Genomic DNA, 56198 nt, shown 5'->3' on the forward strand with positions numbered 1-56198 from the left:
GAAGTCAGGTCTTCAGCGGATTCGACGAGGATGGCGCGGTCGGCACCCAGAGCCAGTGCTGTACGCAGCTGTTCCTGAGCGGTGGACGGGCCGATGGAGACGACGACGATTTCAGTCGCCACACCTTTCTCTTTCAGGCGTACGGCTTCTTCCACTGCGATTTCGCAGAACGGGTTCATCGACATCTTGACGTTGGCGAGGTCTACGCCGGAATTGTCCGCCTTGACGCGGACCTTGACGTTGTAATCCACAACGCGTTTGACAGCTACAAGAACCTTCATGGATTCCTCGTTACTCTCCGGTGAAAAGAAAGTCGCCTAGGCGAACCTGGCGGTTGATGCTCATCGGGCACAAGGGCACCTCTAAAAACGCCGGCTGGGGGCGATGACCGTTCGTCAGTGGTGACCAACGGGTCATTGAATCGCACGGTGTGTAAACTGCGCGCCGGACTTGCGCTGCGCATCACCTTGTACTGCCTGTGCCCTGTCTTTAGAGGTGCTCTTGAAACCGCCAGTCTGCCTACGGCGAGCGCAAAACCGCCCGTATCTTGACCGGAACGCCTATTCCGGTCAATACGGCAAAATGGCCGTTCATAAGCCGCGCTTCTTTGATTTCTCTGGGCTGGAGCCGATTCAAACAAACGTTTGTATTGGACGCTCGGAGTGGTGTAGATATAATGCGCCGCCTAGAGAGAAAGGTGGTTTACCCATTATTACCCTTGACGTTAACGTAAAGGCAATAACGGATGCGACACCGAACCTCCAAATTAGAAAAAAAACTGTTGAGCCTTGAGTAGGAGATAGCCTGTGGAACGCGAATACATGGAATTCGACGTGGTCATCGTCGGTGCCGGCCCCGCTGGCCTGTCCGCCGCCTGCCGTCTGAAGCAGAAGGCCGCCGAAGCCGGTAAGGAAATCAGCGTCTGCGTGGTCGAAAAAGGCTCCGAAGTCGGCGCACACATCCTTTCCGGTGCCGTGTTCGAACCACGTGCTCTGAACGAACTGTTCCCGGATTGGAAAGAACTCGGCGCCCCGCTGAACACTCCGGTCACCCGCGATGACATTTTCGTGCTGAAAAACGCCGACAGTGCGCAGAAAATTCCTGACTTCTTTGTGCCCAAGACCATGCACAACGAAGGCAACTATATTATTTCCCTCGGCAACCTGTGCCGCTGGCTGGCCCAGCAGGCCGAGAACCTCGGCGTGGAAATCTACCCGGGCTTCGCCGCTCAGGAAGCGCTGATCGACGAAAACGGCATCGTGCGCGGGATCATCACCGGTGATCTGGGCGTCGACCGCGAAGGCAACCCGAAAGAAGGCCTGTACACCCCGGGCATGGAACTGCGTGGCAAGTACACGCTGTTCGCCGAGGGCTGCCGTGGCCACATCGGCAAGCAACTGATCAAGCGCTACAACCTCGACAGCGATGCCGATGCCCAGCACTACGGCATCGGCCTGAAGGAAATCTGGGAAATCGACCCGGCCAAACACCAGCCAGGCCTGGTGGTGCATACCGCCGGTTGGCCGCTGGACATCATGGGCACCGAAAACACCGGTGGCTCGTTCCTCTATCACCTGGAAAACAACCAGGTAGTGGTCGGTCTGATCGTTGACCTGTCTTACAGCAACACTTACCTGTCGCCGTTCGACGAGTTCCAGCGCCTCAAGCATCACCCGGTGCTGGCTCAGTACCTGGAAGGCGGCAAGCGCGTCAGCTACGGCGCCCGTGCGATCTGCAAAGGTGGCCTGAACTCGCTGCCGAAAATGGTCTTCAAGGGCGGCGCGCTGATCGGTTGCGACCTCGGCACCCTGAACTTCGCCAAGATCAAAGGCAGCCACACTGCGATGAAGTCCGGCATGCTCGCCGCGGAATCGGTGGCCGACGCGCTGTTCGCCGAAAAGGATGGCACCGAAGAGCTGACCTCCTACGTCGACGCGTTCAAGAAGAGCTGGCTCTACGACGAACTGTTCGCCAGCCGTAACTTCGGCCCGGCGATCCACAAGTTCGGCGCGATCGTCGGCGGTGGTTTCAACTGGCTGGACCAGAACATCTTCGGCGGCAAACTGCCGTTCACCCTGCACGACACCAAGCCGGACTACGCTTGCCTGAAACTGGCGGCCGACTGCAAGAAGATCGACTATCCGAAGCCGGACGGCAAACTCAGCTTCGACAAACTGAGCTCGGTGTTCATCTCCGGTACCAACCATGAAGAAGAACAGCCGTGCCACCTGAAGCTCACCGACCCGAGCATCCCGATCAGCAAGAACCTGCCACTGTACGACGAACCGGCGCAGCGCTACTGCCCGGCCGGCGTCTACGAAGTGATCACCAAGGAAGACGGCGAAAAACGCTTCCAGATCAACGCCCAGAACTGCGTGCACTGCAAGACCTGTGACATCAAGGACCCTTCGCAGAACATCACCTGGGTCACGCCGGAAGGCGCTGGCGGCCCGACTTACCCGAACATGTAAGCCGTATCGCTGAACAACGAGGCTCCCGACACGGGGGCCTTTTTGTTGCCCAAAATTCCTCTGACACCACAAAACAACTGTGGGAGCGAGCCTGCTCGCGAAAGCGGTGTGTCGTTAACAATGATGTCGACTGCTACACCGCCTTCGCGAGCAGGCTCGCTCCCACAGGGGATTATCGTCTTATCAGGCAACGCGCTCATCACCAGGGCTACGCTCGAAGTAGCGCTTGTACTCACGACTGAACTGCGACGTACTCTGATACCCCACCCGATGCGCCACCTGCGCCACGCCCAGCCCTTCGGCGACCAGCAAGGTCTGCGCCTTGAGCAAGCGTAAACGCTTCAGATACTGCACCGGCGACAACAGCGTGCTGCGCTTGAAGTGCTCGTGGAAGGACGAAACGCTCATGTTCGCGCAACTGGCCAGAGTCTCGACATTCAGCGGCTCGGTGTAATGCGCATGCAGATGACTGATCGACGCCGCCACCCGGGCGAACTGTCCCTGCTGTTCGACCAGCGCGCGCAACACATCGGCCTGTGGCCCGCGCAGCGCGGTGAACAGCAATTCACGCACCCGCGCCGGCCCGAGAATCTGCCGCTCCAGCGGATCGTGCAGGCAGCGCAACAAGCGTTCGACGCAGCCACGCATGTCATCGTCGAGCACCACCGAGGTCATCGACTCCGGCGTTTGCGCCGGAATGTGCCGCCCCGGCGCCAGCCCCATGGCCAGCACCAGCTCGCCGAGCAGCACTCGATCGATCGCTACCGATACCCCCAGCAACGGCGCATCCGGCAAGGCAAAGGTTTCGCACTCGAACGGCACCGGCAGCGCCTGAATCAGGTAGTGCCCGGCGCCGTACTCCATGGTGCGCGGGCCGAGGAACGCCAGTTTGCTGCCCTGAGCGATGATCATCAGGCTCGGTTCATAAATGTGCGGGCCACGCGCCACGTCGCAACTGGCGCGCAACACCTGCACGCCGGGCAACCCGGTCTGGCTGTAACCATCGCAGAGCGCCAGCGGCTCGATCAGCGAAACCAGTGTGGCATTGGCATCAAGGTGACGGGTCAACTGCATCGGAGGGGTCTTCAAAAAAGTCACGGAAAAAGGCATGCAAGCATCATCGCAGATCCTTTTGCCAATGCGCTTGCCCAGACCTGCATGCCGGAGGATTAGGCATGAGACCCGGAGGAATCGTCATGGCCGCAGCGGCAGACGGCGCCCAAAATGCGCCACCTCACCTGTCACTGCTTCTGCGAGGTTCCTCATGTACACCGCTATCGGTTATGCCGCCCAATCGGCCACCACTCCCCTCGCCCCGATGAAATTCGAACGCCGCAGCCCACGCGCTGACGACGTGGCGATCGAGATCCTCTACTGCGGCGTCTGCCACTCCGACATCCACCAGGCGCGCAACGAATGGGGCATCGCCGTTTATCCGTTGATGCCCGGCCACGAGATCGTCGGTAAAGTCACCGCCGTTGGTGCGAACGTCACCCAACATAAAGTCGGCGATCTGGTCGGTGTCGGCTGCATGGTCGACTCCTGCCGCACCTGCGCCGCCTGCCAGCAGAACCTCGAGCAATACTGCCTCGAAGGCCCGACCATGACTTACGCCACCCCAGACCGGGTCGATGGCAGCAACACCATGGGCGGCTACTCCGACAGCATCGTGGTCAGCGAGCACTTCGTCGTGCGCATCCCGGAGAAACTCGACCTGGCCAGCGCCGCGCCGATCCTCTGTGCCGGCATCACCACCTATTCGCCGCTCAAGCACTACGGGGTCAAGGCCGGCGACAAGGTCGGGATTCTCGGCATGGGCGGCCTCGGCCACATGGGCATCAAGTTCGCCAAGGCGATGGGCGCGGAAGTCACGCTGTTCACCCGTTCGGCGAGCAAGGCTGAGGAAGGTCGTCGTCAGGGCGCCGATCACGTGATCGTCTCCACCGATGCCGAGCAGATGGCTGCCGCTGCAGGCCGGTTCGACTTCCTGCTGGACACCATTCCGGTGCAGCACGACCTCAACCCGTACCTGCAAACCCTGCGCTTTGATGGCGTGCACATTCTGGTCGGCCTGATCGAACCGATCGACCCGCCGGTGCATGCTGCCAACCTGGTGCTGGGCCGCCGCGTGCTGGCCGGTTCGTTGATCGGCGGCATTGCCGAAACCCAGGAAGTGCTGGATTTCTGCGCCGAGCACAACATCACCTGCGACATCGAAATGCTCGACATCCGCCAGATCAACGAGGCTTACGCGCGGATGATTGCCGGTGACGTGAAGTATCGCTTCGTGATCGACATGGCGACGTTGAAGCTTTAAACCTTCAGACCGAGTTCTGCCGAGAGCCGGGCTGTGACCCCTTTGATCAGGGGAATCAGCTCGGCCATTTTTTCCAGCGGCATGTACGGCACGGTGCTGGCGATACTGATCGCCGCCACAATGCGCTTGCTCGCATCACGAATCGGCGCCGCCACGCAGCGGATCGACGGTTCGTTGTCCTCCAGATCGAACGCGTAGCCACCGGCCACGTACTCGGTCATACGCTGCTCAAGCTGTTCCCACGACTGCTGCGGATGCTGCGGCCAGAACTGACTTTTCCCACCCGCCGGCAGGCTGATGTCGTACAGGCGCTGCCAATCCTGCGGTGAATCATCGAGCATCAACGCCTTGCCGATCCCGGTGCGTGCCAACGGCATCCGGTGGCCGACCCGCGAACGCATTTCCGGGCCGTTGCGCCCCGGATTTTTCAGCAGATACAAGACCTCGTCGCCCTCACGAATGCCCAGGTGCACGGTGTCGCCGGTCAGCGCCGACAACTCGTCCAGATACGGCCCGGCCAGACTCACCAGCGGCAACTCTTCGCGCGCCTGAAACCCCAGCTCGATCAGTTTTGGCCCCAGCAGATAGCCGATTTGTGGCACCACGCGCAGGTAGCGCTCGTCCACCAGGCAACTGGCCAGGCGATGGGTGGTGCTGCGCGTGGTGCCGATCAGCCGGGCGATCTCTTTCAGATCGCGGGCGCCACTGGCCACCGCCTGCACCACACCCAGGCCGCGAAGCAGCGTCTGGGTGCCGGTGGGTGCGGCGTCCTTGATTTTTTCCGGGGCGTCTTCCTGCATATCCAGCCTTTACCGTTGAGCGAGGGAACGGGCGGCATTATGGTCGCCCGACGCAGACGACTACAACTCGATACGTTCGACCTTGCCCACCAGCAGCACGTAGGACAATGCACCGATCAGCGCCAGCACCGCGATGTAGGTGATCGCCGGGGCGAACGAATCACCGCTGGCGAGGAAACCGATGACAATCGGCGTGGCAATCGCCGACAGGTTGCCGATGAAGTTGAACACCCCGCCGGTCAGCCCCAGCAACCGCGCCGGAGCGAGGGTCGAGACCAGCGACCAGGTGATTGAGGCCAGACCGTTGCCGAAAAACGCCAACGCCAGGAAGGCAATCACCAGCGGCGTCGATTCAACGAAATTGGCGCCGATGATCGAGGTGGAAATCAGCAACCCGCCAATGATCGGCAACTTGCGCGCAAAGCCCACGCTGCAGCCACGGCGGATCAGCAGGTCGGAAAAGAATCCCGAGCACAGCACGCCGACAAAGGCCGCGAGAAACGGCAGCGACGCCAACAGGCCGGACTTGATGAAGTCCATGCCACGGTATTTCACCAGGTAAGTCGGGAACCACGTGAGGAAGAACCACAGCGTCGAGTTCAGGCAGAACTGGCCGAGGTAGATGCCCCACAACTTGCGTTTGCTCAGGACAATGCCGAGGTCGGTCCAACTGAACGAGGCTTTGGCCGTCTGCGCTTGAATATCCACCAGTCCGCCACCCTCGCGGATCAGGTCGATCTCCGCGTCGTTGGCGCCCTTGAAATCCCGCGGTTCGCGATACACCGCGTACCAGATTGCCGCCCAGATGATGCCCGCCGCACCGGTCGCGACAAACACCATGTGCCAACCAAATTCATGTTGCAGCCAGGCCAGCACCGGGGTCAGAAAGGCCAGGCCGACAAACTGCCCGGAGGTGTAGAAACCAATCGCCGTGGCCCGCTCGCGCTCGGGAAACCAGGTGGTCACCACGCGGCTGTTGATCGGATAGGCCGGCGCTTCCAGCGCGCCGACCGCCATGCGCAGCACGAACAGCGCAATGAAACTCGCGGCGAAGCCGAGCAGCACCGTGGCCAGCGACCACAGCAGTAGCGCGACGCTATAGAGGATGCGCGGCGGCACCCGATCCACCAGCCAGCCGCCGGGGATCTGCATCGCGGCGTAGGTCCAGCCGAATGCGGAGAAAATCAGCCCGACGTGAACCGGGTCGATGCCCAGTTCACTGGTCAGCGCGGGCGCGGCAATCGACAGGTTGCTGCGGTCGAGGTAGTTGATGACCACGGTGATGAACAGCAACACCATGATGAAAAACCGCTTGCGGCTAGGCGTGACTAAAGACGCCTGCCCGGTGAGGGTTTGCGTTGGCATGGGGGGTGCCTCTTCTTATGATTATTTGAGGTCATTGACGCCATCTCCCATCCATGGAGATCAAATGTGGGAGGGGGCTTGCTCCCGAATGCGGAGTGTCAGTCGACATCTCTTTAGCTGACATGCCGCATTCGGGAGCAAGCCCCCTCCCACAAGGATTTGTGGTGGGTCAGAAGAGACTCACCACTCGGCAAAACTGCCATCGGCATGGCGCCAGATCGGGTTGCGCCAGCGGTGGCCGACCGCCGCGCGTTCGATCACGTATTCCTCGTTGATCTCGATGCCCAGCCCTGGCCCGTTCGGAATCTTCACGAAGCCCTGATCGTAGTCGAACACTCGCGGATCCTTCACGTAGTCGAGCAGATCGTTGCTCTCGTTGTAATGGATACCCAGACTCTGCTCCTGGATAAACGCGTTGTAACAAGCCGCGTCCAGTTGCAGGCACGCCGCCAGCGCAATCGGCCCCAGCGGGCAATGCAGCGCCAGCGCCACGTCGTAGGCTTCGGCCATGTTGGCGATCTTGCGGGTCTCGGTGATACCGCCGGCATGCGAGGCATCCGGCTGGATGATGTCGACGTAGCCTTCGCTCAGCACCCGCTTGAAATCCCAGCGCGAGAACAGCCGCTCGCCAAGGGCGATCGGCGTGCTGGTCAACGGTGCCAGCTCTTTCAGCGCTTCGTAGTTTTCACTGAGCACCGGCTCTTCGATGAACATCAGTTTGTACGGGTCGAGCTCCTTCATCAGCACCTTGGCCATCGGCTTGTGCACCCGACCGTGGAAGTCGACGCCGATACCGACGTTCGGCCCGACGGCATCGCGCACGGCGGCAACGTTGGCCAGGGCCAGATCGACTTTCTCGAAGGAGTCGAGGAACTGCAGCTCTTCAGTGCCATTCATTTTCACCGCAGTAAAACCCCGGCTCACCGCCTCTTTCGCGGCGCGTGCGGTGTCGGCCGGACGATCGCCACCGATCCACGAATACACACGAATCTTGTCGCGCACCTGACCGCCGAGCAGATCGCTGACCGACACGCCGAGGGCCTTGCCCTTGATGTCCCACAGCGCCTGATCGATACCGGCCAGTGCACTCATGTGGATCGCGCCACCACGGTAGAAGCCGCCGCGGTACAGCACGGTCCAGATGTCCTCGATGTTGCGTGGGTCTTTGCCGATCAGGTAGTCGGACAATTCTTCAACGGCAGCGGCGACAGTGTGGGCGCGGCCTTCGACCACAGGCTCGCCCCAACCGGTCACACCCTCATCGGTTTCGACCTTGAGGAAGCACCAGCGCGGCGGGACGATGAAGGTGGTGAGTTTGGTGATTTTCATCTGTTTGTCTCTCTTGTTAGATGCAGCGCACGCAGCGCCGGATAAATCTCAGCGAAGGGCCTTCCAGGCAGCCACGTAGGCCTTGGCATTGGCCGCCACTTGCTCAACCGTCATGCCCGGTTTGAACAGGCCGGAACCGAGGCCGAAACCTTTCACGCCAGCGTCGATGAATGCTTGCATGTTGTCCGGGGTGATCCCGCCGACCGGCGCCAGCACCGTCCCGGAAGGCAACACCGCGAGCCATGCCTTGACCACCGCCGGGCTCATCTGCTCGGCCGGGAACAGCTTGAGAATGTCCGCGCCCTCCTCCAGCGCCGCGAACGCTTCGGTCGGCGTCGCTACTCCCGGCGACAGGTACAGCCCCGCCGCTTTCGCTGCGCGCAGCACCTTGGCGTCGCTGTGTGGCATCACGATCACCTGGCCGCCGGCGTCTTTCACCAGCTCGACCTGCTCCGGGGTCAACACCGTGCCGGCACCGATCAGGCAATCGGCGGGCAAGGTCTGACGCAGGATGCGGATACTTTCGTACGGCGACGGGGAATTGAGCGGTACTTCGATTACGCGAAATCCGGCGGCATACAGGACTTCTCCGACAGCAGCGGCTTCCTGCGGATGCAGGCCACGCAGGATTGCGATCAGACCGTTTTGTGCCAATGCTTGCTTGAGCATGTCAGGCCTCCAGTCAGGGTTAACGGGATAAGGAATCGAGCAGCCCGGCGGCCAGCGCCAGTTGCCACAGGCCACGCTCGGTGGCCTGCTCGGCCAGCGTGACGCGCGCGAAACCGCAGGCATCGAGGGCACGCCCGTAACGGGCGCAGAGTTGCGCGTTGCCGATGAGGATGATCGACGGCAGATGCGCACTATTGCGTCGGCGCCGCTGGGCTGCGGCAAGCGCCACCAGTTCATGGCCAATCATCAGGCCAGAGAGGTAATCCGCTTGCGCCGTCGGCGCCAGTTCGCCGGTCAGGCCCAGGGTGCGGGCACTGAATAATGTGGAGAGCACGCCCAGTTCGCCGTCCGCCGACAGCGCCACTTGCACGCCACGGTCAAATGCCACGCCGTCGAACGCCGCACCCTGTTGCTGGGTACGCCCGAGAATGCTGTGTTCACTAAGCACGGCGAACACTTCGCCGGTCATGAAGGTGTCGAAATGAGTGATGCGGCCCTCGACCACCTCCACCCACTTGGAGTGGCTACCCGGCAGACCGATCAACAGATCGCCGCCCGCCTCGGCCGGCAGGTTCTGCAGTACGCCGAGGACCTGGGTTTCTTCGCCGCGCATCACATTGGGCAGACGCGAACGCTGGATCACCCCCGGCACGATATGTACCCGCGTGCCGCGCAGACTGACCAGTGTTTGTAAGGAATTTCCGAGATTGGCGACGTTCGCCGGCGTCTCGCAGTAAGCCGCTTCGCGCCAGCCCTGGGCGCTGCCGACCATACCGCAGGCGATCACTGGCAGATCCGGCTGCGCATCGAGCCAGTCGCCGCACGCCTCTTCGAAGGCCAGTTCAAAACCGTCGGCGCATTCACCACCGTTGATGACTCGCGGTGTCTTCGGTAACTGCATGATCCCGGACGACAGCGCACGCTGCTCCAGCACCACCCCGCCCGCCGCGAGTTTGTAAGCACGTAATGAGGTCGTCCCCCAGTCGAGCGCGATCAATTGCGCCTGCATCGCTTCACCTGTTTTGTTTTTGGCAGTGAGTGCGACGGACTATAAACCTTGGCGCAGGAAAATCTCAATATATAAATATCATTCCCACATTATGGGATTTACAATTGTAACAAGCGTTTCTCTGCCAAATCTTTAAAATGCCGGCCGCGTCCATGCGACGACCGCTCTCGATATGTTCAGGGAAGAAAAATGAAAACTGCTTTAACGGCGTTACTGCTTTGTGGCGCACTCTGCTTCGCGGCGATTGCCAGCGCCTTGCCCGCTATCAAGGAGGGTGATATCTGGGCTTACAACACCCGGCCGGGTGAAGAAGCCTCGACCTTGACCATCCTCAAAATCGAAAGCTATCCGCACTACGGCACCGTCGTGCATATCCGCGTTGATGGCATTCGGATGATCAACCCGGTCACCGGAGGCGAGTTCACCGCAATGCCCCACCTGCCTTTCCAGGCCGAGGCTTTGCAGCGCAGCCTGACTCGGCGCCTGGGAGAAACGGCGCAGATTCCGGATTTCAGCCAGGGCTATACCTACTGGAAAGCGGCCTTCGATGAAGAGAAGGCCGGGGCTTTCAAGATTTCCGTGCGAAAGACACTTGATGGGTTGCTAAGCGGTCATTGGGAATCCGCAGAGAAATGAGCATCAGAACAAGGCTTCCTGTGATCAGGCAAGAAGCCCGATCTCAGTACTTGTCAATTTCCTTTAGCAGCTCAGCAACAGGAATATTCATCACTTCTGAATAGTAGATTTTGTAGGAGTAGGAGTTGATTCTGACTTTGCATGCGATTGTTTTTCGCCCCGCTAATACAGTGCTTAAGTCCTTGCTGCTCATCAGCGTTTCACTCGTTGAGTCTTTCACACGATAAAACATGAGATCCGCTTTGAAAGTGGATCCGTCTGCAGGCTTCAGAGGCTCAATCCATCCTTCACCATATTCATTCAGATTGCGCGACTGCGAAAAATCTCTACTCTCCCCCAAAGCACAAAGCAGCGACTGACTTATCTTGGACTTGAAGAGTTTGTCTACATCGACGTCGGACGAAAAACTGACTTGGTAAATGTTTCGATCCAAGTAGCGCTCCACCCCCAAATACTCGATTTTTGCAGTAGGTTTTCCGTGGCTGATCGCACATGAAGCACACATCGAAAACATCAAAATCAGAATTAACTTACGCACATTTCCTTCCTTTAAAATGCAACACCACCGATTCCATCATGCTCTACACGCCCATCGCCGCGTTGAATCGCGTAAGGATGATTAGCCATAGGCTCCCCCGTTATCTCGTTAATCACTTGCATCCGATCATCGAAATGCACTGGCATCGGCAACAGTCCACTAAACGCCGCCCCTCCACCACTTTGTCCAATAATCACCGTGCCCGAACCACCGACCACGACATTGCCGTGCCCATCGGTGCTGTCGAGCGTGGCGGCGTTCAGGCCATTGATGAATACAGTCCCGGAAACAGCGCCGGTGATCGCGCTGCCACAGGCTGATTTATCGGTCATGCGCGCAGCGGCGAGGCCAGCGAAGAAGACGTCGGGCGAGCCGGAAACGATCGGGTTGGTGCCATGACCTGGCAATGGGCAGGCGGTCGGGTCGGTGACGCGGGCGGCGGGTTTACCACTCAGTTCAAAGCTCCTTGCTTCAGAGGTTGGCGGGGGCGACGAAACCGCAACAGATGTGCAGCGTCAGCCAGCCCTGGTGCGCGTCGATAAACGCATTCGGCTCGAAGTGGCGTAACGCGATCACACGGTAGTCACCCAGGCCGGCGCTGCGTGTCATGAGTTCGGCGTCGAGCCGCGACACAAACGCACGAATGGCTTTGCCGCCCGTGCGATTGACGATGCACAGGATGTCTACCGGTTGACGCTGAGGGTTGTCAGAGCAGCCTGAGTTTTTCACCAGGCCATACAGGCGCATTGACGCCTGCAATCCGCTCATCGCCGGTCACTCAGAGACACAGCGAAGGCCCCACGGGCGTGGAGAAGTTTTGCCAGAAGCATTGCAGGTGTCGTCCGTGAGCGCGCAAAAATGGCGCGTAGAATGCCGGACTAGAGCGGTGGCGGCAATCACTTCAGCATCGGATTGCCATCATCTCCTCAGCCTTCGGCAAACTCACGCAACACCTTGCCATCCATGCGATAGCGCACCCACTCTTCTTGCGGCTGCGCACCGAGGGATTTGTAGAATTCGATGGCTGGAGTGTTCCAGTCCAGCACGCTCCATTCGAAGCGCCCGCAGTCGTTGTCGCAGGCGATTTTCGCCAGATGCCGCAACAGGGTTTTGCCGGCCCCACCGCCGCGTTGTTCGGGGGTGATGTAGAGGTCTTCGAGGTACAGGCAATTGCTGCCGAGCCACGTCGAATAGCTGAAGAAGAACACTGCAAAACCGATAGGCATACCGTCACGCAGGCAGATCAGGCCGTGGGCGGTAGCGCCTTCGCTGAACAGGCTGCGCTCGATGTCGGTGACGCTGGCGATCACTTCGTGGCGAGCTTTTTCGAAATCTGCCAGTTCGGTGATGAAGGCGAGGATTTGCGGTGCATCGCTGGGGGTCGCCGGGCGGATTTCGATCGTCATGAACGGGCCTTGTCGGAAAAGGGAAAGCGCCATACTAAGGCCGGATGCGGCGCTCGTCACATGCCAAACCTGCAGAGAACCTTGTGGTGAGGGGATTTATCCCCGATGGGTTGCGCAGCAGCCCTGAAAAATGGGAGTGCTTCGCACTCCATCGGGGATAAATCCCCTCACCACAGCAGTATCATTCGCTTCAAAAATTTGGGTAAGACTTCAAGGATGCTCATGAACGCCACTGCTTTCGCGCCGCTCATCTCACTCGCCGCCGAGTTGCTGCCCCACGCGCTGGAGCCGTCCGACGACGGCGCCCACGACCTCGCCCACCTGCAACGGGTCTGGCACAACGCGCGCACCTTGCAGGCCGAGGAAGGTGGCGACCTGGAAGTGTTGCTCGCTGCCGTGCTGCTGCACGATTGTGTGTCCGTGGAAAAAAACTCGCCGTTGCGCTCGCAGGCCTCGCGTCTCGCCGCAGAAAAAGCCGCCAACGTGTTGGCCGATCTGGATTGGCCCGAAAGCAAAATCAGTGGCGTCACCCACGCCATCGAATCCCACAGTTTTTCCGCCAACATCACCCCGCTGACCCTCGAAGCGAAACTCGTTCAGGACGCCGACCGGCTCGACTCGCTGGGCATGCTCGGCGTTGCCCGCACTTTCTACGTCGCCGGGCGCATGGGCAGTGCGTTGTATGACCCGCTGGACCCTGAAGCCAAGGAGCGCGACTACGACGACACACGCTTCTGCCTCGACCACTTCCAGACCAAGCTGCTGCACCTCGCCGATGGTTTCCAGACTGGCGCCGGTCAGCGTCTGGCGCAGATCCGCCATCAACGCCTGAAGGGTTTCATGGAGCAGTTCAAGGAAGAAATCGGCCTCGACTGATAATCCTGTGTCTCGACCGTTCGTCGCTCATCAGGCACCAATCCCATTCAAGGGCAGACCAAACACAGGTAAGGAATTCAATCACTGGAGAAGCCCTATGATCCCGTCAAGGTTGACTGCCCTCGTATTCAGCGCCCTGCTCTGCCCAGCGGTGTTCGCCGCGTCCACCACCGCAGCGGGCACAGGCCCCACCGATCCGGTTCCATCACCGCGCGCCCCTGCCATTAACAGTGCCCCAGGCATGAACACCGATGGCTCCGGCGTACCCTTGATCAACCAGCCACCTGCCACTGGCACCGACCCACGCACCCAAGGCAGTGACCCCGGTCGCCAGGGTGGCATGAACACCCCTGACTCCCCCGCCACACCCGATAACGCCGGCCCCGGCATCGGCTCGAAAACCACCACCGGTGGCTCGGGCTCCGAGGGCGGCAGCCAGTAGTTCGCCGACGCGAGCGTCCTATTCACATCCATGAAGAGGTAACCATGAACGTCGATAAAAACCTGGAAAAAGAAGTCCTCACCCGCCTGCTGCACGCCCATCCGAGCGGACTGGGCAAAGAGGTGCTGGATAATTATCGCGGCGAGAAAGTGGTGGCCAGCGCCCTCGCCTCCCTGCAGGATCGCGGTTTGATTCACCATGGTCATGTGACCTGCAACGAGGCCGGCGAACACTCGTTGAATCTGCCGATCAAGCTCAGTGCGGCTGGCGTCGAAGCGGCGCGCAAGTTGGATCTGCAGTAGACCTCAGGCCGCTCGCTGCCGGTGCGGCGAGCGGCCGAATCTGCACAAAAGAGGAGAAATCCCATGCCTCGTGGAAGCAAAGACAAATACACCGCCGAACAGAAGCGCAAGGCCGAACACATCGAAGACAGCTATGAGAAAAAAGGCTTGTCGAAGGATGCAGCCGAAGCGCGGGCCTGGGCGACGGTCAACAAACAGTCGGGCGGCGGCGAAAAGGCTGGCGGTTCCGGACGCAAGAAACCGGCGAGTGCCAAGTCCGAAGACCGCAAGGAGTCGTCACGACGCGCAGTGGCCAGTCGCGAGGGACATGCGCGTGACAGCAAGGCGTCGCGCGAGACGCAGACTGTCGACAGTCTGCGCAAAGAGGCGCGGGCGAAGAACATTGCCGGGCGCTCTTCGATGCGCAAGGATGAGTTGATTGCGGCGTTGCGCAAAGCGGGCTGATCCATATTTTGTGCTGAGCCGTATGGCCCCTTCGCGAGCAAGCCCGCTCCCACATTGGAGTTGTGAAAGACGCAAATCCCCCCTGTGGGAGCGAGCCTGCTCGCGAAAGCGTCAGCTCAGTCGCTGCCGGATCCGCGGATAAACCCATCCACTTCAGCCGCGCCCGGCGCAGTCGCCGGCCCCCATCGTGTCACTGCCAAAGCCGCCGCCGCATTCGCCCGCCGCGCCGCCTCATGGGCGGGCAAACCCTGCGCCAACCCGGCGACGAACACCCCGGCATGGGCATCACCCGCCCCGTTGCTGTCCACGGCTTTTACCGCAAACCCCGGTACATGCCGTCGCTCGCCACGCTGCTGAATCCAGCAACCCTGTGGCCCATCGCGCACCACCATCAGCACCTCCTTGGGCAGATGATCCGCCAGCCGGTCCAGCGCTTGAGCAATATCAGCCGCCCCGGTAAAACGCAACGCCTCGACGCTATTGCTGGTCCACACGTCGATGCGCGGCAGCAGCGCCTGCATCAACGCCGAGTCCGGCGACTCCACCAACGGCCCCGGATCGAACACCACGTTGATCACCTCCGGCAGCGCCAGCGTCCAGTCCAGCAAAGCTTGCGCCTTGCCTGCGTGCAGCAGGCTGTAACCGCTTACATAAACGTAGTCGCCCGCCTCGGCCGCCACGCTGTTCAGGTCGTCTTGCGTCACCTCACCTTCAGCGCCGATGTAGGAAATGAAACTGCGCTCGGCCGATGAGTCGGTCAGCGCCACACACAATCCAGTGTCGCGCTGTGCGGGTTGTTCGATACCGATTTGAATGCCTTCATCCTTCATCGCCTGACGCGCCAGATCGCCGAAACGCCCGGTGCCGTGGCGACCGAGATAGACCACCGGCAAACCGTTGCGCACGGCTGCGGCCATCACGTTGAAGCCGCCGCCAGCCTCGAAAGCGGCAGACTGCGCCAGCACATCGCCGCCGATTTGCGGCAGCTGATCCACGGCCATGACCAGGTCGATGATGACCTGGCCGGTGTGCAACATCTTAGGCATGAGCATTCTCGACTTGCGCGGCACGGCGATCTTTCGCCCCGCCAAGGACGAAGTAAATGCCACCGGCCACCACGAAGGTCACGATCCAGCCGAGGCCGTTGTGGCCCAGCCACGAGTCGGACAAAAAGCCCTTGAACCAGACGTTCTCGGCGGTGGTGCCGATGGTGGTGAAGCTGAAGCCGAGCACGATGGCAATCGCCCACGCGCCGAACGCGCGCCAATCGATGCCGCCGCGATACCAATAGGCGCTGCTCGGGCTGACGTCGAGCAGGTCTTTGGGGCTGTAGTAGTGACGGTGAATCAGATCGACCACGAAGATCCCGACCCACGCGGTGATCGGCACCGCCAGCAGGGAAATGAAGGTGATGAACGGGCCGTAGAAGCTGTCGGCGATCAGCATGAAGTAGATCGAGCCGGCGAAGATCGCCACGATGTCGACCACCACCGCGTACACGCGTTTGACCTTCAGACCGAGGGTCAGCGTGGTCAGACCGGCGGAGTACACCGACAGGTTGTTCGACAGCAGCAAGCCACCGAACGCGGTGATCAGGTACGGCACGGCCATCCAGGTCGGCAGCATGTCGCGGATGGCCACGATCGGGTCAGTCGCCGATGCCAGATCGTTGTTGCCCACCGACAGCAGGCCGCCGAGGGTGATCAGCAGCACCAGCGGAATCCCCGCACCGAACGCCGCCGAGGCGACCAGCCGTACAGCCTTGACGCTGCGGTGCTGATAGCGCGACATGTCCGCACCGGCGTTAGCCCAGCCGATCCCGGTGCCGGCGGCCATGGTGCCGATGCCGATGATCATCGCGCTCAGCGGCGCTGGCGTGGCGTTGAACACCGAGCTCCAGTCGATGGTCGCGCAGAGGAAGCCGCCGACCAGAATGTTCAGCGCGCCGAACACGTAGGTCGCCCACTTCTGGATCACCAGCAAGGTGGCGTGACCGAGGCCGGAAACCGACAGAGTCAGCAGGACGAAAATGGCGATGAAGATCAGCGTCAGCACTGGCGCACTTTTCGCTTCAACCGGCGAGCCGAACAGGATCGAACACAGCGACAGCAGCACGAACGCCGCGGTGGTGGTGTTGACCGTTTCCCAGCCCAGACGCGACATCAGCGAGACCAGCGTCGGGCCGATATTGCCACGCACACCGAAGATCGCTCGCGACAGGGTCAGACTCGGCGCGCGGCCACGGCGGCCGGCAATCGAGATGATCCCGACCACGGCGAATGAACCGGCGGCGCCGACGATGGCAACGATGATCGCTTGCCAGATCGCCAGCCCGCGAAACGCCACCAGCGTGGCGCCCAATGGCAGGCCGAGAATGGAAATGTTGGCGGCGAACCAGACCCAGAACAGTTGCAGCGGATGACCGTTGCACTCGGCTTCCGGCACCGGCTCAATGCCGCGGGTTTCCAGTTGCCCGGCGCTTTGCCCGGCGTTTGTTGAACTCATGAACAGTGCTCCTGTTTGCCTTTATTGTGGTTGTGGCAATGACGCAAAACGACAAGACATCCCGGCCATCCTCGGCCTGTCTGTGCGATCCATTGCGGGTGAATATTCAAGATATGCAGTGCGGCCTTCGCGAGCAGGCTCGCTCCCACAGGGGATAGGTGAACGCCATAAATCCAATGTGGGAGCGAGCCTGCTCGCGAAGGCGTCCGCCCGATCAACGCAAGGTCAACAGCCCCTGCACCAACGGCTTAAGCTCCAGATGATTGACAGCCTTCACCGTCTCGATCATCTCGGCAGGCCAGCTCTCAAGGCCCAGGCAGGCCCCGAGCATGGCGCCAAGAATCGCCGCGATGGTGTCAGTGTCGCCGCCAAGACTGGCGGCCATGCACAACGCTTCGAACGCGCTCATCTCGCCGACCGCCACTTGCTGCGCCAGGGCAAACGAGACCACCACCGATTCCTGCGAGGCCACCGAAGTGCCGATCACGTCGTACAACAGATCCGCCAGCAGCGCCTTGTCACTGTCGACGCTGATGGTTCGCGCCCAACTGATGCGCGATGCGATGCGCCCGCCGGCCACCCAGTGCCCATGTGCCTCGGCCTGTTGCGCAATCTGCTGGCCAAGGTTCAATGCCTCGCCCAGATCCATGCCGTTGATCCCGGCCGAGACCACTGCCGCGACCGCCGCCGCGCTGGAAATCCCCAGCGTGGTGTTGTGGGTGACCTGACAGGCCTGCACCACGGCTGCGATGAAACGCTCGGGATCAGCGACGTCTGCCGCAATGCCCACCGGAGTGATGCGCATCGCCGCGCCGTTGGTGGTGCCGTAACGCCCGGCCTCCTCCGGCGAATGCCCGGCGAGGATCATTTCAATGGCGCGTTTGGTCGATGGGCCGAGCAGGTCCTGTGAACCCTTGGCCTGCATCTCGGCTTCCCATTCGATCAGCCGTTGGGCGAGGACTGCCGGCTCGATCTGACCCTTGCCTTCGACCAGCAACTGACCGACCAGAATCGCCTGTTCGGTGTCATCGGTGATCGAGCCTTTGGGCATGTTGGCGGCGATCGGTTGCAGAGGACCGGCGTCCTGCAGATCGGTGATGTGGCCGAAGCGGGTCTTGATCGTTTCGCGGTTCAACGATTGCGTCGGCATGCCCAGCGCATCACCGAGGGCCAGGCCATAAAACGCACCGAGGGCACGGTTGAGCGCGGTCATTTCGATTCTCCAAATTGCAGGTGCAGACGGAAATGCACCGGGTCGAGCAGGCTTTCGACCTGCTCCATGAAACGGTTCTGCCGGTCGTAGGTGGTACGCAGGGCCTTGAGGAACACGGTGCCGACCGGGCGCCCGAGCAGTTCGGCGTCTTCGGCATTGAGTGGTTCGGCGCCGATCCACTGATCGCCGCGCTCGCCGATGTAGCCGTAGGCAGCGAGGGTGATGGTCAGCGAGTTGTCGATCAGACCGACCCGCGGCAGGCTTTCCAGGCCGCCGGTGGCCGGCATCAAAGAGCGTTCAAGGGACACCAGCGTGCCGTCGTTGGAACGACGACGGCGATCGAGGGTGATGAATTGGTCGGTGCCGAAGCGCGAAAGCAAATCAGGCCGCGTCACCGCTTCCAGGCGCAGCACTTCGGTGTTGATCAGCGCCCCGCTGTCGGCCAACGCCTGCGCCCAGCCGCTGCGCTGATCGAGCGCGACACCATCGAAGGTGACAATGGAGCCGACCCCGCTTTGCGTGGCGATGTAATTGCGCCGCTTCAGTTCGGCCAGCGCTTCGCGCAACGTGCCACGGCTGACGTTGAATTCCTGAGCCAACTGATGCTCGCCGGGCAACAGAAAGCCGTCCTCCATGAGGCCGCTTTCGATGCGCCGGACGAGTTCGTCGACCACCCGTTGCTTCTTGTCAAATCGTACCTGTCTAATCATGTACAAAGTGATAACCGAAACGGGTGCGGGCGGGCAAGGAATTTTTAGGGGATATGACGGAAGGTCTGGCTCGGCGCGGTCCCCTGTGGGAGCGGGCTTGCTCGCGAAAGCGCTGTGTCAGACGCCGAAAATATTGACTGACACACCGCATTCGCGAGCAAGCCCGCTCCCACAGGGGGATTGAAGATTACCGTTGTTTGAGGCGGTCGATGACGACGGCCAGCAACAGAATCGAACCACGAATCACATACTGATAAAACGTATCAATGTTCTTCAGGTTCATCGCGTTCTCGATGATCGCCAGAATCAGCACCCCGGCAATCACGTGGCGGATCATGCCGATCCCGCCGCTCAGCGACACGCCGCCGAGCACACACGCCGAAATCACCGTCAGCTCGAAACCCTGGCCGATCATCGGCTGCCCGGAGGTCATGCGCGAAGCGAGAATCACCCCGGCCAGCGCGCCGATCACGCCGTGCACGGCGAAAATGATGATCTTGGTCCGGTCAACGTTGACGCCGGCGAGCAACGCCGCTTCCTGGTTGCCACCGATGGCCATGGTGTTGCGCCCGTAGGTGGTGTAGTTCAGCAGCCAGCCGAAGAACAGGAAGCAGACGATGGTGATCAGGATCGGCACCGGCACGCCGAACAACTGGCCGTTGCCGAAGACGAAGAACGATTCCTGCGACACGCCCACCGCTTTGCCGTTGGCAAAAATGTACGCCAGGCCGCGAACGATCTGCATGGTCGCCAGCGTGGTGATCAACGCGTTGACCCGCAACTTGGCGATCACGATGCCGTTGATCAGCCCGACAATCAGGCCCATCACCAGCGCTGCGCTGACGCCGAGGAACACGCTGTTGGTGTCGCGCATCACCACCGCCGCAACGACCCCCGCGCAGGCGATCACCGAACCCACCGACAGGTCGAAGTGCCCCGACGCCAGGCAGTAGAGCATGGTGCACGCGGCAATCCCGGTGGTGGAAATCGCCAGACCCAGCCCGCGCATGTTCAGCGGCGAGAGGAAGTTATCGATCAGCAGCGTGCAGGCGACGAAGATACCGATCGCCGCCAGCAGCATGACCCAGTCGTCGAGGAAGCGCCGCAGGTCCAGCGGTTTGCGGGGAGTCGGCAGCGCCTTGTTTTGGATGGTCATCATAGTCACCTCTCAGTTCGCCACGCCGTCAGCGCGATGGCGCGGCAAAGCCAGTTGCAGCAGGTTGGATTCATTGGCCTGGGCGCGGCTGACTTCGCCGCGCAGCGCGCCTTCGCAGAGCACCAGAATGCGATCGGAAATGCCCATCACCTCCATGAGGTCGCTGGACACCACGATCACCGAAATGCCGTCGGCGGCCAGGTTATGGATGATCTGGTAAATCTCGGCCTTGGCGCCGATGTCGATGCCGCGAGTCGGCTCATCGAGCAGCAGAACCTTCATCGGCATCGACAGCCAGCGACCGAGAATCGCCTTCTGCTGATTGCCGCCGGACAGGAATTTGATCTGCTGACCGGCGTGCGGGGTTTTGACTTTCAGCGCCTTGATCTGCTTGTCAGCGTTGCCCTTCTCCCACAGCCCGCGCAGCAGGCAGCCGAGGCTGGCATTGGCACCGCGCGCGCTGATGTTGATGTTCTCGGCAACGCTGGCCAGCGGGATGATCCCCTCTTTTTTCCGGTCCTCGGGGCACAGCAGGATCCCGGCGGCAATCGCGTCACGCGGCGAGCGCAACTTCAATTCATGCCCGCGCAATTCGAGGCGTCCGGCGGTGTTGCGTTCAAGCCCGCTGAGCAAGCGGAACAGCTCGGTGCGCCCGGCCCCGACCAGGCCGAACAGCCCGAGAATCTCGCCCTTGTGCGCCTCGAAACTCACCGGCTCACGCAGCCCCGGGCCGAGCAAACCGTCGACCTTCAGCGCCACCGCGCCGCGTGGACGACTGCGGTAATCGTAGATGTCCTGAATGTCGCGGCCGACCATGCAGGTCACCAGTTGATCGTGGGTCAACTGGCTCATGTCATCGAAGGTGCGCACGTAACGGCCGTCCTTGAACACCGTCACCGCATCGCAAATGCGGAACACTTCTTCCATGCGATGCGAGACGTAGAGCACCACTTTGCCCTCATCGCGCAGGCGACTGATGATCGCCATCAAACGGTCGATTTCGCGCGCCGAGAGGCTGCTGGTCGGCTCATCGAAGGCGATCACATGCGCGCCACGGGACAGCGCCTTGGCGATTTCCACCAGCTGCCGCTGACCGAGCGACAGGCGCCCGACCTTGGTCTGCGGATCGATTTCATCGGCCAGGCCCTTGAGGCAGGCCAGGGCATTCTGGCGCAGCAGACCGCGATTGATCAGGCCGAAACTGGCCGGCAGATGGCCGAGAAACAGGTTCTCGGCGACGGTCATTTCCGGCACCAGATGCAGCTCCTGGTGAATCACCGCGACACCGCTGCCGATGCTGTCGGCGGTCGACTTGAACGCCATGGTCTGCTCGCCGATCTGCAGCTCACCACTGCTCGGGATGTAGGCGCCGCCGAGGATTTTCAGCAGGGTGGATTTGCCGGCACCGTTCTCGCCCATCAAGGCGTGCACCTGCCCCGGATGGGCGACGAAGCTGATGGCGTCCAGCGCCTTGACCCCGGGGAAGGTCTTGCCGATCCCGTTGAAGCGCAGGCTGCCGCCGGCGCTGCTTGCATGTGTCTGTACTTGCGCGTGCATCTGAGTCACCTCTTCACACCGATCGAGCAGCCATCAATTCCACAGGCCGATTTTTTCCAGCTCTTGCTTGAAGTTCTCACGGGTGATCAGGGTGACGTCGTCCATCGCTGTGTACTTCGGCGGCTCTTTGCCGGTGGTGACCCACTCGTACATCATCTCGGCAGTCTTGTAGCCTTCGATGTGCGGGCTAGGCAGCATCGAACCGAAGAAACCGCTGTTGGGCTTTTTCAGCTCGCCGATGGCGTCGGTGCCGTTGATGCCGATGCCAATCACATTGGCCGCAGCGAACCCGGCGGCTTCGGTGGCGCGGACGCCGCCGAGTACGGTGTTGTCGTTCATGCCGCCGATGATCAGGTTCTTCGCCGCACTGGGCAGCTTGACCAGCGCCGAGTTGGTGGCGTCCATGCTGCCCGGCACGTCGAGGGTTTTCAGCGCAGCGGTCAGGATGTGGTCTTTCGGCAGGCCGGCGTCTTCGAGCGCCTTCATCGAACCGTCGGTGCGCTTCTTGCCGGTGTCGAGTTCATTGTAGGTGTTGACCACCGCGTAGGTGTCTTTCCAGTCCCAGTTGCGTTTCTTCGCCTCGGCGACCATCGCGTTGCCCTGCTTCTGGCCGACTTCGAACGCGGCCATGCCGAGGTACGGCACGTCCTCCATGAACTTGCCGCTGGCGTCGACGAAACGATCGTCCACGGCAATCACTTTGAGGTCGTTGAGTTTGGCTTTGGCCATGATCGCCGGGCCGAGCGAGACGTCCGGCGGGCAGATCACGAAGCCTTTGGCACCGTTGGCCGCGAGGCTGTCGATGGCCGAGAGGGTTTTCTCGCCGTCTGGCACGGCGATCTTGATCAGTTCGAAGCCTTTATCCTTGGCGGCTTTTTCAGCAAAAGCCCACTCGGTCTGGAACCACGGCTCTTCAGCCTGTTTGACCAGGAAACCGATTTTCACGGCATCGGCAGCGAGCAGCGTACTGCTCAGACTGAACGCGGTGACCGCCAGGGCGGCACTGCACAGGGTACGAATCCCGAAACGACGTTTCATAGCTGACTCCTTGTTATTTTTTTTGAGCGTTATTTGAAAAGCGTTAAAGCCTGGTTTTGCAATGTAGGACAAAAATAGTCATATCGTATGATGATTGGATTTCACGCGGAGTTCACCGCCTGAAACACGATCCACTCAGTCGTGGTACATCACCGAGCGCCCACCATCGATGGTGATGCACGAGGCGTTGATGAACGGCGCTTCATCACTGGCCAGAAACACCGCGGTCATCGCCACTTCGAGCGGCTGGCCGATGCGTTTCGGCGGGTGCAGATCGAATGCTCGCTGACGCTCGGCGTGCGGATCGGCAAAACCGTTCCAGTAATCGACGTTGAGTTGCGTCTCGATGTACCCCGGGGCGATGGCGTTGACCCGAACGCCCTTCGCCGCATATTCGATGCCCAGCGCTCGGGTCAGCCCAAGCAGGCCGTGCTTGGCCACCGGATACGGGAAACAGCCGGGAATGATGTGGCTGGAATGGGTCGAGGCGATGTTGATGATGCTGCCGACACCCTGCTCGATCATCTGCGGCAGCACGGCTTTGCAGCCGTACCAGGCACCGTCCAGATCGATGGCGAAGCAACGACGCCAGTCTTCTTCGGTCATTTGCAGCGGGTCGCGGAACACGTTGACCCCGGCGCAGTTGACCAGCACGTCGATGCGACCATGCAGCTCGATCGCCCGTCTGGCCATGGCGTGCAGGTCTTGCTGACGCGAGACGTCGGCCTTGATTGCCTGCACATCGTAGCCCTGCTCGCGCCAGTGGGCAGCGACCTTCTCGACTTTCTCCGCCTGAATATCGCTGATCACCAGTCTGGCCTGCTGCGAGGCGAACGTGGCAACAATGGCTTCGCCGATGCCTTGAGCGGCACCGGTCAGCAGCACCACCTTGTTTTTCAGACGCTCACCCTTCGGCGGCGCGGGCACCGGCGGCAAGGAAAGAGGTTCAGCCATGGATCAGGACTCCTGTTCGTCAGCACAAAAAAACCGGGCATCTGCCGATGTCCGGTCTGGAAAACTGTGAAAACGAAACAGGCAGGCGCGGCGAGCGACGCCGGTCCGTTGCGAGACGCTGACTCCGCTGAGGAGTGCGATAGAGGTTCGCTGCATCACTTCACCTGTTTTGTTCTTTTTAAGTGTGAGTGCGTGTTACTGCTGGAGCCGACTATAAACCCGACTGCCAAATAATCTCAATATATAATTTTGCATCCCATATTTTGGGATTTAGCCAGCGAAGCGTGTGCAAAGTTTGCCCGGCACATCGACCCTCATCGACAGGACTGCGCCATCCAGTGGATGGTTGCGCGGACTCTGGGCGCTGGTGATGTACAGGGTTTTCAGGTCTTCGCCGCCGAATACGCAACTGGTTGGACGGCTGACAGGCAGATCGATTTTACGGTCGACCTTGCCGTCCGGCGTAAGGCGCAGCAGGCAACTGCCGTCCCAACGGGCGTTCCAGACATAACCCTCGGCGTCGACTGCCGATCCGTCCGGGCCACCATTCTGGTCAGGGCCATACCAGATCTCGGCGTTATCCAGATTGCCGTCGGTGTGAATAAAATAGCGATTGAGCGCCCCGTCGAGGCTGTCGCCGAACAGCAGCGTGGTGCCGTCATCACTCCACAGCAGTGTGTTGGGAATGCCGAGACCGAGCAGCAATGGAGTGACACGCTGGTCGGGATCAATGCGAAACAAGCCGCCGGAACGACGCTCGATCGGCAGGTCTTCGCCGTTGTCACCGATGTTGTTCTGCATGGTGCCGAGCCACAGTCGGCCCTGGGCGTCGCAGCGCGCTTCGTTGGGCCGATTGCCCGGTTGCGGGTCGGCGATGCAGAACAGCGTCAGGTTCGGCTCAAGGCCGGGGGAATCGAGATCCAGGCGATAGACGCCGCTGCTCAGGGTCACCAGCGCGTCGCCGCTGGCACAGGGGATGAACGCGGAAACGTGCTCGGGCATCTGCCAGATCTGCACGTTGTTGCCGATCAGCCGCAGCACCTGCTTGCCAGCGATATCGACCCAGTACAGCGCCTGGGTCGGGGCGTCCCAGAATGGCCCTTCACCGAGCCTGGCGCGGTGTTGAGTTACGGCGGTCAACGGCATATCGAATCCTTCATGTTGTTGTTTTAACTGTAGGAGTGAGCCTGCTCGCGATAGCGGTGGGTCAGTGACGACGATTGTGACTGACCCACCGCCATCGCGAGCAGGCTCACTCCTACAGGGGGATTTGTGTTTTCAACTGGCTTTTTTGTCGGCCATCACCTGCGGGTAAAAGCGTTTGATCGCCAGGTCGGCGTTGTCGATCAAGGTCATGCAGGCCCAGACCCCGCGTGCTGAATCACGGGCAGCAATGGCGTCGGCCATGTCTTTGTGGATCGGCAAGGTGCGACGCAGTTCATCGGGGTCGGCAGCGGAGACTTCAAACGACACGGCGAGCAAGGCGCCGAGGGCCGGGACCATTTGCTCGATGAACTGGTTGTGGCTGGCCGCCAGAATGCATTCGTGGAAGGCCTGGTCGGCACGGTTGTAATCAACGCCGCTGTCGACCGCCCGTTCCAGCGCGTTGTAGGCCAGTTGCACCGCGTGAATCTGCTCCAGGCTGGCGCGCTCGCAGGCCCAGCGCACGGCCATCGGTTCGATGGTGCGGCGCAAGTCGAGCAGGTCATCAACAAAGTTTTCCGGCAGGCCGTTGCGTGAGAGCCAGCCGACGACTTGCGGATCGAACAGGTTCCAGCGCCGTACCGGTAACACGCGAGTGCCAACCTTAGGCCCGACTTCGAGCATGCCTTTGGCGACCAGGGTCTTGATCGCTTCGCGAATCACCGTGCGGCTGACACCTAACTGCTCGCCCAGATCCGCCTCGACCTTGATCGCCTGCCCCGGCTTGACCTGGCCAGCGGCAATCCAGCTGCCCAGCCAATCGACCGTTGATGCATGAAAGCTGCTGGACATGGACACCTCAAAGCTCTTGGCGATGGGTGTCCACGCTAATGATCATATGATTGAGTGTCAAATCAGATTTTCAGGTTGCCCATCAATTAATGCGGGAGGGGGCTTGCTCCCGAAGGCAGTGCAGCAGTCAATACATAGGGTGACTGTCACACCGCCTTCGGGAGCAAGCCCCCTCCCACATTTGATTCATTGTCAGGGTTCGAGGCCGATCCGGAAGAACTCGCCGCCGCTCCACACACCCAACCAGCGCTGCCCATCGATCTCACGACTGACCGCCAGTTCCACCAGTTGGTAAAACACATTGCGGTGAATCAACGCTTCGAGGTTGGTGCGCACGTGCACATAAGGCGCGGGTTCCTGAGTCACCGGGTCGATCTCGACGCGGATCGGATGTTCCGGCCCGGCCTCAGCAGTCTCTTCAACGTTGGTAGTGAAACGCAGGACCTGCGCTTCGCCCTCGCCTTCGGCTTCCACGGCAATCGCCACGAACGGCGCATCGTCGACTTTGATCCCGACCTTTTCGACCGGGGTAATCAGGAAGTAATCATCGCCGTCGCGGCGGATGATGGTGGAGAACAGCTTGACCATCGGCTTGCGCCCGATCGGCGTGCCCAGGTAATACCAGGTGCCGTCGCGGGCGATGCGCATATCGATGTCGCCGCAGAAGTCCGGGTTCCACAAGTGCACCGGCGGCAGGCCTTTGGTTTTGGGGATCTGCCCCAACAGGTCATTGGCTTTTTGCGGTCCACTCATGGCGTACTCCTTGGTTTATTGGTCGCCGACTCCCAGCAGGCTGCGCGCGTATTGCGCCAGCGGCGGGCCGATCAGGTCTTCCGGCTTGTTATCGTGGAACGTCAGTAAACCGCCACGACTCTTGATCCGTGCAGTATCAATCAAATACTGGGTGCTGGTCTCGATCAACATGATCTGAATCACCCCGCCATCGATGCCGAGGCGATCCACGGCCTCCTGATCGAGCCATTCGTCAGAGTTACCGATACGGTCGTCAGCCTTGGCGAAACGGGTGTACAGCAGGTAGTGCGCGCCGGCATCGCGGGCTTCGCCCATCGCCTGATCGAGGCCTTCAGGGGCACGCGCGCGGCGGACCATCGGGAAGTATTCGACAAAACCCTTGAACGCTTCTTCTGCCACCACGTTCGGGCGCGGATAGGAGCCACCCGGCGGTGCAAATGCGCCCTGAGCGATGTAGATGAACGAATCCGGCTGAATGCGGAAGTTGTTCACCCGACGGCTGTCGCTGTGATCCAGCAGCCCCGCGTCGCTCATCTGATAGCGAGTGCCTTCGGCCATATCGCTGACAGTCATACAGCCGCCGAGCGCCAAAACGGCCAGCAGCAAAACCAGGCTACGCATCCTCATCCTCCAGAAGCCGGTGACGGAAAACCGGCGAATGGCCGTTGGATGCAGCTTTTGCGCCAGCTCAGGATCTTTGTCGAATGATGAATCGCTTTCGCGAGCAGGCTCGCTCCCACAGGATTGCGCAAATCAATGTGGGAGCGAGCCTGCTCGCGAAAAATAGAGATCAACCGCCGATGATCTTCATGATTGTCGCGCCACCGGAGAACGCCACTTCCTGCTTGTCGCCCAACGCCTTGACCAACAGACGCTGCAACGCCGGCAACGCCTGATGGCGAGGCTTGTCGAGCAGATCACCGACATAGTGGCGGTTGCTCGACGACAGGCAGCCATGCAGCCAGCCGGTCGACGACAGACGCAAACGCGAACAGGTTCTGCAGAACGGCACGCTTTCGTTGGCGATCACGCCGAAATGGCCGCGGCCCGGTATCGCATAGCGCACGGCCGTGGCATCCACCGGCGCATCTGCCTGGGCGTACTCGTAGCGCTCGCCGATCAGGCTCAGCAGTTGCTGCAGGCTGACGAACTGTTGCAGGAAGGCGTTGGAGTCGGTGGCGAGGTGGCCCATGCGCATCAACTCGATGAAACGCAACTCATAGCCCCGTTCCAGGCAGTAATCGAGCAGCGGCATCACCTGATCCAGGTTCTGCCCACGCAACGGCACCATGTTGACCTTGATCTTCAGTCCCGCCGCTTTCGCCTGGTCCATGCCATCGAGCACGGTCGCCAGATCGCCGCCACGGGCAATGCTGCGGAACGCACCGGCATCCAGGGTATCGAGAGAAACGTTGATCCGGCGCAGGCCGGCATCCACCAGCAGCGGCAGCTTCTTCGCCAGGAGTTGACCGTTGGTGGTCAGGCTGATGTCTTCCAGGCCCATCTTGCCGACGGCGCTCATGAAAGATTCGAGTTTGGGGCTGACCAGCGGCTCGCCACCGGTGATGCGCAAGCGCTCGATGCCGGCGGCTTCGATCAGATAAGCCACGCCGCGGGCCATGGCCTCGGCCGACAGTTCATCCTGCGCAGCCACCAGCCGCTTGCCGTTGGGCACGCAGTAGGTACAGGCGTAATTGCAGGCTGAAGTCAGGCTGATGCGCAAATTGCGAAAACGCCTGCCTTGACGGTCAACGATCATGATCACTCCGGCGATAGAATTTCGAGCCGCTAAAACTTGACTCACAAATCAAGTTTTAGCAAGCCCTATGCCTGAGTATATTCCTGCGGTACTGCGTCATGTAGCGAAATCATGGCGCAATAAGGCCGCTGAATGATTCAGCTGCTCGGTGTTTCCGGGTCGCGCTTGCGCTTGTTGCCCATGCGCACGCCGATGTCCATCAGGAACTGGAAGAAACCTTCCTGATCTTCCAGCACATTGCTCCAGAACGGCGAGTGATACAGCGCCACCGCGCCGTGCACCAGCGCCCAGGACGCGCAGTAGTGGAAGTATGGCGGCACGTCTTCGAGCTTGCCTTCGCTGATCCGGCCTTTGATGAGCAGGGTCAGGCGTTCGAAGTTCGAGGCACGGATCTTGTGCAGCTCCTCGACCATTTCCGGCACCTGATTGCCTTTTACCACCTTCTCTTCGAGACGGTCGAACAGGCGGTAGCGCTGCGGGTCGCGCATGCGGAATTCGAAGTAGGCACGGGACAGCGCTTCCTTGTCCTTGTCGACATCGGCCGAATGCAGCAGCTCGTTCAAATCACGCTCGTAATCGAGCATCAGGCGCAGATAGATCTCGGCCTTGGATTTGAAATGCTTATAGATCGTGCCTTTGCCGATACCCACGGCATCAGCAATCATCTCGACGGTGACACTGTCTTCACCTTGTTCGAGGAACAGCTTGAGCGCGGTATCGAGAATTTCTTGCTCGCGGCGACGAAACTCACGGACCTTACGAGGTTCTTTGTGCATAAGAAAAGGTCTGTAGGGGTCAAAATTCGAAGCCGCGTATTATGCCTAACTTGCACAAAAATGCACGGATCATCCGACCATATCTGCGTTTCTTGTTCATTTTGCGAACGCCAGGGGTGCAATGAGAACTCAACTGAAGCGCACGTATTCCAAATTTGTTTAAAAACCTCGACCGGCTAACTGGACTGAACGCCAGACTGATCAATACTTGAACTGTCGGGCGGCATCTCCCCCAAGTGCCGTGCCGGTAAAGGTACCAAGGGACCGCGTGCCTTTGTTTTACTCCTAATGGTCTTAACCCGGATTCACCCCCCAGAACCCGGGTTTTTTTTGCCTGCGATTTGGCGGTGACCTACATGGCAGATTTGACAGAGGCCAGCGGAAACAGGCGCTTGAAGTTCTCGGTGGTCTGCTCGGCAAACCGCTCGTAGCTCTCCCCACGCAGCATCGCCAGAAACTCCGCCACCTCACGCACATACTGCGGCAGGTTCGGCTTGCCGCGATAAGGGATCGGCGCCAGATACGGCGAGTCGGTCTCCACCAGCAAGCGATCGGCCGGCACTTTGCTCGCCACATCACGCAGGGCGTCGGCATTGCGGAAGGTGACGATGCCCGACAGGGAAATGTAGTAGCCCATGTCCAGCGCGGCTTTGGCCATGTCCCAGTCTTCGGTGAAGCAATGCAGCACACCGGCCTGGGGCAATGCCGCTTCACGCAGCAGCTTGAGGGTATCGGCACGGGCGCCGCGGGTGTGGATGATCACCGGCTTACCAGTCTGCTGTGCGGCTTGCAGGTGCAGGCGGAAGGATGCCTGCTGCAGCTCGGCGGCTTCCGGTTCGTAGTGATAATCCAGACCGGTTTCGCCGATCGCCACCACTTTCGGGTGATTGAGTTCGTGCAGCAGCCAGTCAAGTGCAGGCGCCGCGCCCGGTTGCACATCCAATGGGTGCACACCAACCGAGCAATCGACGTCGTCGTAGCGCTCGGCGAGGGCTTTGACGTCGGCGGCGTTATCGGCACTCACGCCGATACACAGGAAGTGTCCTACCCCTCGCTGGCGAGCCGCATCGAGTGCAGCATCCAGCGAACCGTCATGGGCGGCGAGGTCGAGGCGATCAAGGTGACAATGGGAATCTACGAGCATAAAAAAGACGGCTACTTACATCGTATGAGTGGGACGGTCGGATTTCAGTGCTCCGGCCAGATGGGTTTCAATTCGACTGCGGGCGGTGTTGTCGCCTTCATTGAACTGCACGCCGACACCGGCGGCACGATTGCCTTGCGCACCTTTGGGGGTGATCCAGGCGACCTTGCCGGCCACCGGAATCTTCTCCGCCTCGTCCATCAGGTTCAGCAGCATGAACACCTCGTCGCCCAACTTGTAGCTCTTGTTGGTCGGGATGAACAGGCCACCGTTCTTGATGAACGGCATGTAGGCGGCGTAAAGCACCGATTTGTCCTTGATCGTCAGGGACAGGATGCCGTTGCGCGGCCCGGGGCTGATGGCTTCATTCATGTTGACCTCCACTGCTGATGTTCAGAGTCTAGGTACACATTCTTATCTTTGACCAGGCAATCCCGCCCATTGCACCAACAACGCTTCCAGCAGCAGTGCCGGATTGAGGTTGGCTTTGCTCAGGACTTTCTGCCGCTGGGCGAGAATCCAGTCCTGAATATCGAGGACTTTGCCTTGGGCGCTTTTCTGCGCCAGGTACTGCACGACTTTGCGCATGTCGCTCAGACCGAGGCCGGCTTCATCCTGGGTCAGTTGGTAGCGCAGGATCAGGCTCGACCAGTCACAGAACCAGTCGAACAGGCGCAGCATCGGAATGCTTTTCCACTCTTCGGCCAGTTGCGTCGGCGATTGCTGCTGTTTGAGCAGCTTCTTCACCCCTTCGACCACCTGCGCCCGCTGTTCACGCACGCCCTGGGACTGCAGGCTGACTGCCGCCAACGGCGAACCAGCCGCTAGCGTCAGCAATTCGACGCGTTCCTCTTCGGAACACTCCGGCAGCGCTTGCGCCAGCCACTGCAGGCTCATGGCCTCGCCCGGCAGCGGACATGCCTGCTGTACACAGCGGCTCTTGATCGTCGGCAGCAAACGGCTCGGCTGGTGGCTGACCAGCAACAGCACGGTATCGCCGGACGGCTCTTCGAGGCTCTTGAGCAAAGCGTTGGCGGCGTTGATGTTCATCGACTCCACCGGCTCGATCAGCACCACCTTGCGCCCGCCCAGTTGCGCGGTCTGCACCACGAAACTGACCAGATCACGGACCTGGTCGACCTTGATCGCCTTGTCGGCTTCTTCCGGCTCAAGGATGTAATTGTCCGGATGGCTGCCGGCCTTGAGCAACAGGCAGGATTTGCACTCACCGCACGCCTCGGGGGTCGGACGCTGACACAGCAGGCTGGCCATCAGGCGCTCGGCCAACGCGCGCTTGCCGATCCCGGCCGGACCGTGCAGCAAGTACGCGTGGGCGTGCTGGCTACGTCCGGCCAGTTGCTGCCAGAGGCTGTCCTGCCATGGATAGGCCTCAGCCACGAATCAGCTCCAGCAAGTTCGGAATCAAGGTGTCCAGTGATTGCTGAACCTTGACCAATGGCTGACCGGCATCGATGCGCACATAGCGCGCCGGATCAGCCTCGGCGCGTTGCAGAAACGCATTGCGTACCGCTTCGAAAAACGCCCGTCCTTCCAGTTCAAATCGATCCAGACGGCCACGGGCACTGGCGCGGGCCAGGCCGATTTCCACCGGCAGATCGAAAATCAGCGTCAGATCCGGACGCAGGTCGCCCTGAACGAACGTCTCCAGCGCAGCAATGCGTTCCAGCGACAAACCACGACCTCCGCCCTGATAGGCGTAAGTCGAGTCGGTGAAACGATCGCACAACACCACCGCGCCGCGCGCCAGCGCCGGACGGATCACTTCGGCCAGATGCTGGGCGCGCGCGGCGAACACCAGCAACAGCTCGGTATCGGGGTTCATGACTTCATCGGCCGGGGCCAGCAGCACATCGCGAATGCGCTCGGCGAGTGGCGTACCGCCGGGCTCGCGGGTCAGTACCACTTCGATACCTTCGGCGCGCAGACGCTCGGCGAGGTATTCGCGGTTGGTGCTCTTGCCGGCGCCTTCCGGGCCTTCCAGGGTAATAAACAAGCCAGTCACAGGCAGTCCTTAATCAAAGTCATTGCGCGTTTTGCGGTGCGGTCGTCGCGGGTTCGGCAGCAGGAGCCGGCGTCGGTGCGGGTTCCTGAGCGGGAACCTGCGGCAGCGCTTCAGGCGCGGTATCCGGGGACGCCGCAGGAGTCGCCTCCTCGGTCGCCGAAGCCGGAACAGCCGGCGCATTCACCGGGGCCGGGCTGGAGCGGTAATCGGCGCGACGCTTGAGCTGGAACTCGCGCACTGCACTGTTGTGCGCATCAAGGTCATCAGAGAACACATGGCTACCATCGCCACGGGCGACGAAATACAGGCTGTTGCCTTCCACCGGATTGAGCGCGGCGTGAATCGCCTCGCGGCCGACCATGGCAATCGGCGTCGGCGGCAATCCGGGAATCACATAGGTGTTGTAGGGCGTCGGCTCCTTGAGATGAGCACGGGTCAACTTGCCGGTGTAGCGATCGCCCAGGCCGTAGATCACGGTCGGGTCGGTTTGCAACTGCATGCCCAGCGCCATGCGGCGCACGAACACGCCGGCAATCTGCCCACGCTCCTGCGGCACACCGGTTTCCTTCTCTACCAGCGAGGCCATGATCAGCGCCTGATATGGCTCGCTGTACGGCGCATCAGCGGAGCGGTTCTCCCACTCCTTGGCCAACACCTCGTCGAGGCGGTCGAAGGCTTTCTTCAGCAATTCGACGTCGGAAACACCGCGCACAAAGCGGTAGGTATCCGGGAAGAATCGCCCTTCCGGGAACAGCCCGCGATGGCCGATTTTCTCCATCACTTCGCTGTCGCTCAAGCCCTTGAGGGTCTGCTCGATCTTTTCGTCTTTTGCCAGCGCGGCACGGACCTGGTGGAAATTCCAGCCCTCGACCAGTGTCAGGCTGTACTGCACCACTTCGCCGCGCTTCCACAGGTCGATCAGACCGTTGACAGTCATGCCCGGCTGCATGCGGTATTCGCCGGTATGGATCGGTGTGCCGGCCAGATTGAAGCGCCAGTAGATGCGCAACCAGAAGGCGTCCTTGATGACCCCATCGGTTTCAAGTTCAAGAAAGGTACGGGTCGGCGTCGAGCCTTTCGGCACATCCAGCAGTTCTTCCTGCGTGATGTTCAGGGGCTGTTCCAGCGCCGAATGAATTTTCCAGGCGCTGGCGCCCATCAGCAGCCCTGCCAGAACCAGTCCGGTTTCCAGCAGCAGCAAGAGTTTACGTCTCACGAATCAGGCATCCAGTAGCGCACGGGCAATGGTTTGCAGTTTACGGGTGAGCGGGCCAACCGGCCAGCTCAGTGCAGCGTAGGCGCGTACCGGCCAGACGCCATACACGCTGTTGCACATAAAGACTTCATCAGCCCATTGCAGCTGTTCGAGGCTGATGTCGGTGATTTGGATAGGGATGGCCAATGACTCGGCCTGAAACAATATTTCAGCACGCATCACACCGGCCACGCCACAGCGCTTCAGATCCGGGGTGATCAGTACGCCGTCGCGCACCAGAAACAGGTTGCTGAATACGCCTTCGATGACGCGCCCGGCCTGATCAAGCATCAAGCCTTCGGCATGTTCGCCATCGTGCCATTCGGCGCGGGCGAGCACTTGCTCCAGACGATTCAGATGCTTGAGACCGGCCAGCAACGGCTGGTTGGATAACCGCGTGACGCAGGGAAACAGGCGCACGCCCTGCTCGCCATGCACAGCAGGATAAGCCGCAGGCGGACTGCCTTGCAGAATGCGTCGGCCCTGCGCCGCAGGATCGGGCGCGTAGCCACGCAAGCCGTCACCACGGGTGAGAATGAGCTTGAGCACGCCCTCGCCCATTGCCGCGGCATAAGCCAGTAGCTCGCTGCGAACCCGCTCGATATCCCCGGCGATGGCCAGACGCGAGCAGCCCTCGGCCAAACGCGTCAGGTGACGATCCAGCAATACCGGCTGGCCGCCGTGCACGGCAATGGTCTCGAACAGACCATCACCGTAAGCCAGGCCGCGATCTTTCAGCGACAGAGCGTCAGCCGGTTGACCGTCGACCCAGCTGTCCATCAACCGGCGAACCGGCGGAATGCCAACGTGCCGTTGGTGCCGCCAAACCCGAAGGAGTTGGACAGTACGACGTCGATGTCCATGTTGCGCGCAGTGTGCGGCACGAAATCGAGATCGCAGCCTTCATCCGGCTCATCGAGGTTGATGGTCGGCGGTGCCACCTGACTGTTGATCGCCAGTACGCTGAAGATCGCCTCGACCGCGCCCGCCGCACCCAACAGGTGACCGGTCATGGACTTGGTGGAGCTGACCGCCAGGTTGTAGGCGTGCTCACCGAACACGGTCTTGATCGCGTTGGCTTCGGCAAGGTCGCCGGCCGGGGTCGAAGTACCGTGGGCGTTGATGTACTGCACCTGGTCGATGTTGATCTTCGCATCGCGCAGCGCATTGGTGATGCAGCGGGCTGCACCGGCGCCATCAGCGGGTGGCGACGTCATGTGGAACGCATCGCCACTGGTGCCGAAGCCGATCAGCTCGGCGTAGATCGTGGCGCCACGGGCCTTGGCGTGCTCGAGTTCTTCGAGTACCAGCGCACCGGCACCGTCAGACAGCACGAAGCCATCACGACCCTTGTCCCATGGACGACTGGCGCGAGTCGGCTCGTCGTTGCGGGTCGACAGCGCACGGGACGCGCCGAAGCCGCCCATGCCCAGACCGCACGCGGCCATCTCGGCACCACCGGCGATCATTACGTCGGCTTCGTCGTACATGATGTTGCGCGCGGCCATGCCAATGCAGTGCGTACCGGTGGTACAAGCAGTGGAAATGGCGTAGTTCGGCCCCTGTGCACCCAGGTGGATGGACAGAAAACCGGAAATCATATTGATGATCGAGCCTGGCACGAAGAATGGCGAAATTCGACGCGGGCCCGTCTCATGCAGGGTACGGCTGGTTTCTTCGATGTTGGTCAGACCGCCGATGCCCGAGCCCATGGCCACGCCAATGCGCTCACGGTTGGCGTCGGTGACTTCCAGACCGGCGTTGCGAACAGCCTGAAAACCCGCGGCCAGACCGTACTGAATGAACAGGTCGAGCTTGCGTGCTTCCTTGACCGACAGGTATTCCTCGACATTGAAGCCCTTTACCGAGCCGCCAAAACGGGTGGAATAGGCAGAAAGGTCGGTGTGTTCGATCAGACCAATGCCACTGCGGCCAGCCAGAATGCCCTGCCAACTGCTCGGCACATCCGTGCCCAGTGGCGACAACATACCCATACCGGTGACTACGACGCGTCTACGCGACACAGCACTCTCCTTTTTCAAATGACGACTTTGCATCAGGCCTAAAGAAAAAACCGCACGCCATGATGGCAGTGCGGTTTTTCCATGACAGCAGACAACGATTACAAACTATTACGCCTGGTGGCTAGTAACGTAGTCGATTGCAGCTTGTACAGTAGTGATCTTCTCAGCTTCTTCGTCAGGGATTTCGGTCTCGAATTCCTCTTCCAGAGCCATCACCAGCTCAACGGTGTCAAGGGAGTCGGCACCCAGGTCTTCAACGAAGGAAGCAGTGTTGACCACTTCTTCTTCTTTAACGCCCAGTTGCTCGGCAACGATTTTCTTGACGCGCTCTTCGATGGTGCTCATACCTTGTTTTCACTCCTAATGGACAAATTCAGGCAGCTGGCCAGTGGGTAAGTGTATAGAAAGGCTTTTCAGCTTTTCAACTGAAAGCTTCACTCCTCAAACCCTGCGGCCCTCTGCCTATAAATAGATTGCAGCTTTATAACGGATTTTAGACAGCTCGTATGACATTTTTTTGAAGCAATCCGTCACATTTTACTTACATGTACATCCCACCGTTCACCGGGATTGTAGCCCCAGTGACGTATGCCGCACCGTCGGATGCAAGAAAAGCGACCACCGAGGCGATCTCTTGAGCTTGTCCCAGACGGCCCAGCGGAATCTGCGTCTGCAAGGCTTCACGCTGTGCTTCCGGCAGTTCGCGGGTCATATCGGTGTCGATGAACCCAGGGGTTACCGAGTTGACCGTAATCGAACGCGAACCGACTTCACGCGCCATCGCACGGCTGAAACCTTCCAGACCGGCCTTGGCGGCTGCATAGTTTACTTGGCCTGCGTTGCCCATGGCACCCACCACCGAGCCAATACTGATAATTCGGCCCCAGCGCGCCTTGGTCATGCCACGCAAAACGCCCTTGGAGAGGCGATACAGACTGTTCAGGTTGGTATCGATCACGTCGTACCATTCATCGTCTTTCATGCGCATCATCAGGTTATCGCGGGTGATGCCGGCATTATTGACCAGAATCGCCGGCGCGCCGAACTGCTCCTGAATGCTCGCGATCACGGCGGCAACGGATTCGTCGCTGGTGACGTTCAGCTCCAGGCCGGTACCTTGAATGCCGTGCTCCTTGAGCGTGGCAGCAATCGCCTCGGCACCCTTGGCGGAGGTCGCAGTGCCAACAACGATGGCGCCCTGACGACCCAGTTCCAGTGCGATAGCCTGGCCGATACCGCGGCTTGCACCGGTGACCAGTGCAACTTTACCTTGCAGACTCATGCAAGTTTCTCCTGATTCAGGCCAGCGCTGCACGGGCGGCAGCGAAAGCGTCTGGGGTATTGAGATTGGAAGTCGAAACGCCTTCGGCGCAACGTTTGTTCAGACCGGCCAGCACTTTGCCCGGGCCGCACTCGACCAGACTGGTAGCGCTTTTGGCAGCCAGCGTCTGAACCGATTCAACCCAGCGAACGGGCTTGTACAGTTGTTCGAGCAGATCACGCTTGAGGGTCTCCAGATCGGCCGGCACTTGCGCGCTGACGTTCTGTACGACCGGGATCTGCGGCGCCTGCCAGTCGATGGCGGCGATGGATTCGGCAAAGCGCTCGGCAGCCGGACGCATCAGTTCGCAGTGCGATGGCACGCTCACTGGCAACGGCATGGCACGCTTGGCGCCACGGGCCTTGCAGCCCTCGATGGCACGTTCAACCGCAGCCTTGGCGCCGGCAATCACTACCTGACCCGGCGAGTTGAAGTTCACCGCGCTGACCACTTCGCCCTGCGCCGCTTCGGCACAGGCTGCCAGCACGTCGGCATCTTCCAGACCGAGGATGGCAGCCATGCCGCCCTGCCCGGCCGGAACGGCTTCCTGCATCAACTGTCCACGGCGCTCAACGAGCCTCACCGCGTCAGCCAGGCTCAGGCTGCCGGCAGCAACCAGCGCGCTGTATTCACCCAGGCTGTGACCGGCAACAAATGCCGGACGCGCGCCACCTTCAGCCAGCCACAGACGCCACAGAGCGATCGAAGCGGTCAGAATGGCCGGTTGGGTTTTGTCGGTTTGATTGAGCAGCTCTTCCGGGCCCTGCTGGGTCAGTGCCCACAGGTCATAGCCCAGAGCAGCGGAGGCTTCTTTGAAGGTTTCGAGGATCAACGGATATTCCGCGCCCAGCTCGGCCAGCATGCCGAGGGACTGCGAACCCTGTCCTGGAAAGACGAATGCGAGGGAAGCAGACATGTAACAAGCCCCTAATGATCTTGTCGTCGAAAATGACGCCCCGTTGGGGACGCAAGAAACTGACAGTTGGATGGCCCTTTGAACCGGGCGGTCACATTTAAGCATTGTCCGACGAAAACGCCTAAGACAACAGATCCTCCAGACGACCGTGGAGGCGTTCGGGCAGGTTCTCCTGAATCTCGATCAGCGCGCGTTGAATCGCACTCTGAAAACCCTGAACCCCGGCCGAACCGTGACTTTTCACCACGATACCCTGCAAGCCGAGGAAGCTTGCGCCGTTATGTCGCGCCGGTGCGAGATCCGCCTGCAGGCGCTTCATCAATGGCAGGGCCAAAGCACCTACCACGCGGGAAGCAAAGTTTTTCCTGAACAAGGCCTCAATGCGCGCGGCGATCATCGTCGCCAGGCCCTCGCTGGACTTGAGCAGGATATTGCCGACAAAACCGTCACAGACCACCACATCCGCCTCGCCGCGATACAGGCCATCGCCCTCGACAAAACCGATATAGTTAATGCCGCGCGCCGCCTGCAACAAGGTCGCCGCCAGCTTGACCTGCTGATTGCCCTTGATGTCCTCGGTGCCGATATTCAGCAACGCGACACGCGGCCGGGCGATGCCCAGCGTCTGCGCCGCCACCGAGCCCATCACCGCGAACTGCAATAGATGCTCGGCGCTGCAATCGACGTTGGCGCCCAGGTCGAGCAACTGGCAATAACCCTTCTGCGTCGGAATCGCCGCCACCATCGCCGGCCGATCAATCCCCGGCAACGTTTTGAGCACGAAACGCGACAACGCCATCAAGGCCCCGGTATTGCCGGCACTGACACAGGCCTGAGCCTTGCCGTCACGCACCAGTTCAAGGGCGACACGCATCGACGAGTCCGGCTTGCCACGCAAGGCCTGGGTCGGCTTTTCGTCCATGGTGATGACTTCAGACGCCGGGACAATTGTCAGGCGCGCGCGATCGGCAGCCGATTGGCCGTTGATCAGTTCTTCAAGTAGGGAGGGTTGACCGACGAGGGTCAGGTGCAGCGAGGGCGTAGCAGAAAGGCAAGCAAGGCTGGCCTGAACAATGCTGCGGGGACCGAAGTCCCCGCCCATTGCGTCAATCGCGATGACTTGAGCGGACAAGTGATTACTCGTCAGCGCCCTTGTCGATCACTTTACGGCCACGGTATACGCCTTCTGGCGATACGTGGTGACGCAGGTGAACTTCACCAGTTGTTTTTTCTACAGACAGGGTGCTAGCCTCGAGAGCGTCGTGCGAACGGCGCATGTCACGGGCAGAGCGGGATTTTTTGTTCTGCTGAACAGCCATAATTGATTAACTCCTAAACGTTTGGGTCACGCTTTAACTGCGCCAATACACTGAACGGGTTGGACCGCGTTACCTCGTCCTCGCTCGGTTCGGGTTCATCTGCTCCCGCCGGCTGCTGGCATTCTTCCGGATGATGAGCAGGCACAATGGGCAAGGCGAGCAGAAGCTCCTCCTCGATCAGTGACTGCAGATCCAATGGATCTTCGCCCAGTTCCAGCACGTCATAACCTTTCGGTAACGACTGGGTATTCGCACCCTCCTTCACTACAGCGTAACTGCATTCGCTGTGGATCGGCAGGGTGACCAGCTCAAGACAACGCTGGCAAACCATTTTGACTTCGGTGTCGATAAAGCTGTGGATCACCACAGATTTACGTTCATCTCGTTCAAAAACGAATTTGGCCTGCACCGTACCGACATCGTCGGAAAGCGGGTCGCAGAGTCTCTTCAAATCGGCCAGCAGCAGTTCACCTTGAAGGGTGGTGCCACGGTCAGCCAATTTGCGCGGGTCAACGTGAGGTGGAATCGGGTCATTCAACATAGGCGCAGCATTATAGGGATGCACCCACCCATGTCAAAGGAAATTGTGCCCTGTCCGTCACTTGCGTGCCTCCGCTAGAATTCGCGCCTGCCTCAGGAGACGCCAATGCTGCCTTTATTACTTGCTTCCAGCTCGACCTATCGCCGGGAATTGCTCGCCCGCCTGCACCTACCGTTCGTCTGCAGCTCGCCGGATATCGACGAAAGCCACCGACCGGGCGAATCCGCCATCGAACTGGTCAAGCGCCTCGCCGAACAGAAAGCCCGCGCACTCGCCGCGAGCCATCCCGCTCATCTGATTATTGGCTCGGATCAGGTCGCAGTGCTCGGCGATCAGATCATCGGCAAGCCACACACCTTCGACAAGGCTCGCGAGCAACTACTCGCCGCCAGCGGCGCCAGCGTGACCTTCCTCACCGGCCTGGCGCTGCTCAACAGCCAGACCGGCCACTGCCAGGTCGACTGCGTGCCGTTTACCGTGCACATGCGTCAGCTCGACGAGGCGCGAATTGAACGCTACCTGCGCCTGGAGCAGCCCTACGACTGCGCCGGAAGCTTCAAGGCTGAAGGGTTGGGCGTGAGTCTGTTCCAGTCCACCGAAGGGCCTGATGCAACCAGCCTGATCGGTCTGCCGCTGATTCGCCTGATCGACATGCTGCTGGTCGAGGGCGTGCAAATCCCTTAACGCACAAAAAACCGGCCATTGAGGCCGGTTTCTTTTCAACACTGCACCAGGCTTAACGCAACGAAGGCCCGTGGAAACCCATCCACATCGCCAACTGCTCAGCCACGCTGGCACCGAGCTTCTTCGAGAAGCGGTCGAACGGCGATTCCTGCACAGTGAAATCCACCAGCTCTTTCTCGCCGATCACATCCCGCGCCACCGAACTGGCATTGCCCAGACCATCGATCAAGCCCAACGGCAGCGCCTGCTCGCCGGACCAGACCAGCCCGGAGAACAACTCCGGATGCTCCTTGTCCTTCAGGCGATCGCCACGACCCTGTTTGACACTGTTGATGAACTGCTTGTGCGTTGTATCCAGTACGGCCTGCCAGAACGCAGTCTCGTCAGGCTTCTGTGGCTGGAACGGATCCAGAAACGACTTGTGCTCGCCCGAGGTATAAGTGCGACGCTCGACGCCGAGCTTGTCCATGGTGCCGACGAAACCGTAACCGGCGGCCGTTACACCGATGGAGCCGACCAGACTGGCCTTGTCGGCATAGATCTGATCCGCAGCACTGGCGATGTAATAGGCACCGGACGCACCGAGATCGGAAATCACCGCGTACACCTTGGTATCCGGGTGCAGACCGCGCAGACGCTTGATCTCGTCATACACATAACCCGACTGCACCGGACTGCCGCCAGGACTGTTGATCCGCAGGATCACACCCTTGACCTTCTTGTCCTCGAAGGCTGCACGCAGGCTGCCGACGATGTTGTCAGCGCTCGCAGGCTCCTTGTCGGCAATCATGCCGGTGACGTCGATCAGCGCGGTGTAGTTCGGGCCACGGGTGGCGCTCTTTTCCATGTCCATCAGCGGCGTGAACAGGATCAGCGCGACAAACAGATAAACAAACGTCAGCAGCTTGAAGAAAATCCCCCAACGCCGTGAGCGACGCTGCTCCTGCACACTGGCCAGCAAAGTCTTTTCCAGCAGCTTCCAGCTTTTCTCGTCACCGTCGTCGGCACTTGCCTTGGCCGATGCTTTCCATTCGTCGGTCATGCGCTACCCCAGCAAAAACATATTAAGCCTGCTGCCTCAGCCAGGCGTGCAATTCACTAAAACGGTCGATCGACAGGCGCGGTTCGAACTGTTGCAGCGATTCAATCGACTGCGCACCGTAACTGACCGCCACCGACGCCATGCCTGCATTGCGCGCCATCAGCAGATCGAAGGACGAATCCCCGACCATCAACGCCTGCTCGGGACGCACGCCGCAATGGTCGAGAATCTGCTCGAGCATCAGCGGGTGCGGCTTGCTCGCGGTCTCGTCAGCGGCACGGGTGATATCGAAATAATCTTCCCAGCCATTGGCCTTGAGCACCCGATCCAGTCCACGACGATTCTTGCCGGTCGCGACCGCCAGGTGGTAGCCCTGCTCGCGAAACGACGCCATCGACTCCACTACGCCTTCGAACAGCGGCGAAGGCACGGCTTCTGCCGCGATGTAGTGGTCGGCGTAATACTCGCGAAACAGGGTCATCTCGGCATCGCTGATGTCCGGGTACAAGGTGCGGATCGCCTCGGGCAAGCCCAGACCGATGATGCCCTTGACGGCAAAATCATCACGCAACTCGAAACCGGAACGCGCGGACGCAGAATGCATCGCTTCGACAATCCGACCAATGGAATCAGCGAGGGTGCCGTCCCAATCGAAAATCAGCAGCTTGTAATCAGATGGGCGCACTCAATCGCTCCACGGTCTTGGCCCACATTTCATCCACTGGTGCTTGCAACTTGAGCTCACCGCCATCGGGCAGCGGCACGGTCAGCATGTAGGCGTGCAGGAACAGACGCTTGCCGCCCAGATCACGGATTTCCTTGCTGAAACCGTCATCGCCGTACTTGGTGTCGCCGGCAATGCAGTGCCCGGCGTGCAACGTATGGACGCGGATCTGATGGGTGCGACCGGTGATCGGCTTGGCTTCGATCAGAGTGGCAAAGTCGCCGAAACGACGCAGGACCTTGAACACGGTCACCGACTCCTTGCCCTCCTCCTCGTCGACCTCGACCATGCGCTCGCCGGAGCGCAGGTTGCTCTTGCCCAGCGCCGCACGGACTTGCTTGATCGAGGTCGCCCAGTTGCCGCGCACCAGCGCCATGTAGCGCTTGTCGACACCGTCACCGCGCAGGGCGGCATGCAAGTGCCGCAGCATGCTGCGCTTCTTGGCGATCATCAGCAGGCCGGAGGTGTCACGGTCGAGACGGTGAACCAGCTCCAGCTCTTTGGCATCGGGGCGCAACTGACGAAAGGCTTCGATGACGCCGTAATTCAAGCCACTGCCGCCGTGAACCGCAATGCCGGCGGGCTTGTTGATCACGATCAGGGCTTTGTCTTCGTAGACAATCGAGGCTTCCAGGCGCTGTAACAGGCCTTGAGCCAAGGGCACCGGTTCGTCGCGCTCAGGCACACGAACCGGCGGCACGCGCACGATATCGCCGGCCTGCAGCTTGTATTCGGGCTTGATCCGCCCCTTGTTCACGCGCACTTCGCCTTTACGCAAAATGCGGTAAATCAGGGTCTTGGGCACGCCTTTGAGCCGGGCAAGGAGGAAATTGTCGATTCGTTGGCCGGCATACTCCGGCGAGACTTCAAGCAGTTGAACGCCTGGAGTCGAAGGGGCAGTAGTTGTCATGCCGCGGATGATAACAATTTTTATGGAATTGAAGCACTTAATCATTGCTGCTATAGTCGCGAACGCCGCCAAAAGCGGCCTGGACAGCGGAACCACGGTCAAAAACCGGCCCTGACCAACGCAATTCACCAGGACGCGAGGCCGTCCTACGGGGCTTTCGCTACGTAACGGTGGAGTTTGCAGTTGTAACAAGCGCAGGTGACATGAGGCCTGAATTACACCGTCGAGCAGAGTTTTCACTCGCCTGACAGGCACACATTCAAGGCCAGTTCACAAAGTGCAGTCAGCTGCAGATGACCCCGAGCAAAAGCTTCGGAAACATCGCCTGAATTAGCCATGATGCGTGACCTCCCCTTTCGGAGCTCACGGTAAATGCCAACCCGCTGCGGATTCTGCGCGCGGCAGCACCCGAATTATCAGGGATACGTGTAGGGTGGAGATGCACAACCGCCGGACTGTGTAGCAATAGGCTTTATCAAGACGCTTCATCTCGTCCACAGCCGCTGGTTGATTCCTCCTCCTGACTGAGTGCTTAAGTAGCCACAGCAAGCAGGACGCGTACGTCGCGATATCGGCCCAATTGGCCTGACATCGCTGGACACGGGAATGGCCAACCACTCCCGACGCACCTGACACCGACCGTGAGAAGTCGTGTGTGCCGAACGCCGTTTCCGGCAGCCCGGAAACCGACGGTACTACATGAAAAGAATGCTGATTAACGCAACTCAACCCGAAGAGTTGCGTGTTGCACTGGTAGATGGCCAACGCCTCTACGACCTGGACATCGAATCCGGTGCACGCGAGCAGAAGAAGGCCAACATCTACAAAGGCCGTATCACTCGCATCGAACCAAGCCTTGAGGCTGCCTTTGTCGATTTCGGCTCCGAGCGCCACGGCTTCCTGCCCCTCAAAGAAATCTCCCGCGAATACTTCAAGAAAGCCCCTGAAGGCCGCGTCAACATCAAGGACGTCCTGAGCGAAGGCCAGGAAGTCATCGTTCAGGTCGAAAAAGAAGAACGTGGCAACAAGGGCGCCGCCCTGACCACCTTCATCAGCCTGGCCGGTCGTTACCTCGTGCTGATGCCGAACAACCCTCGTGCCGGCGGTATCTCCCGTCGCATCGAAGGCGAAGAGCGCAACGAACTGCGTGAAGCGCTGAACGGTCTGGTTGCTCCAGCCGACATGGGTCTGATCGTGCGCACTGCCGGCCTGGGCCGCAGCAGCGAAGAAATGCAGTGGGACCTCGACTACCTGCTGCAACTGTGGACTGCCATCAAAGAAGCCTCGCTGGATCGCTCCGCGCCATTCCTGATCTATCAGGAAAGCAACGTGATCATCCGCGCCATCCGCGATTACCTGCGCCAGGACATCGGCGAAGTGCTGATCGACAGCGTTGAAGCCCAGGACGAAGCCCTGACCTTCATCCGCCAGGTGATGCCGCAGTACGCCAGCAAGATCAAGCTGTACGAAGACAGCGTGCCGCTGTTCAACCGTTTCCAGATCGAAAGCCAGATCGAGACCGCTTTCCAGCGCGTCGTCGAACTGCCTTCCGGCGGCTCCATCGTCATCGATCCGACCGAAGCCCTGGTGTCCATCGACATCAACTCGGCGCGTGCCACCAAAGGCAGCGACATCGAAGAAACCGCGCTGCAGACCAACCTTGAAGCCGCCGAAGAAATCGCCCGTCAGTTGCGCCTGCGCGACATCGGCGGCCTGATCGTCATCGACTTCATCGACATGACCCCGGCCAAGAACCAGCGCGCCGTGGAAGAGAAAGTCCGCGAATGCCTGGAAGCCGACCGCGCTCGCGTGCAGATCGGCCGCATCTCGCGCTTCGGCCTGCTGGAAATGTCCCGTCAGCGCCTGCGTCCATCGCTGGGCGAAAGCAGCGGCATCGTCTGCCCGCGCTGCAACGGCACCGGCATCATCCGTGACGTCGAATCGCTGTCGCTGGCGATCCTGCGCCTGATCGAAGAAGAAGCCCTGAAAGACCGCACGGCCGAAGTGCGCGCTCAGGTGCCGATCCCGGTCGCCGCGTTCCTGCTCAACGAAAAACGCAACTCGATCACCAAGATCGAACTGCGCACCCGTGCCCGTATCGTCATTCTGCCGAACGATCACCTGGAAACCCCGCACTTCGAAGTTCAGCGTCTGCGTGACGACAGCCCGGAAGCTGCGACCAACCAGTCCAGCTACGAAATCGCTGCTGCCGCTGCCGAAGTCGAAGAAGTCCAGCCAGCCGCTGCGACCCGCACCCTGGTTCGCCAGGAAGCCGCGGTCAAGACTGCGCCGGCCCGTGCCAATGCGCCGGTGCCGACCGAAGTCGCCGCGCCTGTCGCTGCTGCACCGGCTCCGGTTGCCGCGCCAGAGCCAAGCCTGTTCAAAGGCCTGGTGAAATCGCTGGTCAGCCTGTTCGCGACCAAAGAAGAGCCAGCCGCTCCGGTCGTCGTTGAAAAACCGGCCACCGAGCGTCCGGCCCGCAACGAAGAGCGTCGCAACGGTCGTCAGCAGAGCCGCAACCGTAACGGTCGCCGCGATGAAGAGCGCAAGCCGCGCGAAGAACGTGCACCGCGTGAAGAACGCGCCCCACGCGAACCGCGTGAAGAGCGTCAGCCACGTGAAGCCCGTGAAGTTCGCGAGCCGCGTGAAGCCCGCAGCGAAGCGCCAACCGCCCGCGAAGAACGCGCACCACGCGCTCCGCGTGAAGAACGTGCACCACGTGCGCCGCGCGAAGACCGCAAGCCACGTGGCGAGCGTGAAGAGCGTGTACGTGAACTGCGCGAACCACTGGACGCCGCTCCGGCTGCACCCGTAGCAGCTGCCGCTGCCGCTGTGGTCGCAGAAGAACGTCCGGCCCGTCAGCCACGCGAAGAGCGCGCACCGCGCCCACCGCGTGAAGAGCGTCAACCACGTGCCGAGCAAGCTGCTGCTGCCGTTGCTGAAGAAGAAGTGAACAGCAACGAAGAGCAACTGCCGGAAGACGGTCAGGACAACGCCGAAGGCGATCGTCCACGTCGTCGCTCCCGTGGTCAGCGTCGTCGCAGCAACCGTCGCGAGCGTCAGCGTGATGCCAACGGCAACGTGATCGAAGGTTCGGAAGAGTCCGAGTCCGGCGAACACGCTGAAACAGCACCAAGCGCTGCCGATCTGGCTGCCGGCCTGGCCGTCACTGCCGCTGTTGCCAGCAGCGTGATCAGCGCTCCGGCCGAAGCACAGGCTCACGAGCAAGCCGAACGCGCCACCGCCGCTGTTCAGGAAACCGCTCCAGTGGAAGCGCCGGTTGTTGAGGCCACTACCCCAGTGGAAGTGGTTGCTGCTCCGGAAGTCGAAGTGGCACCGGTTCAAGAAACACTGCCTCAGGTTGAAGCTGCTGCACAACCTGCCGTTGAGGCGCCAGTCTTGGCCACAGAGCCGGTTGCTGAAACCGTCGCTGAAACCGTGACCGAAACCGTGCGTGAAGTTCGCGAAGAACAGACCGCGTTCAACTGGGTTGCCGAGCCTGCCGTCGCTGAAACGCCAGCGCCAGTCGTTGAAGCCCCAGTGGTTGAAGAAGCCAAGGCTGCCGCGCCAGTGGTCGAAGCCGCCGAACCTGCTCCAGCGCCAGTGGTTGAAACACCGGTGGTCGAAGCGCCAGTGGTTGCCGAAGCCCCTGCTCCAGTGGCTGAAGCCGCTCCCGTCAGCGCCCTGACGCCAAACGGCCGTGCGCCAAACGACCCACGTGAAGTGCGTCGCCGCAAGCGTGAAGCCGAGCGTCTGCAGAAGGAAGCCGAACTGGCTGCCGCTGCTGCTCCGGCTGCTGAAGTGGTCGAGGTTGCTGCCGTGACTGAAGAAGCGGTGGTTGAATCGGTGATCGCCGAAGCACCACGCTCCGTTCAGGACGCGGTCGAGCATCACCAGGCGACCGAGGAAAAACAGCACGAGCCTAAACCGCTCGTCTGATTCCGCAAGCCAATAAAAAGCCCCGCCTGAGCAATCAGGCGGGGCTTTTTCATGCCTCCAGTTCAAGCATCGCCCCGACTCCTTGTAGGAGTGAGCCTGCTCGCGATAGCGGTGTATCAGCCACCACAAATGACACTGACCCAACGCTATCGCGAGCAGGCTCACTCCTACAGAGGATTTATGCAGGGCTCAGGATTGAGGAAATACCAGAGACTCAGGCACATCGATATCCCACAACACCCCGGGATCATCCACCGCTACCTCAATCACCCTGCCCTGCTTGAACAAAGGCCTGGCGCCGCGATCACCACTCAATGCCTGCAAGCCCGGCCCGAACGAACGTCCGAACCCCACCGGATGCCCAAATTCGCCTTCCTGCACCGGCACACTAACCGCGTCATCGGTCATTGCCGCCACCACCCGCTCAATACTCGACGGCAGGATAAACGGCATGTCCCCCAACACGATCAGCCAGCCATCTGCATCCGGACAAACCGCGACGCCAGCCGCAATACTGTCACCCATCCCGGTCGATTCAATCGAGACCACGTCACAGCCATAAGCCTGAGCCATGCGCATCGCCTGCGGCCGTGCTTCAGTGGTCACCAGCACCCGCTTGTCGAGATTGGCCGGCAGACTCAGCAACACCTGCTCGATCACCGAGCGCACCGCGCCATCACGCCCGGTGCAATCGGCCAGCAACTTGTCCTTGTCGGCACCGGCAACCTGGCGAAAGCGACTGCCCTCGCCCGCCGCCAGCACAATCACTGCGATAGATCGACTCATGTGCCCTCCACGACTTTCTTCTGTTTCAACTCGACGCCGTTCTTGATCGCGACGATCTCCGCCAACAACGACAGAGCAATCTCCGCTGGCGAATGACTGCCGATGTGCAGACCGATCGGCCCGTGCAATCGCGCAATGGCAGCTTCTGACAAGCCCAGCTGAGCCAGATTGTCCCGGCGCTTCTGACTGTTGATCCGCGAACCGAGTGCACCGACATAGAAGGCCGGCGAATCGAGCGCGGTGAGCAACGCCATATCATCCAGACGGGGATCGTGAGTCAGCGCGACGATGGCTGTGCGTTCGTCCGTCTGAATGCTCAACACCGCGTCATCCGGCATACCCGGGACGAACCGTCCGTGGTGCTCTTCCCAGCCATAAACGAACTCGGTACGCGGATCGCAGATCAGCACTTCGAAATCCAGCAGCCGCGCCATATCCGCCACATAACGCGACAGCTGTCCGGCGCCGATCAACAACAGACGCCAGCGCGGACCATAAATGGCGCGCAGAGTCTTGCCGTCGAATTCGAGCGCATCGGATTTGCTCGCCGCCGACAGCAGCACCTCACCGGTTTCGATGTTCAGCTCGCGGGCGACAATTTCATGCGTTTCACAACGGGCGAGCAACTCGGCGACCCACGCCGGATCAGCGACCCGCTCCTCGGTCAGGCGCAGCGTGCCGCCACAGGGCAAGCCGAAACGCGCCGCTTCCTCGCGGGTGACGCCATAGGTAATCAGTTGCACTGGCGGGCCGTCGCTGGCGATGCGCCCGTCGTGCAGACGGGCGATCAAGTCATCCTCGACACAACCGCCGGACACCGAGCCGATCACCACGCCGTCCTCACGTAACGCGAGCATCGCGCCGGGTGCCCGGGGCGCAGTGCCCCAGGTCTGCACCACGCTGAACAGCACCACCCGCTGCCCGGCGCGGCGCCATTCGAGCACGCTGCGCAGGACGTTGAGATCGGCGCTGTCCATTACGCCTGCGCCTTCTGCCAACCCTGCAACTGATAACGCACCGGCAAGTTACGGATGCGCCGGCCGGTGGCGGCGAAGATCGCATTGCACAGTGCCGGCGCAATCGGCGGCACGCCGGGTTCACCGACACCACCCAACGGCACGTCGCCCGGCGGCGTCACCAAATGCACCGCGATTTCCTTCGGCGCCAGCGACATGCGCGCCACTTCGTACATATGGAAGTTGTCCTGCTGGACCTTGCCATCCTTGAAGCTGATTTCACCCAGCACCGCGTTGCCCAGGCCCATCACGCAGGCGCCCTCGAACTGCGAACGGATACGTTCAGGGTTGATCTGCGGCCCGCAATCAACAGCGATGTCAGCCTTGTGCACGATCAGCGTACCGTCGTCCTTGACCTCGACTTCGATCACCGCCGCCACATAGGTGACGAAGCTGTAATGCACCGCCAGACCGAGGCCTCGGCCCTTGGGCAATTGGCGCCCCCAGCCGGCAGCCTTGGCCGCGGTTTCCAATACCGTGCGCATGCGCCCGGTGTCGATCGGGTAGCGCTCGGGGGATTCGCCGTAGTTCCACTCCTCACTCAGGGTACGCGGGTCGATCTGCCGATCCGGGCCGAGCAACTTGATCTGGTACTTGAGCGGATCGACGCCAGCCTTGTGCGCCAGTTCGTCGACGAAACTCTGAATCGCAAAACCGTGAGGAATGTTCGACACCGAGCGATACCAGCCGACGCGGGTATGCACCGTGGCTTCGGGGTTTTCCAGGCGCACGCTGGGAATCGCGTAAGCCATATTGGTGAAACCCATGCCCAGTTCGAACGCCGCTTCATGGTTCATGCCCGGGGCGAACAGCGCAGTGATGCTCGGCGCCACTGTGCGATGCAGCCAGCCGGAGGGCATGCCGTCCTTGCCGACAGCGGCTTTCAAATACTCGGCGGACACCGTGTGGAAATACGAGTTGTGGATGTCATCCTCGCGGGTCCATTGCACCCGCACGGCTTTACCGGGGAACTCCTTGGCAAGGATCGCTGCTTCGACGACGAAATCCGGCTTCGATTTACGGCCGAAACCGCCACCGAGCAGCGTGACGTTGAAGGTGACATTGTCGAACGGCAGCCCGAGGCGCTCGGCGATGCGCTCGCGAGTTACCTGCGGCGCCTGACTCGGCGCCCACGCTTCACACACACCTTTGTCGTAGCGCGCGATGGCAACCATCGGCTCCATCGGTGCCTGCGCCAGATGCGGCAGATAGTAGGACGCTTCGAGACTGCTCGCTGCGCCGCTCAGGGCTTTGTCGATATCGCCAGTGTTGCGTACCATTTTGCCGGGTTTGCGCGCCGCTGCTTCCAGTTCCTTGCGATAAGCGATCGAGTCATAACTGGCGTTGGGGCCGTCGTCCCACTCGATCTTCAGCGCCTCGCGGCCCTTGATCGCCGCCCAGGTATTGCTGGCAATCACCGCTACGCCGCCCAGCGGCTGGAATTCCGAAGGCAGCGGACGGCTCTCGATCTGCATGACCTTCAGCACACCCGGAACCTTCAGCGCAGCGCTGTCATCCAGCGACTTGACCTTGCCGCCGTACACCGCCGGACGGGCGATGGTGGCGTAGAGCATGCCGTCGAAATGCACGTCCGCGCCGTACACCGCGCGCCCGTTGACGATATCGGCACCGTCGATGGCTTTGGTGCCTTCCTTGCCGATGTAGCGAAACTCCGACGGCTGCTTGAAGCGCAGGCTGTCACGGGCCGGCACCGCCAGTGCACTGGCGGCAGCGGCAAGTTCGCCGTAACCCAGCTCGCGACCGGACGGTTTATGCAGGACTTTGTGCAGCTGCGCCTGGCACTCGCCCACCGGCACCTGCCATTGCGCGGCGGCGGCTTGTTCCAGCATGGTCCGGGCCGCCGCGCCGCAACGACGCATCGGCTCATACCAGTGACGCATGCTGCGCGAACCGTCAGTGTCCTGGTTGCCGAAACGTACTTCGTCACCCGGCGCCTGTTGCACTTTGACCTTGGCCCAATCGGCGTCCAGTTCGTCGGCAACTACCATGGTCAGGCTGGTGCGCACACCCTGGCCCATTTCCGAGCGGTTGCAGACCACGGTGACCGTGCCATCCGCGGCGATGCTGACGTAGACCTTGGGATCGTCGATCCAGCCATTGGGCATGCCGTCGGCACCGAACTTCTTCGGCGCGTCTTCAGCCAGTGCATCCTGCCAGCCCCAACTCGCGGCCAGCACCAATACGCCCGTAGCGCCAACGCCTTTGAGAAAACCGCGACGGCTGAGATTGCTCAGGGCGAAATCATTCGGCAAGCGGCTCATGCCTTGGCCTCCTTCAAGTGAGTGGAGGCCTGGCGGATCGCGGTCTTGATCCGGTTGTAAGTGCCGCACCGGCAAATGTTGCCGACCATTGCCTCTTCGATCTGCTCGTCGCTCGGATCGGGGTTGGTCTTGAGCAACGCGGTGGCGGACATGATCTGCCCGCCCTGACAAAAACCACACTGCGCCACGGCGCTATCGAGCCAGGCTTGCTGCACCACCTGCCCGACCGGATCGGCGTGCAGATTGTCGATGGTGGTGACGTTTTGCCCGACCACCGAGCCGATCGGCGTGATGCAACTGCGCGCCGGCAAGCCGTCGATATGAATGGTGCAGGCACCGCACAGGCCCATGCCGCAGCCGAATTTGGTGCCGTTGTATCCGGCGACATCACGGATTGCCCACAGCAGCGGCATGTCTTCGGTGACGTCCAGTGGGTGATCCTGGCCATTGAGTTTCAGGGTAATCATGGGCACGCCCGCATATTCTTGGTGGTTATGGGGTCGAGCAGAACTGGCGGTGGTTCACGCAGATCGACTCAGGCTAATGGGCCAATACACATCAGTGAAGCCGAACACTGAGCCTGTGGCGAGGGTGCTTGCTCCCGCTGGACTGCGGAGCAGGCCCTTCTTGAAAGCTGGGCCGCTACGCGCCCCAGCGGGAGCAAGCTCCCTCGCCACAGGGTCATCGCTGACTGATATGTGGTTGGCACAGGCTCTCTTGTGCCGACGCGAACGTCTGCACCGGGCCTTTGGTGGAGCAAATGACGGTTATCGTTAGCTGGCTAAGTTAACCCACCGTTAATAAAAAAGCCCTGCACTTTTTGTTCAGTGCAGGGCTTTGGATACCGACCTGAAGCGTAGCCTCAATAGCGGTTCGGCTCCATTTCCAGTTCGACATTGAAACGTTCGGCAATATCTTTCTGGATGCGTTGCGCCAGCTCCAGCAATTGCAGACCGGTCGCGGTGCCGTAGTTGACCAGCACCAGCGCCTGCAATTTATGCACGCCGGCATCGGCCTCGCGGAAACCTTTCCAGCCAGCGCGCTCGATCAACCAGCCGGCGGCCAGTTTCATCTGCCCGTCCGCTTGCGCATAGGCCACCAGATCCGGGTGCTGCGCCTTGATCTGCTCGACCAGCGCGGCCGACACCAGCGGATTCTTGAAGAAACTGCCGGCATTGCCGAGCACCGCCGGATCCGGCAGTTTTTCGCTGCGGATACTGCAGATCGCGCGGCTGACGTCGCTGGGTGTCGGTTGCTCGATGCCTTGCTCGGTCAGGCGCTGACGCACCGGGCCGTATTCCAGATGCAGATGCGCAACACGATCGAGCTTGAAGCGCACCCGCAGGATCAGCCAACGCCCCGGCTGCTGCTTGAACAGGCTGTCGCGGTAGGCGAAGTTGCATTCTTCCAGGCTGAAGTCGCGCAGCTCGCCGGTCTGGCGATCCAGCGCGGTCAGCCCGGCGAACACATCCTTGATCTCGACGCCGTAGGCGCCGATGTTCTGCATCGGCGCCGCGCCCACGGTGCCGGGGATCAGGCTGAGGTTTTCCAGACCGGAAAAACCCAGCGCCAGCGTGTGCTGCACGAACGGGTGCCATGGCTCACCGGCTTCAGCCTCGATCACCACGCGGCTGCCGTCATCGCTGATCAGCCGAATGCCACGGCTGGCCATGCGCAGCACCAGTGCAGGGATGTCCGCGGTCAGCAGCAGGTTGCTGCCGCCGCCGATCACCAGCAATGGCAGGTCATGGGCAGTTGAATAGGCCAGCGCTTCGCGCACGTCGGCATCGCTGTGGGCCTCGGCGAACAACTGCGCGCGAACGTCGACGCCGAAACTGTTGAACGGTTTCAGCGAAACCTGTGATTGAAGCTGCAAACTCATAACCGGCCCTTCACTTCGATCAACACTTGGTCACAGGCTGCCTCGATCAGATCCAGTACCTGCTCGAAGCCCTGATCGCCGTCGTAGTACGGATCCGGCACTTCATCGACCACACCGGCATAACGCCGCAGGAACAGGTCCAGCTCGGCCTTGCCGGTGGACGGCTGCAGCGCCTTGAGGTTGCGCAGGTTGCTGTTGTCCATGGCCAGAATCAGGTCGTAACTGGCGAAATCGGCGCGGCTGACCTGCTGCGCGCGTTGCGCCGACAGGTCATAACCACGCACTTTGGCTGCAGCCTGGCTGCGCTTGTCCGGCGGATTACCGACGTGCCAGTCACCGGTGCCGGCGGACGCCACTTCGACCTGATCCGCCAGCCCCGCTTCGCGCAATTTGTGGCGTAGCACGCCTTCAGCAGTGGGCGAACGGCAGATGTTGCCCAGGCACACGAACAGAACGCGCATCAGGCCTCCAGCAGGCGACGAACGCGCTCGAGGTCTTCAACGGTGTCGACGCCGGTTGGCGGCGCGATCAACGCGTCGGCGACATGAATCCGCACGCCATGCCACAAGGCACGCAGTTGTTCGAGGGATTCAGTGTTTTCCAGCCAGCACGGGCCCCAGCTCACGAAGTCCTGAAGGAACCCGGCGCGGTAGGCATAAATGCCGATGTGGCGACGGTACGGCACGCCTTCCGGCAACTGCTCGCGGCTCTTGGCGAAGGCATCGCGGGCCCACGGCAAGGTGGCGCGGCTAAAGGTCAGCGCCAGACCATTGAGGTCGCTGACGACCTTGACCACGTTCGGGTTGAACAGGGTTTCGACGTCTTCGATCGGCTCGGCCAGGGTGGCCATGCGCGCTTCGGTGTGGGCCGCGAGATTGGCCGCGACCTGATCGATCACGCTCGGCGGGATCAGCGGCTCATCACCCTGCACGTTGACCACGATCGCGTCCGGTGCAAGACCCAGCTTCGCCGCGACTTCCGCCAGGCGGTCAGTCCCGGAATTGTGATCTTCACGGGTCAGCACTACTTCCGCGCCGAACACTTTGCAGGCCTCGACGATGCGCGCATCGTCGGTCGCGACCACCACACGGCTGGCGCTGCTTTTGCTCGCCTGCTCCCAGACATGCTGGATCATCGGCTTGCCGGCGATATCCAGCAGCGGTTTGCCTGGCAGGCGGGTCGAGGCGTAACGCGACGGGATGACAACGGTGAAAGCAGTGGTCATTTATCCAGACGCTCGTCAGTGGTCAGGGTGCGCGCTTCGCTTTCGAGCATCACCGGGATGCCGTCGCGGATCGGATAGGCCAGACCGGCGCCCTTGCTGATCAGTTCGGTCTTGTCGGCGCTGAGCTTGAGCGGGCCTTTGCAGATCGGGCACGCGAGGATGTCGAGCAATTTGGTGTCCATGAACATTCCCTGGATGAAGAGTTAAGGCAAAAGACGATCGGGCAACAGGCGCATCAATTGGGTGTCGAACCAGGCCACGAAGGCCGGTGACGGCACGGCATCGACCGCCAGATACCACCAGTCGTCTGCTGCGAAGGCACGGCACTTCACCGCGTCCTTTTCGGTCATCACCAACGGCAATGACGGTGTGAAATTCAAGGCCTGCACGCTGTATTCGGCGTGGTCGGCAAACGCATGGGGGACTGCTCGCCAGTCTAGCGCTTCGAGGGTATTGAAGAAACGTTGCGGATTGCCGATCCCGGCCACCGCGTGCACCGATTGACCGGGCGAAAAATGATCGAGCGGCTTGCGCTCGCCACTGCGCAGATTGACCAGCGCCGTCGGTTGCAGGCGAAACGCGAAGCCATCTTCGCGATCCGCAGTGGCACCGTTGAACAGCACGCCATCGACGCTTTGCAGGCGTTCGATCGGCTCGCGCAACGGACCGGCCGGCAGGCAGCGCTGGTTGCCCAAACCACGGGCGGCGTCGATCAGCACCAGCTCCAGATCCCGCGCCATACGGTAATGCTGCATGCCGTCGTCAGACAGGATCAGGTCCAGCGGTTCACTGGCGAGCAAGGCTTTGACCGCCGCGCTGCGATCAGGGTCGATCATCAGCGGTATGCCGGTGCGCTGCACGATCAACAGCGGCTCGTCGCCCGCGATCTCGGCGCTCTGCTCGGCGGTGACCCGCCACGGCAGTTGCGGTGGTTTGGCGCCATAACCTCGGCTGACCACACCAACCCGCAGACCGGCGCGTCGGCAATGCTCGATCAGCCACAGAATCATCGGTGTCTTGCCGGTGCCGCCGACGGTGATGTTGCCGACCACGATCAACGGCACCGGAGGCTGATAGATCTGGCCTTCACCGTCAAGAAAACGCTGACGCTTGTTGACCACTACGCGGCGGTAGAGCATTTCCAGCGGCCGCAGCAGTGTCAGGGCCGGATGCCCCTGATACCACGCGGCGAGCAAACGATCGGACAGGCTCATCAGGATTTGGGCGCCGCCTCGACCGTGGTCATGCGCAAATGGCTGAAACCGAGCTTGCCGGCCGCGTCCATGGCGGTGATCACCGATTGGTGTTGGGTCTTGCCGTCGGCACTGATCGACAACGGCATGCTGGTGTCACCGTTGGCTTCTTTCTGCATGGCTTCCATCAGCGTCGCCAGGTCATTCTTCGGCAGAATCTTGTTGTTCACCGAGAACACGCCTTCGGCGCTGATCGCGACATCCAGTTGCTTGAGCTGCTGATCTTCGGCGGGCGAACCGCTGACCGATTCCGGCAGATCGACGCGCAACTGTGTCTCGCGGGTGAAGGTGGTGGTCACGACGAAAAACAGCAACAGGATGAACACCACGTCGATCAGCGACGCGAGGTTAATATCGATCGTTTCCCGGGGTTTGCGACGGAATTTCACGCTTTGTCCCCGGCCAGATCGACGTCACGGTCGCCCTGCACCACTTCGACCAGTTTGATCGCTTCCTGCTCCATGCCCACCACCAGCTCATCGATGCGGCGTTGCAGGAAACGGTGGAAGAACACCGACGGAATACCGACCATCAGGCCCGCCGCGGTGGTGATCAGTGCCTTGGAAATACCGCCGGCCAGGACCGAGGCGTTGGTGGTCATGCCGGAACCGGTGAAGGCGCTGAAAATGTCGATCATGCCCAATACCGTGCCCAACAGGCCCAGCAACGGCGACATGGCGGCAATCGTGCCCAGCGCGTTGACGTAGCGTTCGAGCTCGTGAATCACCCGCGCGGCGGCTTCTTCGATGCATTCCTTCATGATCTCGCGACCATGCTTGGAGTTGGCCAGGCCCGCGGCGAGGATTTCACCCAGCGGCGAGTTGGCGCGCAATTCCTTGAGCTTTTCTTTATTGAGCTGCTTGTCCTTGATCCAGACCCAGACCTGACCCAG

The 56198-nt window shown here is 60.9% G+C and carries 60 protein-coding genes and 1 pseudogene (2 of these 61 running past the window's edge); 9 read left to right on the forward strand and 52 right to left on the reverse strand.

What is annotated here, in order from left to right; all coding sequences use genetic code 11:
* Positions 1 to 281, reverse strand: the beginning of a protein-coding gene (locus CRO59_RS16105) for an electron transfer flavoprotein subunit beta/FixA family protein (protein ID WP_003226982.1). It extends 469 nt beyond the left edge of the window; only the first 281 of its 750 coding nucleotides appear in the window; the start codon lies at positions 279 to 281; its stop codon lies beyond the left edge, outside the window.
* Positions 282 to 806: 525 nt separating this feature from the next.
* On the opposite strand from CRO59_RS16105, the gene CRO59_RS16110 reads away from it, so the two are divergent.
* Positions 807 to 2471, forward strand: coding sequence for an electron transfer flavoprotein-ubiquinone oxidoreductase (locus CRO59_RS16110; RefSeq protein WP_047598758.1), 1665 nt, complete (start codon positions 807 to 809; stop codon positions 2469 to 2471).
* Between the two features lie 183 nt (positions 2472 to 2654).
* Here CRO59_RS16110 and CRO59_RS16115 read toward each other — a convergent pair whose 3' ends face one another.
* Complete coding sequence (locus tag CRO59_RS16115) at positions 2655 to 3545, reverse strand: AraC family transcriptional regulator (protein WP_007961974.1); 891 nt, start codon at positions 3543 to 3545, stop codon at positions 2655 to 2657.
* A 190-nt stretch (positions 3546 to 3735) separates the two neighbouring features.
* Here CRO59_RS16115 and CRO59_RS16120 point away from each other — a divergent pair, with 190 nt between their 5' ends.
* Positions 3736 to 4788, forward strand: a complete 1053-nt coding sequence (locus tag CRO59_RS16120; RefSeq protein WP_027612386.1) for an NAD(P)-dependent alcohol dehydrogenase — start codon at positions 3736 to 3738, stop codon at positions 4786 to 4788.
* On the opposite strand, the gene CRO59_RS16125 is transcribed toward CRO59_RS16120, so the two are convergent.
* The 5 genes from CRO59_RS16125 to CRO59_RS16145 form a co-directional block, all read right to left on the reverse strand.
* Complete coding sequence (locus tag CRO59_RS16125) at positions 4785 to 5588, reverse strand: IclR family transcriptional regulator (RefSeq protein WP_097088422.1); 804 nt, start codon at positions 5586 to 5588, stop codon at positions 4785 to 4787. The two genes, CRO59_RS16120 and CRO59_RS16125, sit on opposite strands and share 4 nt — an antisense overlap.
* A gap of 60 nt (positions 5589 to 5648) precedes the next feature.
* Positions 5649 to 6953, reverse strand: a complete 1305-nt coding sequence (locus CRO59_RS16130; RefSeq protein ID WP_097088423.1) for an MFS transporter — start codon at positions 6951 to 6953, stop codon at positions 5649 to 5651.
* Positions 6954 to 7133: 180 nt separating this feature from the next.
* Positions 7134 to 8282: a galactonate dehydratase gene (gene dgoD, locus CRO59_RS16135; protein ID WP_007961968.1), complete on the reverse strand. Its 1149-nt coding sequence runs from the start codon at positions 8280 to 8282 to the stop codon at positions 7134 to 7136.
* Between the two features lie 48 nt (positions 8283 to 8330).
* Positions 8331 to 8951, reverse strand: coding sequence for a 2-dehydro-3-deoxy-6-phosphogalactonate aldolase (locus CRO59_RS16140; RefSeq protein WP_097088425.1), 621 nt, complete (start codon positions 8949 to 8951; stop codon positions 8331 to 8333).
* A 19-nt stretch (positions 8952 to 8970) separates the two neighbouring features.
* A complete protein-coding gene (locus tag CRO59_RS16145; RefSeq protein ID WP_097088427.1) occupies positions 8971 to 9960 on the reverse strand; it encodes a 2-dehydro-3-deoxygalactonokinase in 990 nt (329 codons plus the stop codon).
* Positions 9961 to 10149: 189 nt separating this feature from the next.
* On the opposite strand from CRO59_RS16145, the gene CRO59_RS16150 reads away from it, so the two are divergent.
* On the forward strand, positions 10150 to 10596 hold the full coding sequence (locus CRO59_RS16150; protein ID WP_097088429.1) for a hypothetical protein: 447 nt from the start codon (positions 10150 to 10152) through the stop codon (positions 10594 to 10596).
* A gap of 43 nt (positions 10597 to 10639) precedes the next feature.
* Here the strand turns inward: CRO59_RS16150 and CRO59_RS16155 are convergent, their stop codons facing one another.
* The 4 genes and pseudogenes from CRO59_RS16155 to CRO59_RS16170 all read right to left on the reverse strand — a co-directional run bounded on the left by CRO59_RS16155 (position 10640) and on the right by CRO59_RS16170 (position 12540).
* A complete protein-coding gene (locus CRO59_RS16155) occupies positions 10640 to 11134 on the reverse strand; it encodes a hypothetical protein (protein ID WP_095137229.1) in 495 nt (164 codons plus the stop codon).
* A gap of 11 nt (positions 11135 to 11145) precedes the next feature.
* On the reverse strand, positions 11146 to 11589 hold the full coding sequence (locus CRO59_RS16160; protein WP_096794895.1) for a PAAR domain-containing protein: 444 nt from the start codon (positions 11587 to 11589) through the stop codon (positions 11146 to 11148).
* Between the two features lie 25 nt (positions 11590 to 11614).
* A pseudogene (locus CRO59_RS16165) lies at positions 11615 to 11902 on the reverse strand (hypothetical protein); the annotation flags it as partial.
* 158 nt (positions 11903 to 12060) lie between these two features.
* On the reverse strand, positions 12061 to 12540 hold the full coding sequence (locus CRO59_RS16170) for a GNAT family N-acetyltransferase (protein WP_047295620.1): 480 nt from the start codon (positions 12538 to 12540) through the stop codon (positions 12061 to 12063).
* A 222-nt stretch (positions 12541 to 12762) separates the two neighbouring features.
* Between CRO59_RS16170 and CRO59_RS16175 the strand changes: the two genes are divergently transcribed.
* From CRO59_RS16175 to CRO59_RS16190, 4 genes are all read left to right on the forward strand, one after another.
* Positions 12763 to 13416 (forward strand): HD domain-containing protein, encoded by a 654-nt coding sequence (locus CRO59_RS16175; protein ID WP_097088431.1) that lies wholly within the window; start codon positions 12763 to 12765, stop codon positions 13414 to 13416.
* Between the two features lie 97 nt (positions 13417 to 13513).
* Positions 13514 to 13858 carry a hypothetical protein gene (locus CRO59_RS16180; protein ID WP_096794893.1) on the forward strand — a complete coding sequence of 115 codons (345 nt, stop codon included), beginning with the start codon at positions 13514 to 13516 and terminating at the stop codon, positions 13856 to 13858.
* 44 nt (positions 13859 to 13902) lie between these two features.
* Positions 13903 to 14160 (forward strand): hypothetical protein, encoded by a 258-nt coding sequence (locus tag CRO59_RS16185; protein WP_096794892.1) that lies wholly within the window; start codon positions 13903 to 13905, stop codon positions 14158 to 14160.
* Positions 14161 to 14223: 63 nt separating this feature from the next.
* Complete coding sequence (locus CRO59_RS16190) at positions 14224 to 14604, forward strand: Rho termination factor N-terminal domain-containing protein (protein ID WP_097088433.1); 381 nt, start codon at positions 14224 to 14226, stop codon at positions 14602 to 14604.
* A gap of 116 nt (positions 14605 to 14720) precedes the next feature.
* On the opposite strand, the gene CRO59_RS16195 is transcribed toward CRO59_RS16190, so the two are convergent.
* The 27 genes from CRO59_RS16195 to CRO59_RS16325 form a co-directional block, all read right to left on the reverse strand.
* On the reverse strand, positions 14721 to 15650 hold the full coding sequence (locus CRO59_RS16195; protein WP_097088435.1) for a PfkB family carbohydrate kinase: 930 nt from the start codon (positions 15648 to 15650) through the stop codon (positions 14721 to 14723).
* Positions 15643 to 17109 (reverse strand): cytosine permease, encoded by a 1467-nt coding sequence (locus tag CRO59_RS16200; RefSeq protein ID WP_097088437.1) that lies wholly within the window; start codon positions 17107 to 17109, stop codon positions 15643 to 15645. The genes CRO59_RS16195 and CRO59_RS16200 overlap by 8 nt, the downstream gene beginning before the upstream one ends.
* Before the next feature lie 214 nt (positions 17110 to 17323).
* Complete coding sequence (locus CRO59_RS16205) at positions 17324 to 18322, reverse strand: ADP-ribosylglycohydrolase family protein (RefSeq protein ID WP_097088438.1); 999 nt, start codon at positions 18320 to 18322, stop codon at positions 17324 to 17326.
* Positions 18319 to 19032: a GntR family transcriptional regulator gene (locus CRO59_RS16210; protein WP_027612372.1), complete on the reverse strand. Its 714-nt coding sequence runs from the start codon at positions 19030 to 19032 to the stop codon at positions 18319 to 18321. The genes CRO59_RS16205 and CRO59_RS16210 overlap by 4 nt, the downstream gene beginning before the upstream one ends.
* Before the next feature lie 187 nt (positions 19033 to 19219).
* Positions 19220 to 20188, reverse strand: a complete 969-nt coding sequence (araH, locus tag CRO59_RS16215; RefSeq protein ID WP_027612371.1) for an L-arabinose ABC transporter permease AraH — start codon at positions 20186 to 20188, stop codon at positions 19220 to 19222.
* A 12-nt stretch (positions 20189 to 20200) separates the two neighbouring features.
* Positions 20201 to 21745 (reverse strand): L-arabinose ABC transporter ATP-binding protein AraG, encoded by a 1545-nt coding sequence (araG, locus tag CRO59_RS16220; protein ID WP_097088440.1) that lies wholly within the window; start codon positions 21743 to 21745, stop codon positions 20201 to 20203.
* A 33-nt stretch (positions 21746 to 21778) separates the two neighbouring features.
* Positions 21779 to 22783, reverse strand: coding sequence for a substrate-binding domain-containing protein (locus CRO59_RS16225; protein ID WP_047295641.1), 1005 nt, complete (start codon positions 22781 to 22783; stop codon positions 21779 to 21781).
* 135 nt (positions 22784 to 22918) lie between these two features.
* Positions 22919 to 23737: an SDR family oxidoreductase gene (locus CRO59_RS16230; RefSeq protein ID WP_097088442.1), complete on the reverse strand. Its 819-nt coding sequence runs from the start codon at positions 23735 to 23737 to the stop codon at positions 22919 to 22921.
* A 270-nt stretch (positions 23738 to 24007) separates the two neighbouring features.
* Positions 24008 to 24883 carry an SMP-30/gluconolactonase/LRE family protein gene (locus tag CRO59_RS16235; RefSeq protein ID WP_097088444.1) on the reverse strand — a complete coding sequence of 292 codons (876 nt, stop codon included), beginning with the start codon at positions 24881 to 24883 and terminating at the stop codon, positions 24008 to 24010.
* Positions 24884 to 25015: 132 nt separating this feature from the next.
* Positions 25016 to 25732: a FadR/GntR family transcriptional regulator gene (locus CRO59_RS16240; RefSeq protein WP_097088446.1), complete on the reverse strand. Its 717-nt coding sequence runs from the start codon at positions 25730 to 25732 to the stop codon at positions 25016 to 25018.
* Positions 25733 to 25924: 192 nt separating this feature from the next.
* A complete protein-coding gene (locus CRO59_RS16245; RefSeq protein ID WP_097088448.1) occupies positions 25925 to 26485 on the reverse strand; it encodes a DUF1285 domain-containing protein in 561 nt (186 codons plus the stop codon).
* 15 nt (positions 26486 to 26500) lie between these two features.
* On the reverse strand, positions 26501 to 27106 hold the full coding sequence (locus CRO59_RS16250) for a DUF4823 domain-containing protein (RefSeq protein ID WP_007967613.1): 606 nt from the start codon (positions 27104 to 27106) through the stop codon (positions 26501 to 26503).
* 169 nt (positions 27107 to 27275) lie between these two features.
* On the reverse strand, positions 27276 to 28244 hold the full coding sequence (locus tag CRO59_RS16255) for a GTP 3',8-cyclase MoaA (RefSeq protein ID WP_027612364.1): 969 nt from the start codon (positions 28242 to 28244) through the stop codon (positions 27276 to 27278).
* A 137-nt stretch (positions 28245 to 28381) separates the two neighbouring features.
* Entirely contained in the window at positions 28382 to 29020 is a 639-nt protein-coding gene (locus CRO59_RS16260) for a TetR/AcrR family transcriptional regulator (RefSeq protein WP_007950805.1), read from the reverse strand.
* Between the two features lie 352 nt (positions 29021 to 29372).
* Positions 29373 to 30164: a TatD family hydrolase gene (locus CRO59_RS16265; RefSeq protein WP_027612363.1), complete on the reverse strand. Its 792-nt coding sequence runs from the start codon at positions 30162 to 30164 to the stop codon at positions 29373 to 29375.
* 15 nt (positions 30165 to 30179) lie between these two features.
* Positions 30180 to 30536 carry a PilZ domain-containing protein gene (locus CRO59_RS16270; RefSeq protein WP_027612362.1) on the reverse strand — a complete coding sequence of 119 codons (357 nt, stop codon included), beginning with the start codon at positions 30534 to 30536 and terminating at the stop codon, positions 30180 to 30182.
* Positions 30537 to 30578: 42 nt separating this feature from the next.
* Complete coding sequence (locus CRO59_RS16275) at positions 30579 to 31562, reverse strand: DNA polymerase III subunit delta' (RefSeq protein ID WP_027612361.1); 984 nt, start codon at positions 31560 to 31562, stop codon at positions 30579 to 30581.
* Positions 31555 to 32187, reverse strand: coding sequence for a dTMP kinase (tmk, locus tag CRO59_RS16280; protein WP_096794883.1), 633 nt, complete (start codon positions 32185 to 32187; stop codon positions 31555 to 31557). Before tmk ends, CRO59_RS16275 begins: the two co-directional genes overlap by 8 nt.
* A gap of 19 nt (positions 32188 to 32206) precedes the next feature.
* Complete coding sequence (gene mltG, locus CRO59_RS16285) at positions 32207 to 33403, reverse strand: endolytic transglycosylase MltG (RefSeq protein WP_096794882.1); 1197 nt, start codon at positions 33401 to 33403, stop codon at positions 32207 to 32209.
* Positions 33404 to 33406: 3 nt separating this feature from the next.
* Positions 33407 to 34222, reverse strand: a complete 816-nt coding sequence (pabC, locus tag CRO59_RS16290) for an aminodeoxychorismate lyase (RefSeq protein ID WP_027612358.1) — start codon at positions 34220 to 34222, stop codon at positions 33407 to 33409.
* Positions 34222 to 35466, reverse strand: coding sequence for a beta-ketoacyl-ACP synthase II (gene fabF / locus CRO59_RS16295; RefSeq protein ID WP_027612357.1), 1245 nt, complete (start codon positions 35464 to 35466; stop codon positions 34222 to 34224). The genes pabC and fabF overlap by 1 nt, the downstream gene beginning before the upstream one ends.
* Positions 35467 to 35574: 108 nt before the next feature.
* Positions 35575 to 35811: an acyl carrier protein gene (gene acpP, locus CRO59_RS16300; protein WP_003175607.1), complete on the reverse strand. Its 237-nt coding sequence runs from the start codon at positions 35809 to 35811 to the stop codon at positions 35575 to 35577.
* Positions 35812 to 36007: 196 nt separating this feature from the next.
* Positions 36008 to 36748 carry a 3-oxoacyl-ACP reductase FabG gene (gene fabG, locus CRO59_RS16305; RefSeq protein WP_027612356.1) on the reverse strand — a complete coding sequence of 247 codons (741 nt, stop codon included), beginning with the start codon at positions 36746 to 36748 and terminating at the stop codon, positions 36008 to 36010.
* A 16-nt stretch (positions 36749 to 36764) separates the two neighbouring features.
* Positions 36765 to 37703 (reverse strand): ACP S-malonyltransferase, encoded by a 939-nt coding sequence (gene fabD / locus CRO59_RS16310; RefSeq protein ID WP_096794881.1) that lies wholly within the window; start codon positions 37701 to 37703, stop codon positions 36765 to 36767.
* Positions 37704 to 37824: 121 nt separating this feature from the next.
* Positions 37825 to 38835, reverse strand: a complete 1011-nt coding sequence (plsX, locus tag CRO59_RS16315) for a phosphate acyltransferase PlsX (protein ID WP_080963300.1) — start codon at positions 38833 to 38835, stop codon at positions 37825 to 37827.
* Positions 38836 to 38839: 4 nt separating this feature from the next.
* A complete protein-coding gene (gene rpmF / locus CRO59_RS16320) occupies positions 38840 to 39022 on the reverse strand; it encodes a 50S ribosomal protein L32 (protein WP_003179396.1) in 183 nt (60 codons plus the stop codon).
* 13 nt (positions 39023 to 39035) lie between these two features.
* Positions 39036 to 39563, reverse strand: a complete 528-nt coding sequence (locus tag CRO59_RS16325) for a YceD family protein (RefSeq protein WP_003204262.1) — start codon at positions 39561 to 39563, stop codon at positions 39036 to 39038.
* 105 nt (positions 39564 to 39668) lie between these two features.
* Between CRO59_RS16325 and CRO59_RS16330 the strand changes: the two genes are divergently transcribed.
* Positions 39669 to 40247, forward strand: coding sequence for a nucleoside triphosphate pyrophosphatase (locus CRO59_RS16330; RefSeq protein WP_097088450.1), 579 nt, complete (start codon positions 39669 to 39671; stop codon positions 40245 to 40247).
* Between the two features lie 52 nt (positions 40248 to 40299).
* On the opposite strand, the gene sppA is transcribed toward CRO59_RS16330, so the two are convergent.
* From sppA to rluC, 3 genes are read right to left on the reverse strand one after another with little or no spacing between them, the layout of a single operon-like run.
* A complete protein-coding gene (gene sppA / locus CRO59_RS16335; protein WP_097088452.1) occupies positions 40300 to 41289 on the reverse strand; it encodes a signal peptide peptidase SppA in 990 nt (329 codons plus the stop codon).
* A gap of 22 nt (positions 41290 to 41311) precedes the next feature.
* Positions 41312 to 41974 (reverse strand): HAD-IA family hydrolase, encoded by a 663-nt coding sequence (locus CRO59_RS16340; protein ID WP_097088454.1) that lies wholly within the window; start codon positions 41972 to 41974, stop codon positions 41312 to 41314.
* The gene (gene rluC / locus CRO59_RS16345; protein ID WP_007950779.1) at positions 41961 to 42923 is read right to left on the reverse strand and encodes a 23S rRNA pseudouridine(955/2504/2580) synthase RluC; all 963 of its coding nucleotides are present in this window, start codon (positions 42921 to 42923) and stop codon (positions 41961 to 41963) included. The genes CRO59_RS16340 and rluC overlap by 14 nt, the downstream gene beginning before the upstream one ends.
* 699 nt (positions 42924 to 43622) lie before the next feature.
* On the opposite strand from rluC, the gene rne reads away from it, so the two are divergent.
* Positions 43623 to 46862, forward strand: coding sequence for a ribonuclease E (gene rne, locus CRO59_RS16350; RefSeq protein WP_097088455.1), 3240 nt, complete (start codon positions 43623 to 43625; stop codon positions 46860 to 46862).
* A gap of 189 nt (positions 46863 to 47051) precedes the next feature.
* Here rne and CRO59_RS16355 read toward each other — a convergent pair whose 3' ends face one another.
* The 11 genes from CRO59_RS16355 to CRO59_RS16410 all read right to left on the reverse strand — a co-directional run.
* A complete protein-coding gene (locus CRO59_RS16355) occupies positions 47052 to 47648 on the reverse strand; it encodes a nucleotidyltransferase family protein (protein WP_097088457.1) in 597 nt (198 codons plus the stop codon).
* Positions 47645 to 48625, reverse strand: a complete 981-nt coding sequence (locus CRO59_RS16360) for an XdhC family protein (protein WP_097088459.1) — start codon at positions 48623 to 48625, stop codon at positions 47645 to 47647. The genes CRO59_RS16355 and CRO59_RS16360 overlap by 4 nt, the downstream gene beginning before the upstream one ends.
* Positions 48625 to 50946, reverse strand: coding sequence for a xanthine dehydrogenase family protein molybdopterin-binding subunit (locus CRO59_RS16365; protein WP_097088461.1), 2322 nt, complete (start codon positions 50944 to 50946; stop codon positions 48625 to 48627). Before CRO59_RS16365 ends, CRO59_RS16360 begins: the two co-directional genes overlap by 1 nt.
* Positions 50943 to 51413 (reverse strand): (2Fe-2S)-binding protein, encoded by a 471-nt coding sequence (locus CRO59_RS16370; protein ID WP_027612345.1) that lies wholly within the window; start codon positions 51411 to 51413, stop codon positions 50943 to 50945. Before CRO59_RS16370 ends, CRO59_RS16365 begins: the two co-directional genes overlap by 4 nt.
* Before the next feature lie 395 nt (positions 51414 to 51808).
* The gene (murB, locus tag CRO59_RS16380; RefSeq protein ID WP_097088463.1) at positions 51809 to 52828 is read right to left on the reverse strand and encodes a UDP-N-acetylmuramate dehydrogenase; all 1020 of its coding nucleotides are present in this window, start codon (positions 52826 to 52828) and stop codon (positions 51809 to 51811) included.
* Complete coding sequence (locus CRO59_RS16385; RefSeq protein ID WP_097088465.1) at positions 52825 to 53289, reverse strand: low molecular weight protein-tyrosine-phosphatase; 465 nt, start codon at positions 53287 to 53289, stop codon at positions 52825 to 52827. Before CRO59_RS16385 ends, murB begins: the two co-directional genes overlap by 4 nt.
* Positions 53289 to 54053, reverse strand: a complete 765-nt coding sequence (kdsB, locus tag CRO59_RS16390; RefSeq protein WP_097088468.1) for a 3-deoxy-manno-octulosonate cytidylyltransferase — start codon at positions 54051 to 54053, stop codon at positions 53289 to 53291. The genes CRO59_RS16385 and kdsB overlap by 1 nt, the downstream gene beginning before the upstream one ends.
* Positions 54050 to 54235 carry a Trm112 family protein gene (locus tag CRO59_RS16395; RefSeq protein WP_003174668.1) on the reverse strand — a complete coding sequence of 62 codons (186 nt, stop codon included), beginning with the start codon at positions 54233 to 54235 and terminating at the stop codon, positions 54050 to 54052. Before CRO59_RS16395 ends, kdsB begins: the two co-directional genes overlap by 4 nt.
* 21 nt (positions 54236 to 54256) lie before the next feature.
* Positions 54257 to 55267, reverse strand: a complete 1011-nt coding sequence (gene lpxK / locus CRO59_RS16400) for a tetraacyldisaccharide 4'-kinase (protein WP_097088470.1) — start codon at positions 55265 to 55267, stop codon at positions 54257 to 54259.
* The gene (locus tag CRO59_RS16405) at positions 55267 to 55695 is read right to left on the reverse strand and encodes a biopolymer transporter ExbD (protein WP_097088472.1); all 429 of its coding nucleotides are present in this window, start codon (positions 55693 to 55695) and stop codon (positions 55267 to 55269) included. The genes lpxK and CRO59_RS16405 overlap by 1 nt, the downstream gene beginning before the upstream one ends.
* On the reverse strand, positions 55692 to 56198 hold the 3' portion of the coding sequence (locus tag CRO59_RS16410; protein ID WP_003227083.1) for a MotA/TolQ/ExbB proton channel family protein. Its footprint extends 129 nt past the window's final position; 507 of the gene's 636 nt are visible here — the last part of the coding sequence; its start codon lies beyond the right edge, outside the window; it ends in the stop codon at positions 55692 to 55694. Before CRO59_RS16410 ends, CRO59_RS16405 begins: the two co-directional genes overlap by 4 nt.

It is taken from the genome of Pseudomonas sp. LAMO17WK12:I5, assembly GCF_900215165.1.
In the GTDB taxonomy this organism is placed as follows: domain Bacteria; phylum Pseudomonadota; class Gammaproteobacteria; order Pseudomonadales; family Pseudomonadaceae; genus Aquipseudomonas; species Aquipseudomonas putida_A.

Excerpts from the sequence above, each read along its gene's own strand:
- araG (WP_097088440.1), bottom strand. The coding sequence starts at position 21,745 with ATGCACGCGCAAGTACAGACACATGCAAGCAGCGCCGGCGGCAGCCTG.
- CRO59_RS16150 (WP_097088429.1), top strand. The coding sequence starts at position 10,150 with ATGAAAACTGCTTTAACGGCGTTACTGCTTTGTGGCGCACTCTGCTTC.
- CRO59_RS16130 (WP_097088423.1), bottom strand. The coding sequence starts at position 6,953 with ATGCCAACGCAAACCCTCACCGGGCAGGCGTCTTTAGTCACGCCTAGC.
- CRO59_RS16365 (WP_097088461.1), bottom strand. The coding sequence starts at position 50,946 with ATGAGCCGCTTGCCGAATGATTTCGCCCTGAGCAATCTCAGCCGTCGC.
- rne (WP_097088455.1), top strand. The coding sequence starts at position 43,623 with ATGAAAAGAATGCTGATTAACGCAACTCAACCCGAAGAGTTGCGTGTT.
- CRO59_RS16180 (WP_096794893.1), top strand. The coding sequence starts at position 13,514 with ATGATCCCGTCAAGGTTGACTGCCCTCGTATTCAGCGCCCTGCTCTGC.
- CRO59_RS16325 (WP_003204262.1), bottom strand. The coding sequence starts at position 39,563 with ATGTTGAATGACCCGATTCCACCTCACGTTGACCCGCGCAAATTGGCT.
- CRO59_RS16370 (WP_027612345.1), bottom strand. The coding sequence starts at position 51,413 with ATGATTACCCTGAAACTCAATGGCCAGGATCACCCACTGGACGTCACC.
- CRO59_RS16240 (WP_097088446.1), bottom strand. The coding sequence starts at position 25,732 with ATGTCCAGCAGCTTTCATGCATCAACGGTCGATTGGCTGGGCAGCTGG.
- dgoD (WP_007961968.1), bottom strand. The coding sequence starts at position 8,282 with ATGAAAATCACCAAACTCACCACCTTCATCGTCCCGCCGCGCTGGTGC.
- CRO59_RS16115 (WP_007961974.1), bottom strand. The coding sequence starts at position 3,545 with ATGCAGTTGACCCGTCACCTTGATGCCAATGCCACACTGGTTTCGCTG.
- araH (WP_027612371.1), bottom strand. The coding sequence starts at position 20,188 with ATGACCATCCAAAACAAGGCGCTGCCGACTCCCCGCAAACCGCTGGAC.
- CRO59_RS16145 (WP_097088427.1), bottom strand. The coding sequence starts at position 9,960 with ATGCAGGCGCAATTGATCGCGCTCGACTGGGGGACGACCTCATTACGT.
- CRO59_RS16255 (WP_027612364.1), bottom strand. The coding sequence starts at position 28,244 with ATGATCGTTGACCGTCAAGGCAGGCGTTTTCGCAATTTGCGCATCAGC.
- murB (WP_097088463.1), bottom strand. The coding sequence starts at position 52,828 with ATGAGTTTGCAGCTTCAATCACAGGTTTCGCTGAAACCGTTCAACAGT.
- CRO59_RS16125 (WP_097088422.1), bottom strand. The coding sequence starts at position 5,588 with ATGCAGGAAGACGCCCCGGAAAAAATCAAGGACGCCGCACCCACCGGC.
- CRO59_RS16360 (WP_097088459.1), bottom strand. The coding sequence starts at position 48,625 with ATGGACAGCGCCGATCTCAACGTCCTGCGCAGCGTGCTCGAATGGCGC.
- CRO59_RS16250 (WP_007967613.1), bottom strand. The coding sequence starts at position 27,106 with ATGCGTAGCCTGGTTTTGCTGCTGGCCGTTTTGGCGCTCGGCGGCTGT.
- CRO59_RS16190 (WP_097088433.1), top strand. The coding sequence starts at position 14,224 with ATGCCTCGTGGAAGCAAAGACAAATACACCGCCGAACAGAAGCGCAAG.
- fabD (WP_096794881.1), bottom strand. The coding sequence starts at position 37,703 with ATGTCTGCTTCCCTCGCATTCGTCTTTCCAGGACAGGGTTCGCAGTCC.
- CRO59_RS16385 (WP_097088465.1), bottom strand. The coding sequence starts at position 53,289 with ATGCGCGTTCTGTTCGTGTGCCTGGGCAACATCTGCCGTTCGCCCACT.
- acpP (WP_003175607.1), bottom strand. The coding sequence starts at position 35,811 with ATGAGCACCATCGAAGAGCGCGTCAAGAAAATCGTTGCCGAGCAACTG.
- sppA (WP_097088452.1), bottom strand. The coding sequence starts at position 41,289 with ATGACCGACGAATGGAAAGCATCGGCCAAGGCAAGTGCCGACGACGGT.
- CRO59_RS16170 (WP_047295620.1), bottom strand. The coding sequence starts at position 12,540 with ATGACGATCGAAATCCGCCCGGCGACCCCCAGCGATGCACCGCAAATC.
- rluC (WP_007950779.1), bottom strand. The coding sequence starts at position 42,923 with ATGACAACTACTGCCCCTTCGACTCCAGGCGTTCAACTGCTTGAAGTC.
- CRO59_RS16200 (WP_097088437.1), bottom strand. The coding sequence starts at position 17,109 with ATGAGTTCAACAAACGCCGGGCAAAGCGCCGGGCAACTGGAAACCCGC.
- CRO59_RS16140 (WP_097088425.1), bottom strand. The coding sequence starts at position 8,951 with ATGCTCAAGCAAGCATTGGCACAAAACGGTCTGATCGCAATCCTGCGT.
- CRO59_RS16230 (WP_097088442.1), bottom strand. The coding sequence starts at position 23,737 with ATGGCTGAACCTCTTTCCTTGCCGCCGGTGCCCGCGCCGCCGAAGGGT.
- CRO59_RS16395 (WP_003174668.1), bottom strand. The coding sequence starts at position 54,235 with ATGGACACCAAATTGCTCGACATCCTCGCGTGCCCGATCTGCAAAGGC.
- CRO59_RS16260 (WP_007950805.1), bottom strand. The coding sequence starts at position 29,020 with ATGCACAAAGAACCTCGTAAGGTCCGTGAGTTTCGTCGCCGCGAGCAA.
- CRO59_RS16235 (WP_097088444.1), bottom strand. The coding sequence starts at position 24,883 with ATGCCGTTGACCGCCGTAACTCAACACCGCGCCAGGCTCGGTGAAGGG.
- CRO59_RS16265 (WP_027612363.1), bottom strand. The coding sequence starts at position 30,164 with ATGCTCGTAGATTCCCATTGTCACCTTGATCGCCTCGACCTCGCCGCC.
- CRO59_RS16270 (WP_027612362.1), bottom strand. The coding sequence starts at position 30,536 with ATGAATGAAGCCATCAGCCCCGGGCCGCGCAACGGCATCCTGTCCCTG.
- CRO59_RS16355 (WP_097088457.1), bottom strand. The coding sequence starts at position 47,648 with ATGAGTCGATCTATCGCAGTGATTGTGCTGGCGGCGGGCGAGGGCAGT.
- CRO59_RS16225 (WP_047295641.1), bottom strand. The coding sequence starts at position 22,783 with ATGAAACGTCGTTTCGGGATTCGTACCCTGTGCAGTGCCGCCCTGGCG.
- rpmF (WP_003179396.1), bottom strand. The coding sequence starts at position 39,022 with ATGGCTGTTCAGCAGAACAAAAAATCCCGCTCTGCCCGTGACATGCGC.
- kdsB (WP_097088468.1), bottom strand. The coding sequence starts at position 54,053 with ATGACCACTGCTTTCACCGTTGTCATCCCGTCGCGTTACGCCTCGACC.
- CRO59_RS16210 (WP_027612372.1), bottom strand. The coding sequence starts at position 19,032 with ATGATTAGACAGGTACGATTTGACAAGAAGCAACGGGTGGTCGACGAA.
- CRO59_RS16205 (WP_097088438.1), bottom strand. The coding sequence starts at position 18,322 with ATGACCGCGCTCAACCGTGCCCTCGGTGCGTTTTATGGCCTGGCCCTC.
- fabG (WP_027612356.1), bottom strand. The coding sequence starts at position 36,748 with ATGAGTCTGCAAGGTAAAGTTGCACTGGTCACCGGTGCAAGCCGCGGT.
- CRO59_RS16245 (WP_097088448.1), bottom strand. The coding sequence starts at position 26,485 with ATGAGTGGACCGCAAAAAGCCAATGACCTGTTGGGGCAGATCCCCAAA.
- pabC (WP_027612358.1), bottom strand. The coding sequence starts at position 34,222 with ATGGACAGCTGGGTCGACGGTCAACCGGCTGACGCTCTGTCGCTGAAA.
- CRO59_RS16120 (WP_027612386.1), top strand. The coding sequence starts at position 3,736 with ATGTACACCGCTATCGGTTATGCCGCCCAATCGGCCACCACTCCCCTC.
- CRO59_RS16195 (WP_097088435.1), bottom strand. The coding sequence starts at position 15,650 with ATGCCTAAGATGTTGCACACCGGCCAGGTCATCATCGACCTGGTCATG.
- CRO59_RS16175 (WP_097088431.1), top strand. The coding sequence starts at position 12,763 with ATGAACGCCACTGCTTTCGCGCCGCTCATCTCACTCGCCGCCGAGTTG.
- lpxK (WP_097088470.1), bottom strand. The coding sequence starts at position 55,267 with ATGAGCCTGTCCGATCGTTTGCTCGCCGCGTGGTATCAGGGGCATCCG.
- CRO59_RS16330 (WP_097088450.1), top strand. The coding sequence starts at position 39,669 with ATGCTGCCTTTATTACTTGCTTCCAGCTCGACCTATCGCCGGGAATTG.
- CRO59_RS16185 (WP_096794892.1), top strand. The coding sequence starts at position 13,903 with ATGAACGTCGATAAAAACCTGGAAAAAGAAGTCCTCACCCGCCTGCTG.